Origin of the sequence: Kitasatospora sp. NPDC127111 (assembly GCF_042677465.1) — a bacterium.
In the GTDB taxonomy this organism is placed as follows: Bacteria; Actinomycetota; Actinomycetes; order Streptomycetales; family Streptomycetaceae; genus Kitasatospora.
In genome coordinates this window covers 1-48,204 of record NZ_JBHXTG010000071.1, presented here as the reverse complement: position 1 = coordinate 48,204, position 48,204 = coordinate 1, and the positions used below count along the sequence as shown (strand labels likewise).

The following is a 48,204-nucleotide window of genomic DNA, read 5'->3' as shown; positions in this document are numbered from 1 at the left end:
CCCGGGGAGAGGGCCCGGCCGCCGCCGTGCCGGTGGGAGCCCGCCGCTCAGCCGTTGCGCCGGCCGCCCGGCGGGACGACCTCGGCCCGCACCTTCAGCTCGGGGCTGTGACGGAAGCTGAGCGTGAACTCCACCCACTGCCCGGCCCGCAGCGGCGGCGGGTTGGTGATCATCAGATCGGCGTCCTCGGGTGACATCACCAGCTCGCCGCGTTCCGGCACCGGCAGCGCCGCGACCGGCTCCCAGCGGCCGGACGCGCCCTGGTGCTGGTGCCGCTTCAGCGTGATCCGTCCGCCGAACTCCCACTGCGCGCCCACGAGTTCGTCGGGGACGTCACCGGGGTTGCGGACCGTGAAGAAGGCCGCCGTGGCGGTCGAGCCGCCCGCCGTCGGCAGCAGCAGCCAACCCGGCCCGGCCTCGACCGGGCGCTGCCGGCCCGCCCCGCCGACCGCCGTCCAGCCGGAGAGCAGCGCCAGCGCGACCGCGGCCGCCGCCACCGGCGGCCCGACCGCGCGCACGCGCTCCGCGCTCCGGCGCGAGCCGGCCCGGCGGGCGTCGGCGCGGCGGGCGGCCTTCCCGCTGGTGCGCGGGCCGTCCGTGCCCGCCGCTTCCGCGGCTGCCGCTTCCGCGGCTGCCGCTTCCGTGCCTGCCGCTTCCGCGCCTGCCGGGGACATGGCCGTCCCCGCCGCGTCCCTGCCCGCCGCGTCCGTCCCCGCCGCGTCCCTGCCTGCCGCGTCCGTGCCCGTCCCGTCGGAGTCGTTGCCCCGGGAGCGCGCCGCCCTCACCGTCCCGCCCCCGCCGGCGACCGGCGCCGGCGCACCGGCGCACCGCTCCCGCCGTCGGCCGGACGGCCGGCGCCGCGGCCCGGCTGCCAGGTGCGCAGCCGCAGGCTGTTCGCCACCACCAGCAGCGAGCTGAGCGACATCGCCACCGCCGCCAGCATCGGGTTCAGCACCCCGACCGCCGCCAGCGGGATCAGCACCGCGTTGTACCCGAACGCCCAGAGCAGGTTGGTCCGGATCGTGGCGAGGGTCCGTCGGGCCAGCCGGACGGCGTCCACCACCGCCTCGATGTCGCCGCGCACCAGGGTCAGCCCGGCGGCGCCGATCGCGGCGTCACTGCCGGAGGCCAGCGCGACCCCGAGGTCCGCCGAGGCGAGCGCGACCGCGTCGTTGACGCCGTCGCCGACCACCGCCGTCGTCCGTCCGGCCGCCTTCAGCTCGGCGACGACCTCGGCCTTGCGCTCGGGCGACGCCGAGGCGTGCACCCGCTCGATCCCCAGTTCCGCCGCCACCGCCCGGGCCGCACCGGGGCCGTCCCCGGTGAGCAGGACGGTCTCCAGGCCCAGCCCGCGCAGCCGGTGCAGCGCCCGCCAGCTGCCGGAGCGCAGGGTGTCGCCGACCGCGAGGACCGCGGCCGGCCGCCCGTCCAGCTCCGCCACCACGGCCGTCCTTCCGGCGGCCGCGGCGCGCTCGAGCGCCTCGTTCAGACCGGCCGGCAGCGGGACCGTGGCGTCGTCGGGCCGGACCACCCGGACCTGCCGCCCCTCGACCGTGCCGGTGACCCCGACTCCGGCGGTGGCCGTGAAGTCGGCCACCGCCGGAAGGGGCTCGGAGCCGCACCGGGCCCGGGCCGCCCCCACAACGGCCCTCCCGATGGGGTGCTCCGAACGGTGCTCGACGGCTCCCACAAGCCGCAGCACCTGGTCCTCGGCCGCACCGGGCGCGGTGGTCAGCTCGGTGAGCTCCATCCGCCCGGTGGTCAGCGTGCCGGTCTTGTCCAGCACCACGGTGTCGATCCGGCGCAGGCTCTCCAGCACCTCCGGCCCGCGCACCAGCACGCCCAGCTCGGCGCCCCGCCCGGTCGCCGCCAGCAGGGCGGTCGGCGTGGCCAGGCCGAGCGCGCACGGGCAGGCCACCACCAGGACGGCGACCGCCGCGGTGACCGCCGCCTGCGGGTCGGCGCCCGCGCCGAGCCAGAAGCCCAGGACGCACACCGCCACCGCCAGCACGCAGGGCACGAACACCCCGGCCACCGCGTCCGCCAGCCGCTGCGCCCGGGCCTTGCCCGCCTGGGCGTCCGCCACCAGCGCGGTGATCCGCGCCAGCTGGGTGTCGGCACCGACCGCCGTCGCCCGGACGACGAGCGCGCCGCCGACGTTGACCGTCGCACCGGCCACCTGGTCCCCGGGGCCGACCTCCACCGGCACGCTCTCGCCGGTCAGCAGGCTCAGGTCGAGCGCCGACCCGCCGTCCACCACCACCCCGTCGGTGGCCACCCGCTCGCCCGGCCGGACCACGAACTCCTGCCCGGGCAGCAGCTGTTCGATCGGCAGCAGGCGCTCCGCCCCGGACTCCCGGTCCCGGACGCACACCTCCTTGGCGCCCAGCTCGGCCAGCGCCCGCAGCGCGGAGCCGCTGCGCCGCCGCACCCGGCCCTCCAGCAGCCGCCCGGCCAGCACGAACAGCGGCACCCCGACGGCCGCCTCCAGGTAGACGTGCGCGGCGCCGCCGCCGTCCGCGGTCAGCGAGAACGGCATCCGCATGCCGATCGCCCCGGCGCCGCCGAACAGCAGCGCGTACCCGGACCAGCCGAAGGACGCCACCACCCCGAGGCTCACCAGGGTGTCCATCGTCGCGGCCGCGTGCCGCAGCCCCTGCCAGGCCCGCCGGTGGAACCCGGCCGACCCCCACGTCACCACCGGCACCGCCAGCCCGAAGCAGACCCACTGCCAGGCCGGGAACTGCAGCGCCGGCACCATCGACAGCACCACCACCGGCACGGCCAGCAGCGCCGTGACCAGCAGCCGCCACCGCTCGCCGGGGCCCTCCCCCTGATCCGCCAGCGGCTGCCCTTCGGCCGCCAACTCGGCCGTGTACCCGGCCCGTTCGACCGCCGCGACCAGCTCCTCGACCGGCACCCCGGCCGGGTGCAGCACCCGCGCCCGCCCGGTGGCCAGGTTGACCCCGGCGGTGACCCCGTCGATCCGCGCCAGTCGCTTCTCCACCCGGCTCACGCAGGCCGCGCAGGTCATCCCGCCGACCGCCAGGTCCGTACTGACCAGCTCCCCGGCGTCCGCGCCCGCGACCGCGCTCACCGGCCCGCCCCCATGTCGTGCCCGCTCATCCCCGGGTTGCCCCCGCCGCCGCCCCCGGGCGTCAGCCCCGGCGACACCGGCCCCGCCCCGCGTCCCACCGCGTACGCCACCACGAACACCACCACCAGCAGCAGGGCGAACCCCGCCAGCACCCTCAACGGCCGGCCACCCGGCGACATCGCACTCACCCTCCACCAGTCGGCCCGCCGGGCCAGGTGGTTCCCGTACGGTCCGAATGGCGCCGATCACACCGGCGCCCGGAAGACGGCGGGGCCGGAGCCGCACCCGCGGTTCCGGCCCCGCCGACGACGCCCGCCCGCTACGCCCCGCCCGCTACGCGCGGCGCGCCGCCCGGTGGTCGAGGTGGGCGATCACGCTCGTGTGGAACCGCTCGACGGCGGCGTCCACGCTGCGGATGAAGCCGGACTCGGCGTTGCCGCGGGTGTTGCCCATCGTCTTCGAGAGCGACAGCCGGAATCCGGTGATCTTCGAGGAGTCCTTCGGCAGCAGGTCGCCGGGTTCGGGCCGCAGCTTCTCCAGCGTGCCCCGCGGGCCGGCGGTCGCGCCGTCGGTCAGGGTCTCGACGTGCAGGTCGGCCGGTGCCTCGGCGAGCTGGCGGACCAGCCGCTTGACCCAGCTGAGCGGGTACCCGGCCTCGGGGGCGGCGATCTCCATCGAGGTGCGGAGCTTGCCCAAGCGCAGGTCGGCGGTGATCCCGAGGTTGCCGGCGGTGTCGGCGATCCTGATCTCGGCGGTGAGCCGGCCGTCCGTGCAGAGCCGGTCGGCGAGCGCGGCGCGGCGGTCCGAGGCGTCCTGACCCCGGCGGTTCGGCTGGACGGGCAGCACCTTGACGCCGAGTTCGCCACCGAGCTGGAAGCAGACCTGACGGATGAGGCGCTCCCAGCTCTCGGCCACCTGGACGGCGCGTTCGTCGCCTTCGACGAGGGTCTCGTCGTCGATGCCGTTGCGGACCGGCACCCAGGCCGGCCCCATGTTCTGGAAGCCGTGGCAGCCGGAGTTCTCGTGCTGGAGGTAGTGCAGCAGTTCCTCCAGCAGCCAGGCGTGCGCCGGGTTGGCCACTCCCTCGTGCCGGATCAGCATCTTCGCGTGGAAGGTCACCTCGGCCCAGGACAGGTGGCAGAGCGCGACCTTGTGCTTGCGGCGTCCGTCGATCTTGACCGGGACGAGCGGGACACCCTCCAGCGCGACGTCGTTGGAGAGCGTGATGACCGCCTCGTAGCCGCGGCGGGCCGCGATGTCCATGTAGTCCTGGACCTGCTCCGCCTTCAGCGGGTTCCCGTTGGTCTTGCTCTCCACCAGGGCCGTCCAGCGCCGCCCCGCCCGCTCGACCCGGATGACACCGTCCGGTCGCTTGGGGGAGTCGCCGTGGGGGAGCGACACCTCGGTGAAGTTCTCCATCCGGCCGGCCGGGGCGCCGAACGCGGCGGTGAGCCGACGGCCGAACTCCGGGACCTGGGCCATCACCGACAGCAGCACCGAGGTGGCGCGCACCTCTCGCTCGCGGTCGCTCTTCAGGGTGGTGGCGGGGAAGAGCCGGGCCGACCGCCAGGAGTCGTTCTCGGCCAGTGACGGCTTCGGGCTCCTGGGACGGATCACCTTCTTCCTGGCGGTGCGCAGCCGCTTGGGCGTGGCGGGCGCCGCCGGCGTCCCCTCGGGCGCCGACGCCGTCTCGTCGGGTGCCGAGGGCTGCCGGGGCACGAGCGCCTTGACGGGCGGCGCCCCGGCCGGCTCGTCGGTGGCCGGCTCGGGGGTGTCGACCCGGGCGTCGGCCCCGGTGGGTCCGTCGGCCGCCCCCTCGGCGTCCTCCTGGCCCTCGTCGTCGTCGATCTCGATGCCGAAGTCCGTGGCCAGCCCGGCCAGACCGGTGTCGTAGCCCTGGCCCACGGCGCGGAACTTCCACTCCTGGTTGCGCCGGTAGATCTCGCCGAAGACGAACGCGCTCTCGGTCGTCGCGTCACCGATGGCGAAGCCGAGCAGTGGCTCGCCGGTGCTGTCGGCCAGGCCGAGCCGGAGACCGTCCAACTGGCCGAAGGCGGCACGCCGGTGACGGCTGGCCGCGATCACCAGCCGCTCGACGTCGGCGGGTACGGCGGTCAGGTCGAGCTGGATCCGGTCCTCCGTGCCGTCCTCGGTCGGCGTCTGCCCGAGCAGCTGGACGCTGCCGTCCTCGGCCGCCAGGTTGTTGTAGAAGAAGAAGTCGGCGTTGCTCCGGACCTTGCCCTCCGCGGTCAGGAGCAGCACGGACACGTCGGCGTCCGCGTCGCCGCCGGGGCTGCTCCAGCCCAGGCTCACGATCACGGAGTCGACGCTCTCGCTCAGCGTCGCCAGCCCGACGTTGGCGCCCTTGACCATTTCCACCACGACATGCCCCCAAGCCGATCCGGGGCTGCGCCACCCCGAACCGGCGCGCAGCACGATGTCGCTGCCACTGGCACGTGCCCGGGGCAGCAAGCAGGGAGCCTAGCGGCATTGACGGGCGGTCCGGCCTGGCTTTTCGCAGATTGTGTGCATGCAATCGGAATGTGATCTTCCGTGCGGGGCCGGGGGCGGTGCGCCCGGCCGCCCCACTCGAACGGGGGAGCACGGTTCGCGGGGAGGGGTGGTTGTTGCGAAGCATGGGGCGTGCGGGCCGTCGGGCCCGAGGTGGTGAGTCGGGAGAGGGATCCTCGGTGCGCGAAGTTCAGGGACTGCCGCGTCGGTGCGGCGTGGGGGTGCGAGTGGTGGCGTTCATGGCGGTGCTGGGCGGGCTGGGGGTGCTGGCGGCGTGCAGCAGCACGTCGACCAACCCGTCCATCGCCTCGCCGGGGTCGGCCTCGACGCTGACCACGACGCCCGAGCCGTCGCAGTTCTCGGGGGAGCCGCCGTCCGCGCTGGCCTCGGTGGCGGAGTCGGCGCTGGCGTCGGTCTCGGCCGCGGCCGCGTCCGCCTCGGCCGCCGCGGCGTCGTTCGAGGCGTCGGTGTCGGCGCAGGGCGCGGAGGCGCGGCAGAAGGCGGCGGACGTGCTGGGCACCCTGGAGAACGGGGGCAACGCGCTCGGGGACGTCACGCTCACCGGGGTGCCGCGGGCGCGGACCGGGGGGTTGCACGCGGTCGTGGTGACGATCGAGAACAGCGGCCTCGACACCGCTTCCTACGCGGTGCAGGTCGACTTCACCGACCCCAGCGGGAAGACGGTGGACAGCGCGGTGGTCGGTGCCCTGCGCCTGCCGGCCGGGGACAAGGCGCAGCCGGTCGCCTTCAGCAAGGCGCCGGCCGACCAGACGCTGCTGCCGGTGGTGGTGAAGGCGGTGCGGTACTGACCCCGGGCCGCCGGGGTCGGTACCGCACCGGACGGGGTGTCACGGCAGCGGGAGCCGGACGACCTGCGGGTCGTGGTCGCTGAGCTGGGTGGGGAACTCGCTGTTGAGGTGGACGATGTCGTAGCCGTAGGGCAGGGCGGCCAGCTGTCCGGAGATCAGGATGTGGTCCAGGACCTGGGAGTTGCCCTCGTAGACGTAGGTGTAGCGCTGGTCGAGGGGCAGGGTGCGGGGGAGGTCGACCAGGGAGCCGCCGGCGGTGAGCAGGTCGGCGGTCCGGGAGAACTCGAAGTCGTTGAGGTCGCCGAGCACGATGACCGAGGCGTTCGGGTCGACGGCGAGGATCTGGTCGGTGAAGGACTTCACCACGGCGGCCTGGGCGTGCCGCTGGCTCTCGGAGGGGTGGGCGGGCTGCTGGTAACGGCCGAACAGGGGCTGGTCGCCGCCCTTGGAGTTGAAGTGGTTGGCGATCACGAAGACCGGCTTGCCGTGCCAGCGGAACTCGCCGGCCAGTGGCTTGCGGCTGGCGTCGAAGGCGGAGTTGCCGGGGTCGATCCGGCCGGGGGAGTGGGCGAGCGCCGGGGTGCCTGCGTCGTCGACCACGGAGTCGGCGGTGGTGGAGCCGCCGCCGGGGCGGTCGGTGAAGGTCAGGCCGCGGTCGGTGCGGTAGAGCAGCACCTGGCGGATGTTGCCGCCGGGCTGGCCGCCGTCCTGGCCGTCGACCGGGTCGATCTGCCGGTAGGAGTAGGCCGGGCCGCCGGCCGCGGTGATGGCGGCGGTGAGCTCGGCGAGGGTCTGGCCGGCGGCGACGACGCCGTCGTCGGTGGCGCCGCTGTCGTCCTGGATCTCCTCCAGCGCGACCAGGTCGGGCGAGCGGAGGTTGGTGACGATGCCGGCGGCGAGGCCGTCGAACTTGCTCTGCGGGTCGCCCGGGGCGAGGTTCTCCACGTTGAAGGTGGCGGCGGTCAGTTCGCCGGTGGCGGGCACGGTGGTGGTCTCGGGCGCGAGGCCGCCGGGGGCGACCGCCGGGGTGGCGGTGACCAGCAGCTTGAAGTTGCCGAAGGAGTAGTCGAGCACGCCGACGGTGGCGCCGGTGAGGGTGTCGCCGACGGTGGCGGTCGGGGTGGGGGCGAGCACGTCGTCGAGGAGCACCCGCTCCGGGTTGGCGTCGGCCGGCTGGAGCAGGATGCCGCCCCGGGCGGTCCGGGTGGTGCTGCCCCGCGGGACGACCGGGATCTCGCCGAACTTGCTGGTCGGCCCGACGACCGCCGAGTCGTCCAGCTCGACCCGCATGCCCTCCAGCGACTCCCAGAAGTCGAGGCCGTCGGTGGCGGGCCGGAAGGACCCGGCGGTCTCGACGTCGCCGCTGGTGACGCCGGAGATCACGGCGGCGGGCGGCACCCGGCCGCCGGCGCCGACCAGGGTGGGCGCCGGCAGCGGCGCGTTGTGGGCGACGACGGTGACGCTCGGGCCGCTCAGCTCGGTGACGGTGAGGTTGGCGGTGCCGCCGGTGCCGCCCGGCCGGTACTCGCCGACCGTGCCGTTCACCCGCACCGAGTCGCCGACCGCGACGCCCGGGGCGGACGCGGTGTGGACGTAGACGGCCTCGCTGGTGGCCGGGTCGGCGTCCGGCGTCGGGTCCTGGTACCAGAAGCCGGCCGGGCCGACGGCGGTCACCACGCCGGGCACCGCGCTGACCGACCGGCCGGCCAGCGGGGAGGTGCGGGCGGCGCCCTGGACGTCGTGTATTCGGGTGCCTCCGCCGGAACCGCCGCCGGTGGAGGAGGAGTTGCGCGGGGTGGGCGCGGTGACGGCGAAGTCGGCCGCGTTGTCGTCGGTGTCGGTGGCGCCGCCGCCGGCCCGCAGCGCGGCGGTGGTGTTGGACAGGGTGCCGGTCGGCGACCCCTCCGAAGAGCTCGCGGAACTGCCGTAGCCGACCAGGTCCTTGACGCCCGGCTGGCCGGCGCAGCCCGAACCGCAGGTGAGCGCCGTGCCGCTGGTGACCAGGGCGACCTTGCCGGCGGTCGCGCTCATGGCGATCGTGCCGGTGGCGTCGGGGGCCGGCAGGGCGGAGCCGGCGCCGGCTCCGGCCGCCTCCTGGACGAGGTGGTACTTCCCGGGGGCGATGGTGCCCGACAGCGTGGTCCGGGACCAGGACGAGCCGCCGGCCGAGGCGTACTGCACCGTCCAGCCGGTGATCGTGACCGGGGTGGTGCCGCGGTTGTACAGCTCGATGAAGTCGTTGGTGTACGGGGCGCCGGAGTTGCCGCCGCCGCCGTACACCTGGCTGATCACGATGTCGGGCGAGACGGCCCGGGCGGTGGTGGCGGGCAGGGCGAGCAGGGCTCCCACCACGGCGGCCGCGGAGGCCACCGCCAGGGTACGGAGGCGGACTCGGTCGGTTCTCGGCATGGGCTCTCCTCCTGGTGGACGGACGGCCCGTCCGTCCGGCGGATCTGACGGCGGGGGGATTCCGGGCGCTGCGTGTCTAACAGCGCCACCGGACCCATACCGCGCGCTCCGGCCGACGGCCAGACGTACAGCGGAAGAACACTTCTCCTGGCATGTACGCACCCGGACGGTTCGTCCACGGCCGCACCCCGTGCGGCAGGGCGGGCCCCGGGTGTCCGGCGCAGCCCCCTTGCCCCGCGTGCTACCCGTCGGTAATCCTGTCGGTCACCCTTGCTGACGCCGCGTCCAACAGAGGAGCCGCATGTCCGCCGACGTCACCTTCCCGCTGCCCGCCCCGTACGGACCCGGGGCGGTGACCGTGCGCCACCGGCGGACCGGCACCGGCACCCCGCTCCTGCTGCTGCACGGCATCGGCCACCACTGGCAGGCCTGGGAGCCGGTGCTGCCCGCACTCGCCGAACGGCACGAGGTGATCGCCGTCGACCTCCCCGGGTTCGGCGCCTCGCCCGCCCTGCCGCCGGGCGTGCCGTACGGGCTGGACGCGGTGGTCCCGGTGCTCGGGCGGCTCTGCGCCGAGCTCGGGATCGAGCGGCCGCACGTCGCCGGGAACTCGCTCGGCGGCCTGCTGGCGCTCGGACTCGGCCGGGCCGGGCTCGCCCGCTCGGTGACGGCGCTGGCGCCGGCCGGATTCTGGACGGAGGCCGAACGCCGCTACGCCTACGCCGTCCTCGGCGGCATGCGGGTCGGCGCCCGGCTGCTGCCGCCACCGCTGGTCGGCCGGCTCGCCCGCAGCACGGCCGGCCGCGCGCTGCTGGTCTCCACCATCTACGCCCGCCCCGGCCGCCGGGACGCCGCCGCCGCGGTCGCCGAGACCGCGGCACTGCGCGGCGCGACCGGCTTCGAACCCACCCTGGCGGCCGGCCGCGGCCTGCGCTTCACCGGGGACCTCGCCGCCCTCCCGGTCACCGTCGCCTGGGGCACCCGCGACCGCATCCTGCTGCGCCGTCAGGGCCTGCGCGCCCTGCACGAACTGCCCGGCGCCCGGCTGGTCCGGCTGCCCGGCTGCGGACACGTGCCGATGAGCGACGACCCGGAGCTGGTGGCCCGGGTGATCCTGGACACCTGCGCCGCGGAGGACCGGGCGGCCGGCGGAGCCGGGACGGCGGGGGCGGCCGGAGCGGCCGGAGCGGCTGGGACAGCTGGGCCGGGGGGAGCGGCCGGCACCGGTGGCACGGCGGGGTCGGCCGGGGCGGTCAGCCGGCCAGTGTGATCCGGATGCCGACGGTGCCGCGCTCGCCGCGCCGCACCCGGCTGCCGAGCAGGGTGAGCACCCCGAGCAGGCCGTACTTCTGCCGCAGCAGCGTCCGGTAGCCGGCCGTCCGCTCGGGGCCGAGGATCTCGGCGGTGGCCGGGTACGACTCGCCGGTCGGCCGGCCCTTGACGTCGCAGGGGCCGACCAGGACGTCGGCGCGGTTGCGGATCCGCTTCACCTTCCAGGAGTCCGCGACGGTCCAGATGCCCAACGCGTCGCCGTCGCGGACCACCCAGACCGGAGTGGGCACGGCGGTGCCGTCCTTCTTGTAGGTGGTCACCAGCAGGTAGCTGCCGGAGGCGAGGCGGACCAGGCGCTCCAGCAGTTCCTGCTTCGCGGGGTCGGGGCCGTTCGCGGGGTCGGGAGTCGCGGCGTTCATGGCGGGAAGTTTAGGCCCTGTCCGCCGGACAGGCCCTCGGCCCTGCCCGGGACGGTCGCCGGGCCGCCGCCCGCCGCGGACTCCCGCGACCGCGCCGCGCCCGCCGGGCTCACCAGAACTTCGCCAGCGTGCTCTGCTTGAACGGCTGCGGGCTGACACACAGGTCGCCGGCGAACGGGCGGTCCAGCACCAGGACCAGGAGCAGACTGAACCCGATCAGCCCGGCCACCGACCCGACGAACAGCAGTCGCATCCGCCGGTCGCGGATGCCGTAGACGAAGGTGAGCGGCAGGATCACCAGCGCCCCGCCGATCACCAGCAGCCACAGCAGGGGCGGCAGCGACAGCCGGCTGTCCGCGATCCTCGCCCGGCGCTGGGCGACGGCGTCGTTCAGGCTGTCCACCGCCTTCTGGTAGAAGACCTGCTCGGTCTGGGTCTGCGGCTCGAACGCGCGCAGCGCCGCGTACACGTCCTCCATCCGCTCGGCGGTGCGGGCGAAGTCGCCCCGGCCCTCGCGCATCAGCGGCCACTGCTGCTCGACCACGGCGTGCACGTAGGTGCCGACCGCCGCGTCCACCGCCGCCTGGTGCTCGGGCGGGAACGCGCGGGCGTCGCGGACGATCTGGGAGATCGAGGTCGCCTCGGTGGCGACCACCGCCTCGGTGCCTTCCAGCTGGGTCCAGAGGTTGACGATGACGAAGGCCAGGATGATGCCGTAGATCGCGCTGAACATGCTGAGCACCACGCCCACCATCTCGTTGTGCTCACCCGCCGCGAGGGCCGGGTACCGGCGGTAGGAGAGCAGGCTGCCGGCGACGGCGAGCGCGACGAAGCCGCCGACCACCAGCACCGTCAGGAGCCCGGTCGGGAACCGGTTGAGCAGCCAGAGTTCCATGAGCCCTCCCTCGCCCCGGCCGGTCACCGGGGCCGTCGGGAGCGGGACCGGGTCGAGCGCACCAGCGCGCGGACGGTCCGGGCGGCGGACCGCCGCCGGCGGCGCCCGCCCACCGCCGTCGAGCCGCTCGGTGCCCTCGCGTCGCCCAGCGCCGTGGCGCCGGCCCGGGGGAGGGCGGCGGGCCCGGCACCGGCCGCCGGGGCCACCGGGTGGGGCCGGCGCCGGCCACGGAGGCGGCCCGCCGCCCAGAGCGCCAGCAGCCCGCCCAGCGCGACCGTCGCCCAGCCGGCCGGGCCGAGCGCGTCGTCGGCCCGGCGGATGGCGTGCGGCAGCCCGCCCGAGGCCGGCGCCGCGGTGGCCGGGGCGGAGGCGTCGGGCGTCTCCTCGACCAGCCGCCCGACCGGCGCGACCTTGCCCGCCGCGGCGAACCCCCAGTCCAGCAGGCTGGCCGCCTCGTCGTACACCTTCGACTGCTGCTCCGGGTGCATCACCGTCACCAGCAGCGTGCGACCGCCGCGTTCGGCGGCGCCGGTGAAGGTGGCCCCGGCACCCGTGGTGTAGCCGTTCTTCACCCCGATCAGCCCCGGGTACTTGCCGAGCAGCCGGTCGGTGTTGGCGATGTCGAAGGTGGTCCGCTGGCCGGTGGTCTTGTCGACGCCTCCGGGGAAGTGCGCGGTACGGGTGGAGCAGTAGGTGCGGAAGTCCGCGTTGCGCAGCCCGGCCCGGGCGAACAGGGTCAGGTCGTACGCCGAGGAGACCTGCCCCGGCATGTCGTAACCGTCGGGCGAGAGCACGCGGGTGTCCCGCGCCTGCAACGACAGCGCGCGGGCCTGCATCTGGGCCACGGTCTGGGCCAGCCCGCCGTTCATGTGCGCCAGGACGTGCACCGCGTCGTTGCCGGAGGCCAGGAACACGCCGCGCCAGAGGTCCTCCACCCGGTACGGCAGGTTCTCCTTGACGCCGACCAGGCTGCTGCCCGCGCCCAGGTCGGCCAGCTCGGCCGGCGTCACCCTGTGCTCCAGTGACCGGTCGAACTTGGGCAGCACGGTGTCCGCGAACAGCATCTTCAGCGTGCTCGCCGGGGGCAGCGGCAGGTGGGCGTTCTGCGCGGCCAGCACCTCACCGGTCACCGCGTCCGCGACCAGCCACGACCGCCCGGTCAGCCCGGCCGGCAGCGCGGGCGCCCCGGCCAGCGGCGCCACCTGCACGGCCGGCCGGCCCAGCCGCTCGCCGCCGACCACGGAGGCCGCGTCCTGCCCGCCGGCGGCCGGCGCTCCGGCCGCGGACGTGGACGACGCGGACGGCCGGGACGACGCGGACGGCGACGCCGAGACGGCCGGTGTGACGGCCGGTGTGACGGCCGGTGACACGACCGCCGTCGCCGCGGCGGTCGGTGCCAGGACGGCCGGTGCCACGCCCGCGGCCAGCAGTGCGGCGACGGCGCGGACGGCCGCCGGCCGGCTGACGGGGTGCGACCCGCGAGGCGCCCCGGGCGGGACCGGCGTCCGTCGCCGCGTCGATGTCTGCTGCACTGGCCTCTGCTGCACACCGCGAACGTACCCGCGCCACCGGCGGCCCGCCGTGCCCGCTGCTCCGTCCGGGCCCGGCCGGGGGCTATGCCCGGCGCGCCCCGCCGGTCCGGCGGCCTGCCGGGGTGCCGCCCGCGCTCCGCTCCGCGTCGGGAGGGGGCCGGCTGCCGAAACCACGGCTTCGGTGGGGGTACGCCCGCGCCGAAAGCCGGATCCGGGCGCGCGCCCGCCTCCCCCCGGGCCGAGTAGCCCGCGCGGGCCGGGGGCGGTGGGCGCGGCGGCTGGTGGCGCTCCGGGGCGGTCAGCGGCGGGAATCGCTCCGCGACGTCCGGGGCCGCCTCCGGCGGGCTGCGCGGCCGCCCGCGCCGGGACGATCGATGGGTTCCGGTGGCGCTGCGGTGGGCAGGGTGGGGGGTGGATAGCGAACGGTCGGACGGAAACCGGCCGGTGACGATCCACAGGCAGTCCATGACGACCGGAGGAGCAGGGGTGGGCGACGTGACCAGGCGAACCGACAGCGGGTACGGCGGGATCCGGCACCGCGACATCGAGGTGAACGGCGTCCGGCTGCACCTCGCCGAACAGGGCGAGGGCCCGCTGGTCCTGCTGCTGCACGGGTTCCCGGAGAGCTGGTACTCCTGGCGCCACCAGTTCGCCCCGCTCGTCGCGGCCGGATACCGGGTGGTCGCCCCCGACCAGCGCGGCTACGCCCGCAGCGAGCAGCCGGCGGCCGTCGACGCCTACACCCTGCTCCACCTCGTCGGCGACGTCACGGCGCTGATCGGCGCGCTCGGCGGGGAGCCGGCCGTGCTGGTCGGCCACGACTGGGGCGCACCGGTCGCCTGGAGCACGGCCGCGCTCCGCCCCGACCTGGTGCGCGGCGTGGCCGGGCTGAGCGTGCCGCCGCTGCCGGTCTCCGGGCTGCCGCCGCTGGCGCAGTCCCGGGAGCGGTTCGGCGACGGCTTCTACCAGAACTACTTCCAGCGGCCCGGCGTCGCCGACGCCGAGCTCGCCCTGGACCCGCGCTCCACGTTCCGGCGCGTCCTGTTCAGCGGTTCCGGCGACCGCCCCGGGTCCGACCGCCCGAGCGGGTGGGTCGTCCCCGAGGGGCTGACCCTGCTGGACACCGTCCCCGAGCCGGAGAAGCTGCCCGACTGGCTCACCGAGGACGACATCGAGGCCTTCGCCGCCGACTACGCCGAGCACGGCGACCGCGCCTTCACCGGACCGCTCAACTGGTACCGGAACATCGACCGCAACAACGAGCTGCTCACCGCCTTCCACGGGTGCCGGATCGAGGTGCCCGCGCTCTACGTGGTCGGGGACCGCGACATGGTGACGGCGCTGATCGGCCCGGACGCGCTCCGGTTCCTGCTGGAGAACCTGACGCCCAAGCTGCACCGGCACGTCGTGCTGCCCGGCGCCGGCCACTGGACGCAGCAGGAGCGGCCGGCCGAGGTCACCGCCGCGCTGCTGGACTTCCTCCGGCACCTGGACGGCTGAACGCCCCGCCGGCTGCCCCGGCCGACTGCCCCGCCGGCCGCTTCGGGCGGCCGCTTCGGCGGTCGCCCGAACGGGCCCGCCCGGCTCCTCCTACCGCCGTACCCCGGAGCGCGTGACCGTGCGTCAGACCGGAAGGAGCCGGGCGATCAGCTCGCCGAGCCGTCGGGCGTTGCGGCAGGGGTGCATCTCCACCGCCTCCGCGTAGGCGAGCGCGGCGGAGTCACCGGTGCCCCAGAGCGCGGACTGCTCCGGATTGAGCCAGTACACCCGGCGTGCCCGGGCGGCGATCAGCCGCAGCGCGGCCACGTTCGGGTCGCGGTGGTTGTTCCGGGCGTCGCCGAGCACCAGCACGCTGGTCCGCGGGCCGACCGCGTCCAGGTGGTGCTCGGCGAACTCGCCCAGCGCCGAGCCGTAGTCGCTGTTGCCGTGGTGGCCCATCACCTTGGCCTCGGTGAGGATCCGCCGGGCCAGCGCGGCCGGGTCGCCGCTGCCGCCACCGCCCGCGGTGAGCATCGCCGTCACCTCGGCGGTGCGGTTCACGAAGGCGAACACCCGGACCTTGCTGAACTGGTCGTTCATCGCCTGCACCAGCAGCATGGTGAAGTCCGCGAAGCCGGCCACCGAGCCGGAGATGTCGCAGAGCAGCACGATCTCCGGCCGGGCCGGCCGGCGCAGCCGGTACGCCGGGCGCAGCGGCACGCCCCCGGTGGAGAGCGAGCGGCGCAGGGTGCGGCGCAGGTCGATCCGGCCGCGTGCGGCCCGGCGCCGCCGCGCGGCCAGTCGAGTGGCCAGCTTGCGCGCCAACGGGTGCACGGTCCGCCGTAGTTCGGCGAGCTGGTCGCGGCCGGCCGCGAGGAAGTCGATCCGGTCGGCGGTGGGCGCGACGGCGCGCTCGGCGATCCGCTCGGTGCCGCGCAGCTCGGCGACCCGGCGGCGCGCCTCGGTGCCGACCATCGCGCGGAAGCCCTGGATGCGGCGGCGGATCTCGTCGGCGAGCAGCCGGTCGGAGACGTCGGCCGGGGTGTCGGGAGCCGGGCCGTCGCGCAGTGCCGCCAGTACGCGGGCCAGCAGGGTCTCGGGCGCGAGCCGGCCGAGCGTCTGGTGGGCGGACCAGCCGTCCGAGCCCGGGGTGGAGCCGACGCCGTACCGGCCGAACGCGGCCACCGCCTCGCCGGCCAGCCGGGCCTGTGCCGCCCGGTCGTCGGCGGCCAGTGCGGCGGCGAGGCGCTCGCGCAGGCTCTCGCGCAACGCCTCGGGATCCGCGGCGCCGGGGGCGCCGGGGCCGCCGGCGGCATCGGAGGCCTCGGCCCCGTCCGCCGCCGCGCCGGCCCGGGCCGCCTCGGGCGCGCCGACGCCGAGCGGGAAGTACAGGTCGAAGGCGGCGTCGTAGACGCCGCGCTGCGCCTCGGAGCGGAGCAGCGCGGCGGCCAGCCCGGCGCGCAGCTGCTCGCGGTCGGCGAGGCCGAGGACGTCCGTGACGGCGGCCGCGTCGACCGTCTCGGCCGGGCCGATCCGCAGGCCGTGGCCGCGCAGCGCCCGGACGAGTCCTGTGAGCCGGGCGGCGACGTCGGCCCGCTCCGGCTCGGGGGGAACGCTCATGCCGGGGTGAGCTTCTGGGCGGCCTTCTGGACGTCGTCCTGGTGCTTGAGGATGACCCCGAGGGTGTCGCGGACCACCGCCTCGTCCAGGGTGTCCGCCCCGAGCGCGAGCAGGGTGCGGGCCCAGTCGATGGTCTCGGCCACCGAGGGCGCCTTGCGCAGCTCCATCGCCCGGAGCGCCCCGACCACCCGCACCAGCGACTCGGCGAGGGCGGCGTCCAGGCCGGGGACCTTGAGCCGGACGATGCGGCGCTCCAGCTCGGCGTCGGGGTAGTCGAGGTGGAGGAAGAGGCAGCGGCGGCGCAGCGCCTCGGAGAGGTCCCGGGTGGCGTTGGAGGTGAGCAGGACGAAGGGCCGCCGGGTCGCGGTGATGGTGCCCAGCTCCGGGACGGTGACCTGGAAGTCGCTGAGCACCTCCAGGAGCAGCGCCTCCACCTCGACGTCGGCCTTGTCCATCTCGTCGATCAGCAGCACGGTCGGCTGGTCGCCCCGGATGGCGGTCAGCAGCGGCCGGGTGAGCAGGAACTCCTCGCCGAAGATGTCGGAGCGGGCCTGGTCCCAGCCCTCGTCGCGGCCGGCGGTGATCCGCAGCAGCTGCTTGGCGTGGTTCCACTCGTAGAGCGCGCGGGCCTCGTCGATGCCCTCGTAGCACTGCAGCCGGACGAGCCGGGCCCGCCCGATCTCGGCCACGGCCTTGGCCAGCTCGGTCTTGCCGACCCCGGCCGGGCCCTCGACGAGCAGCGGCTTGCCCAGCCGGTCGGCGAGGAAGACGGTGGTGGCCACCGCGGTGGAGGCCAGGTAGCCGGCCCCGGCCAGTTGGGCGGCGGCGTCCGCCGCCGACTCGAAGAACCCGGTGCCGTCGCCGCCCATGTGCTCCACTCCCCGTCCGCCCGGCCCGCCGTTGTGCCCTGCACCTTACCGGCCGGTCACTTCGCTGTCCCGGGTGTGGGGGGCCCGCACGGGGACGGCGGGCGGCGGACGGCCACCTGCGCCCGCCGCCCGCCGCCCGTAGTCCGTCGCGGTCTACCGCGCCGGGCCGGCGGTCAGTTCACGTAGACGTGCGGGCTGCCGGCCAGCGAGCTGTCGACCACCGGGCCGTACGTCGCCGAGAACCAGCCGGTCGCGAAGCAGGTGCTCGGGCCGGAGACCTTGCTGAACGGCTGGGCGGCGAAGCCGATCGTCTGCCCGGTGTTGTTGGTGGTGCCGGCGATGCTGCCGGGCGCGCGGTAGACGCAGGTCGTGGTGCCGAGGATGGTGTTCAGCACCACCGTGGTCTGCAGCGGGCCCGCGCCGCCCGGGCCGAGCGTGACGGGGTTGCCCGCGGCGTCGCTCACCGCGTTGGTGTACGGCAGGTTGTTGACCGTGATGCTCTGCACGGACACGACGCCGAGGACGTTGGCGGTGCAGGAGCCGAAGGTGTGGCTGTTGAGCTGCTCGGTGGCCACGCCCGGCGCGTCCGGGTTGGCGGTGACGGTCGCCGAGAAGGAGGAGACGGCACACTTGATGCCGCTCGTCCCGCTCGCGCTGGAGTAGAAGGTGGCGTAGCTGCCGGGGGCCAGGTTGGCGGTCAGCACGTCGCCGACGGCGACGGCGGTGCCGCCGGCGCCGCCGTGGGTCAGGACGGCGGGGCCGGCCGCCTGGGCGGGGGCGCCGGTGGCGGTGGCCAGGGCGACGGCGGCCAGGGCCGCGGCGCCGAGGATGCGGCGGATGCGCATGAGGGTGCCTCTCTCCGTGCGGAGTCGGGTGGGGGAGCCCGCGCGGTCACGCCGGGCTAGCGCGCGGCGGGACGGTGCCGGGGTGACGCGCCGTGGCGCGCGTCGGCGCGTCGGCGGTGCGGTGTGGGGGAGGGCGCGTCCGGTGGTGCGGCGGGCCCGGCGCCACGGGCCCGCCGTACGGCGAGGAGGTGCGGGGAGTGCGTGAGGTGCACGACGACGGCTGCCACCGCCGCATGCCTTCGCCATACTGAGCAGTCGGAACGCGTGAGGGTTTCCGGCGACTGAGCGCCGTCCGATTGGAAACCTGCGAGTGTTGTAAACCAGCCCTTGCGTCAATGTCAAGACACAGCACGGGAGTTGGCGATGAACCCGGATGCCCTCCACGGCGCCGAGGCGCTGCTGCTGCCGGGCGCGCGCACCGGCCGCGACCCGGCCCGCTCGATCAAGCGCGGCCCGAGCCGGCTGCCGCCCGGGGTGGTGGCCGCCACCCAGCGCGAACGGCTGCTCGACGGCCTGGTCCACACCGTGGCCCAACACGGCTACCAGCACGCCACGGTGAGCGACATCTGCCGCGCGGCGGGGGTGACCAGGCCGGTCTTCTACGAGCTGTTCAGCGGCAAGGAGGACGCCTTCCTGGCCGCCCACCGGTACGGCACCGGGGTGGTCATCCGGCGGATGGCGGCGGCCTTCGCGGCGGCACCCGACTGGTGCACCGGCATCCGCGAGGCGCTGCGCGCGCTGCTCAACCTGCTGGCCGGCGTCCCGGCGTTCGCCACCATGGCGGTCATCGAGATCGAGGCGGTCGGCCCGGCGGGACGGCGCGAGATCGCCCAACTCCTGGGCCGGTTCCGGGTGTTCTTCGCCGAGGTGCCCGAACCGCCGGGCGGTGTCGGGGCGGAGGCGCTGGTGGACGCGGTGGTCGGCGGCGTCTACCGCACCCTCCACCGGGCGGTGGACGCCGGCCGCACCGAGGAACTGCCCGAGCTGCTCCCGGCGTTGAGCCTGTTCTGCCTGGCGCCGTTCCTCGGTCCGGCCGAGGCGCAGCGTCGGCTCGCGGCCGGAACTGACTGATCATCACGTCCTTCGTCGTGCACGACCGGTGATCCTTCGTGCACCCGTATTGACCGACCCGATACCGGGCAGTAGCTTCCTGGTTACCGCCTGCGGTCGACCGGGCCGCCCCGCTGCCACGGGGCGGCCCGTCGGTCGGCCGCGGAACGCTGTCCGCGCCAGGGCAACGTGCCAGTGCCTGCACATCCCACCACCCGAGGGAGCACACATGGCCACGTCCGAGGACGCCGCCCCCACGCCCGGAACCACCGCCGCACCCGCCGGGGCGAGAAGAGGCCGGGTCCGGCTGCGGCGCACCGCGCTGATGGCCGTGCCCGCCGTCGCCGCCGGTGCCGTCCTGATGACGCTCACGGCGCAGGGCGTGCTCGCCGCCCAGTTCGCCATCTCCGGCATGCCGTTCACCGTCACCGCCGACAACCTGGACGGCGTCGGCTTCGAGCAGTTCGGCAGTCTGGACCACATGATCGAGGGCAGCCCGAACCAGGGCGACACCGGCGGACAGGTGCTGGTCGCCGTGTCGGCGATCAAGCAGGCCGAGCTGACCAAGCTCTGCCAGAGCGTCGACCTCGGCGGCATCAACCTGCTGATCAAGGCCGGCGATGCCGGCACCCCGGTCACCGCCACCGACCTGACCACCGACTCCGACCTGCTCTCCGGCGACGCGTCGTTCAAGAACATCGAGATCGGCGGCGACGCCAGCACGTTCACCAAGGCGGGCGTGAAGGGCCTGCCGGGCGTGTTCGGGCAACAGGCCGACACCGTCAACATCAAGAACCTGCGGCAGCACAACTACGCCACCACCGCGGGCGCCTTCAAACTGCCCAACCTGCGGCTGAGCTTCAGCTCGGAGGGCTGCTGACGGTGGCCGATCCCGTACCCGAAGCGACCGCCGGCACCGAGCCGTCCGGGGCGCCGGGCGCGTCCGGGGCGCCGGGCCCGTCAGCGGCGTCCCCGGCTCCACCCGAGACTGCCCGCTCGGCCCGGGGCTGGCGCGGCTGGCGCGGCCGGCGGCCGTTCTGGGGCGGCCTGCTGGTGCTGCTGGGCGGCGCCGAGATCCTCTTCACCCTGCGGGCCCCGCTGCCCGTCGTCCTGCACATCGGGATGCAGGGGCTGGCCGGCTACCTGGTACCGGTCGTGATGGTGATCTGCGGCGCCCTCATCCTGCTCAACCCCACCCAGCGGCTGTTCTACTCCGTCCTCGCCGTGCTGAGCTCGCTGGCCAGCTGGATCACCTCCAACCTGGGCGGCTTCCTGCTCGGCATGATCCTCGGCGTCCTCGGCGCCTGCCTCACCTTCGGCTGGCTGCCCGACCAACCCCCGCGCCGCCGTCGGCTCCGCCGCGCGGCCCGCACCGAGCCGGCCGGACCGGCCCAGACCGCCTGAGCCGACCCGGCCCCACCGCGGCGCCCCGCCTCCCGTGATGAGAGAGCACCGGAGGCGGGGCGTCGTGGCCATCGTGCCGGCCGGGCGTCGGGGTGGTGTGGTGCGGGGCGGGAAGTCGGGGGCGAGGGGGGTCAGATGGTGGAGGTGTCGATGACGAAGCGGTAACGGACGTCGCTGGCCAGGACGCGGGCGTAGGCCTCGTTGATCTGGTCGGCGCGGATCAGCTCGATCTCGGCGCCGATGCCGTGCTCGGCGCAGAAGTCCAGCATCTCCTGGGTCTCCGGGAGGCCGCCGATCATCGAGCCGGAGAGCGACTTGCGGCCCACGAGGAGGGCGTGGGCGTTGACCGTGACCGGCTTCTCGGGGGCGCCGACCTGGACGAGCGTCCCGTTCGTCTTCAGCAGGCCGAGGTAGGCGCTGAGGTCGAGGTCGGCGGAGACGGTGTTGACGATCAGGTCGAAGGTGCCGGCCAGGTCGGTGAAGGTGGCCGGGTCGGAGGTGGCGCGGTAGTCGTCGGCGCCGAGCTTGAGGCCGTCCTCGCGCTTGCGCAGCGACTGGCTGAGCACGGTGACCTCCGCGCCCATGGCGTGCGCGATCTTCACGCCCATGTGCCCGAGGCCGCCGAGGCCGACGATCGCGACCCTCTTGCCCGGCCCGGCGCCCCAGTGGTTGAGCGGCGAGTACAGGGTGATGCCGGCGCAGAGCAGCGGGGCGGCGACGTCCAGCGGCAGCGCGTCCGGGATGCGCAGCGCGTACCCCTCGTCCACCACCAGCTGGGTGGAGTAGCCGCCGTAGGTCGGCTCGCCGTCGCGGCCGACGCCGTTGTAGGTGAAGACCGCGCCCGAGGCGCCGGTGCAGAACTGCTGCAGCCCGGCCCGGCAGTTGTCGCACTCGCGGCAGGAGTCGACGAAGCAGCCGACCCCGACCCGGTCGCCGACCGCCCAGCGGGTCACGCCCGGGCCGACCTCGGCGACCACACCGGCGATCTCGTGGCCCGGCACCATCGGGAAGATGCCGTCGCCCCAGTCCTCGCCGACCTGGTGGATGTCGGAGTGGCAGATGCCCGCGAAGCGGACGTCGATCAGGATGTCGTGCGCGCCCAGCGCCCGGCGCTCGATGGTGGTCTTCGCGAGCGGTGCCTTCGGCGCGGGGGCGGCGTACGCGGCGACGGTCCGCGGCGTCTGGTTCGTCGCGCTCGTCCCGTTCATCGGGTTCGTGGCGTTCATCGTGTTCGTCGTGTTCGTCATGTGCTCCAGCCTGCGGCGGCTCGCCGCCGGTAACCAGATCAGCACTTGTCGTACGCACCCCGGTCGTACGCACGCCCAACGTACGACTGGCAGCCTCACCCTCATACTGGCCGCATGGACCAGCGCACCGAACTCAGCGAATTCCTCCGGTCGCGGCGGGCCCGGCTGCGGCCCGAGGACGTCGGCCTGCCCGACACCGGCGGGCGGCGGCGCGTCCCCGGGCTGCGCCGGGAGGAGCTGGCGCAGCTGGCGGGTGTGAGCACGGCCTACTACATCCGGCTGGAACAGGGCCACGGCGAGTCCGTCTCCGCCGCCGTGCTCGACTCGATCGCCCGCGCCCTGCGGCTCACCACCGCCGAGCGCGAACACCTCCAGCGGATCACCAAGCCGGTCCGCCGCCGGAGCGGGCGCGCCGCGGCCGCCCGTCCGCAGCAGGTCCGCCCGGCGCTGCGGCAGTTGCTCGACGCGATGGAGGGCGTGCCCGCGTACGTGCTCGGCCGGCGGCTGGACGTCGTGGGTTGGAACCGGCTCGGCAACGCGCTGCTCGGCGACTTCGCCGCGATGCCGCCCGAGCAGCGCAACATGGCCTGGCACGTCTTCCTCGACCCGGCCGCGCGCGAGTTGTACGACGACTGGGAGGGCAAGGCCACCGACGTGGTCGGCATCCTGCGGCTGGACGCCGGGCGCGACCCCGACGACCCCCGGCTCACCTCGCTGATCGGTGAACTCTCGCTCAAGAGCGCCGACTTCCGACGGCTCTGGGCCGCCCACGACATCCGCGACAAGGGTCACGGCACCAAGGAGCTGCACCACCCGGTGGTCGGCCGGCTGACCCTGCGGTACGAGACCCTGCGCCCGGCCGGCGACCCGGACCTGGTGCTGGTCACCTACCACGCCGACCCCGGCTCGACCTCAGCCGAGTCACTCCGGCTGCTGGCCAGTTGGGTCGCTACCGCCCCGGTGGCGGGATCGGGCGCCGGCCGCGGTCCCGGACCCGGCCGGGGCTCCGGTGGCGACTCCGGCGGCGTCGAGGGGCGGGCCGGCGGCGCCGGGACGGCGGGCCGGGAGTCCCCTTCGCAGGCGCCGCGTTAGTCCGGAGGTCCCGGTCCGGGCGGGACCGCCGGCCCTGTTCCCGGCCTGCCGGCCGGGCGTTCACTGGACCTGTCGCCGTCCGGGCCCCGCCCTGCCCGGAAACCGCTCGCCATGGTGAACCGTGGTCGTCCGTAAGGGAACTGACGGATGGTTAGGCTGCTGATCCATGGAGACCAGCAGCACCACCGAGTACGACCGGTTGATCGCGCGCCACCAGGCCATGCTCCTGCGCCGGCAGCTCCTCGCGCCGGCGCCGAGCCACCGGGACGCGGTGTCGCCGCCCGGCGGCGACGCCGGCCGCCGCGGCACCGGCCAGGCCGGAGCGGGCCACGACGGTCACGACGCCACCGGCTACGACGGTCACGACGGCGCGGGCTACGCGGGCTACGACGGCGCGGGCTACGACGGTGCCGGCGACCAGCGGCTGATCCTGCGCGCCCTCGGCCTGGTCACCCCGTTCGCCGACCTGATCGACCACCTGTACGCGTTCATGTTCGCCCGCCGCCCGTACCTGCGCGCGCTCTTCCCCGCCTCGATGGAGTTCCAACAGACCCACCTGGCACGGATGTTCACCTACCTGGTCGAGCACCTCGACCGGCCCGACGAGCTCGCCGACACGCTCGCCCGGCTCGGCCGGGACCACCGCAAACTCGGCGTCCGGCCGGTCCACTACGAGGCCTTCGAGGAGGCGTTGTGCGAGGCGCTCCGGCACCGGGCCGGCTCGGGGTGGACGGGCGAGCTGGAGGCGGCGTGGGTCCGGATGATCCGGTTCGGCGTCGCGGCCATGGTGGCCGGCGCCGAGTCCGCGCTCACCGAACCCCCGTACTGGCACGCCGTGGTGGTCGGCCACGAGCGCCGCCGCCCCGACCTCGCCGTGCTCCGGGTCCGCACCGGCGAGCCCTACCCGTACCGCGCCGGCCAGTACGGCACCGTCGAGCACCCGCTGCTGCCGCACACCTGGCGCCAGTACTCGATGGGCTGCGCGCCGCGCCCCGACAACGAGGTGGAGTTCCACGTCCGCCGCACCGGCCCGGGCGGCGTCAGCGCGGCCCTGGTCGAGCGGACCGCCGTCGGCGACCGGCTGCGGCTCGGCCCGCCGCGCGGCTCGCTGATGCCCGAGGACGACACCCGCGACCTGCTGCTGGTGGCCGGAGGCACCGGGCTGGCGCCGATGAAGGCGATCGTCGAGCAGCTGGCCGCGCACCGCCCGCGCGGCCGCAAGGTCCACCTGTTCGTCGGCGCCCGGGACCGCGCCGACCTCTACGACTGGCCCGCGCTCGCCGAACTCGGCGGCCGCAAGCCATGGTTGGAGCTGGTCCCGGTCGCCGACGACGGTCCGGCGGGCCGCCGCCGGCTCGCCGAGGCGGTCGGCCGCGGCGGCGACTGGAGCGACCACCTCGCCTGCGTCAGCGGGCCGGCCGGCCTGGTGGACGAGGTGCGCACTCGGCTGGTCGCCGCCGGCCTGCCGCCCGCCCGCGTCCACCACGACCCGGTGGCCCGGCGCTGAAGCCCCCGCTCACCGGGTACTCGTCGGCCCGCCGGGGCCCTGCTCGCCCGAGGCCCGCCGGCCCGCCGAGGGCCCCGGCCCGCCGAGGGCCCCGGATCGCCGGCCCGCCGAGGCCCCGGCCCGCCGGACCGCCCGCCTACCGGAAGCAGTACGAGTCCGAGGAGGCGTCCCCGCCCGCCAGGTGCGTCTGGTGCACCCGCAGCCCCCGGAACTCCGCCCCGTGCGGGTAGAACCGCTGGTCGACGGTCAGGCCGCCCGCCTCGGTGCCGGCGTCCAGCTTGACCAGCCACGGCTCGATGCCGTCCGGGTAGAACTGGTCGTCCCAGGCGCCGTACAGCGAGTTGGTGAGGTACAGCCGCCGCCCGTCCCGGCTGATCTCGACCATCTGCGGCGCGCCGCTCAGCGGCCGGTCCGGCTCGGCCGGGTGCGGCGTCCGCGCGGCCACCCCGCCCAGGCGCACCGAACCGGCGAGCCGCGGGCGGAACGGGTCGGAGACGTCGTACTGGAACAGCTCGCCGGTGCCCCAGGCGGAGACGTACAACCAGCGGTCGTCCACCGACAGGTTGATGTCCGTCACCAGCGGCGGCACCGCCCCGAACGGCTGCAGGGCCGGCGGCAGGTCCTCGGCCTTCGCCGGCTCGGCCGGTATCTCGATCACCTTGCGCGCGGTGAACGCCGCGCCGTCCCGGTACCAGAGCCAGACCGAGGCGGAGAGGTCCTCCACGTTGGCGACCACGCCCACGAACCCCCACTCGGCCTGCGGGTCGTGCGCCGGCCGCAGCTCCAGCACCATCTGGTACTGGTCGCCGAGGTCGACCCGCTGCAGGTGCCGACCCGAGTCCAGCTCCCAGAAGTGCAGCGCGTGCCCGTACGCGCGGCCCAGCAGCAGCTCCGGCACCACCCCGTCCTCGACCATCCGCGGCGTGCCCCACTCGCTGGTCACGCCCACGTTGGTCCCCAGGTGCCACCACACGTCGTAGGCGAGGTGCTGCGGCCCGCGTTCCGTCTCCCAGGCGCGCAGCACGTCGAAGGTGGTGTGGTCGAGCAGCGCCACCCCGCCCGGCCCGTCGGCGCCGTCCCCGCCGCCCAGGCAGGACAGGAAGACGCCGTCCGGCCCGCAGTGCAGCGTGTGCGGCCGCGAGTACCCCGCTCTGGCCGCCAGCTCCTCCGCCGGCACCGTCTTCACCAGCCGCGGCCGCACCGGATCCGGCCGGGTGTCCATCACGTGCAGCCGGGACGACCGCAGCCCGGGCAGCAGCAGGTACCGCCGCTCCGGGCTCTGGTGGCAGGCGTGCGCCAGCGCGCTGGAGCAGGCGTTCCAGCCGAAGTGGTGCAGCTCGTCGCCGAGCCCCGGCAGTTCGGCGAAGTTGAGCACTCGCCCGTACGTTGCGGAGGCCGGATCGGTGTCCACGGTGATCAGCGCGTCCGGCCGCCGCGCCGACCGGTCGAACCCGGCCACGTAGGCCAGCTTCTCCGGCGGTGCGGCGATCGCCTCGGCGGGCGTCCGGTAGAGGGACGGGTCGCCGTGACCGGCCTTCGGGTGGTGCCCGTGCGGCATGCTGACTCCTCAACTCGCTTCATCGACAAGGGGAGTGGCGGTGGCCCGGGTAGCGTTCCACAGGACCACGGGCGCACAGCAGGCGCACCGGGAGCGGGGGAGCACCCGCGGCGCGGTGACCGCGGTGCCGCGCGCCCGGCTACCGGCCGGTATCGTCGGTGCTCCCGACGCACCGGGCCGGTCACGACCGGCCGGCCGGACCGCGTCGAGCAGGTCACGTCGGAGCAGGTCACGGCACGTCGGAGCACGTCGGAGCAGGTCGGAGCAGAGGAATGGGAACGACGGGCATGGAATTCCGGGAAGACATTCTGGGCGCCCCCTACGAGTCGGTCGAGCTGCCGCTCACCCCCGACGAGGAGGGCGACGTCAGCGCCACCCTGGTCCGGCGGCTGGTCCCCGGCAGCGACCGCGCCGTGCTGTACGTCCACGGCTACGTCGACTACTTCTTCCAGACCCACCTGGCCGACCACTACGTGGAACGCGGCTACTCCTTCTACGCCCTCGACCTGCGCAAGTACGGCCGCTCGCTGCGCCCCCACCACTCGCCGAACTTCGTCCGCGACCTCGCCGCCTACGACGAGGAGCTGGACGCGGCCGTCCGGATCATCCGCGAGCAGGACGGCCACCGGCAGCTGCTGGTCAACGGCCACTCCACCGGCGGCCTGGTCACCGCGCTCTGGGCCGGCCGGCGGGCCGGGCGGGGAGTCGTCGACGGGCTCTTCCTCAACAGCCCGTTCCTCTCCATGCCCGCCGGCCCGGCCGTCCGGGCCATCGGCGCGCCCGCGGTCGACGCGCTCGGCCGCTTCGCCGGCACCCGCAAGCTCCCCTCGACGCTCAACCCGCACTACGTGCACAGCCTGCACCGCGCCCACCGCGGCGAATGGGAGTTCGACCTCCGGCTCAAGCCCGCCGAGGGCTTCCCGCTGTACGCCGGCTGGCTCGCCGCCATCCAGCGCGGCCAGCGGCAGGCCCGGCGCGGCCTCGGCATCGACGTCCCCGTGCTGCTGATGGCCTCCACCGCGTCGATCTCCACCACCAAGTGGCAGGCCGCCCTGCACCACGCCGACGCCGTGCTGCGCGCCGACGACATCGCCGCCGTCGGCCCGCGGCTCGGCCGGCACGTCACCATCGTCCGGATCAAGGGCGGCGTGCACGACCTCGTCCTCTCCGGGCCGGACGCCCGCGCCCAGTTCTTCACCGAGCTCGACCACTGGCTCGACGCCTACCTGCCAGCCCCGGAGCGCGCCGAGTGACCACCGAAGACCCCGTCCCGGTCGCGCGCAGGACCGACCTCGGGCTGGCCAAGCTGATGCCCGACATCGACCACGACGGCGGCTGGCTGCTCACCCTGGACGACACCCCGCAGTCCTACGTCGACCTGGGCGACCCCACCCACCTGGAGTTCGAGTACACCCGGCGGCTCGGCCACCTCGTCGACGCCGTCGCCCCCGCCGGGCAGCCGCTCGACGCGCTCCACCTCGGTGGCGGCGCCCTCACCGTCCCGCGCTACCTCGCCGCCACCCGCCCCGGCTCGCGCCAGCAGGTGGCCGAGGTCGACGGCCCGCTGCTCGCCCTGGTCGAGGAGCACCTGCCCTGGCGGGGGCCCGGCGTCGACATCACCGCCACCGTCGGTGACGCCCGGGCCGCGCTCGCGGCCGTCCCGGCCGGCTCGGTGGACCTCGTCGTCGCCGACGTCTTCCACGGCTCCCGCACCCCCGCGCACCTCACGTCGGTGGAGTTCCTGCGGCTGGCGGCCGCCGCCCTGCGCCCCGGCGGCTGCTACGCCGCCAACCTCGCGGACGGGCCGCCGCTCGCGTTCGCCCGCGCCCAGGCGGCGACCCTGCGCAGCGTCTTCCCGGAGACCTGCCTGATCGCCGAGGCGCCGGTGCTGCGCGGGCGCCGGTACGGCAACATCCTGCTGGTCGGCTCGACGGCCCCGCTCCCGGTGGCGGACCTGGCCCGCAGCCTGGCCGCCGACATCTTCCCGGCCCGCCTGACGGACGGCGCCGACCTCGCCGCGTTCTGCGGCCGCACCCCGGTGGTGACGGACGCCGACGCGACGGACAGCCCGCCACCCCCGGACGGCGCGTTCAGCGTCGGGTGACCGCGAGCCGCCGGGTCGGGGACGGGCCGCCGGGTCGGGAGGCTCGCCGGTAGGGGGCCGGGCCGCCGGAGCAGGAAGCTCGCCGGTCGGGGACGGGCCGCCGGGTCGGGAAGCGCCACCCCGGCGTGCAGGGGCGCCCTCCCCGGCGCGCCGTGACGCCGTGCGCCCGGTTCGTGCGCCCGTGGGTGTCAGAATCGGCGGGTCCATGCCGGGAGCGCAGGCCGGGAGAGCAGGCGCGGGCCAGAGGGAGCGCGGGATGAGCAGCGGGGAGCGGCCGGAGCTGGGCGCGGTGCCGGAGACGGCGCTGTGGACGCTGTGGCACCGGGCGGTGGAGGCGCGCCGGCCGGACACCGTGCTCCACGACCCGAAGGCCGTCGAACTGGTGGAGCGGATCGACTACCCGTTCGCCGAGCGGTTCGGCCGGGGAGCGGCCGTCGCCCAGATCCAGGCCCTGCGCGCCGCCTGCTTCGACCGCGAGGTCGAGGACTTCCTCGCCCGCCACCCGCGCGGCACGGTGGTCTGCCTCGGCGAGGGCCTGGAGACCCAGGCCTGGCGGGTGGACAACGGTCGCGCCCACTGGCTCTCCGTCGACCTGCCGGAGACCGCCGCCCTGCGCGAGCGCCTGCTGCCACCGGACGAGCGCCACCGGATCCTCGCCTGCTCGGCCACCGACCCGCGCTGGATGGACGAGGTCGAGACCCCCCACGGGGTGCTGGTCAGCGCCCAGGGCCTGCTGATGTACCTCCGGCCGCCGCAGGTGCGCGCCCTGATCGCGGGCTGCGCCGAACGCCTTCCGGGGGCGACGTTCCTGCTGGACACCGTGCCGCGCTGGTTCGGCCGGCTCACCGTGAGCGGCCGGGTGCGCAGCCACGGGTACCAGGCGCCGCCGATGCCGTGGGCGATGGACGCGGACGAGCGGGGCAAGCTCCGCACCGCCAGCCCGGCGGTGGCCGCGGTCCGGGACGTGCGGCCGACCGGCGGGCGCGGCCTGGTCGGCGCCCTGCTGCCGCTCGCGCTGAGCGTCCCCCCGCTGGCCACCCGCCGCCCCGCGGTCACCGCCCTGGACTTCGCGGGCCGGCCCTGAGCCGCACTCCGGGCGGTCGCGGGGCGCCGCGCACTCGGCGGAAAAGATCATCACCGGTGGCCGGGCCGGAACCACGGCGGCGCGTCGGACGTCCTAGTCGGGGGTGATCGGCCAGGGGGACGGGCCGCCTCGGCACGTTAGGCTGAACTTTCGGGGTGCGGCCTGGGTGCCGTCATCGATCGACGCCGAGACCGCCGGCCAGGCACCACCGGGTGCCGCCACCGCGGCTCGTCCTGCCACGGAGGTAACCGGCCTTGCACATCGACGCCTGGATCGAGAGCGTCCCCTCGACGGCGGTGTACGCGCTCGTCGGCCTGATCATCGGGCTGGAGTCGCTGGGCATCCCGCTGCCCGGTGAGATCGCGCTGGTCACGGCCTCGCTGATGGCGGTCAAGGGCAACGTGAGCCCCGTCGGGGTGGCGGTGGTCGCGATCCTCGGCGCGATCATCGGCGACTCGATCGGGTACTCGATCGGGCGCAAGGGCGGCAAGCCGCTGTTCGAGAAGCTCGGGCGGAAGTTCCCCAAGCACTTCGGGCCGTCCCACCTGGCCACCGCGGAGCGCTCGTTCCAGAAGTGGGGGATGTGGGCGGTCTTCTTCGGCCGGTTCATCGCTCTGCTGCGCATCTTCGCCGGGCCGCTCGCCGGCGCGCTGAAGATGCCGTACTGGAAGTTCCTGATCGCCAACGTGCTGGGCGGCGTGGTCTGGGCCGGCGGCACGACGCTGCTGGTCTACAAGGTGGGCAAGAGCATCGAGCCGTGGCTGTCCCGGTTCTCGTGGGCGGGTCTGGCCGCGGCGGTGCTGGTCGGCGCCGGCTCGGCCTGGATCATGAAGCGTCGGGCCGCCAAGGCGCACGCCGCGATCGAGGCCGAGGAGGCGGCGGTCGCGGCCGCGAAGGCGCCCGTCGCGGACTGACGGCCCGCGGGCGCCGACCCGGGCGTCGTCGGGCCCCCGGAGTAGCATCGGCGGGAACGTGCCGATCACGCACCGTACTGGAGGGTCCGATGACGCAGCAGGCGCAGCCGACGTGGGACGCCGTGGACGCGTACTTCTCCGAGCAGCTGATCGGGCACGACCCGGTGCTGGAGGCCGCGGTGGCCGCGGCCGACGCGGCGGGGCTGCCGCACATCGCGGTGGCGCCCAACCAGGGCAAGCTGCTGCACCTGCTGGCCCTCACCGCGGGTGCGCGCCGCATCCTGGAGGTCGGCACGCTCGGCGGCTACAGCGCGATCTGGCTGGGCCGGGCGCTGCCCGCCGACGGCACGCTGATCACGCTGGAGCTGGACCCGGTGCACGCCGAGGTGGCGCGCGGCAACCTCGCCCGGGCCGGGCTGCAGCAGGTGGCCGAGGTCCGGGTCGGCCGCGCCGCCGACTCGCTGGCCGCCCTGGTGGCGGACGGCGTCGAGCCCTTCGACCTGGTCTTCATCGACGCGGACAAGCCGGGCAACCCCGAGTACTTCGCCCGCGCGCTGGAGCTGACCCGGCCCGGCTCGCTGATCGTGGTCGACAACGTGGTGCGCGGCGGGGCGGTCGCCGACGCGGCGAGCACCGATCCGGCGATCACCGCCACCCGCCGGCTGCACGAGCTGATCGCCGACGAGCCGCGGGTGACGGCGACGTCCGTGCAGACCGTCGGCAGCAAGGGCTACGACGGCTTCACGCTGGCCCGCGTCCAGAGCTGACCGTCCGGAGCTGACCGTCCGGAGCCGACCGTCCGGAGCTGACCGTGGCGTACGCAGGAGCCTGACCGCGGCGTGCGCACGTGCGAGCAAGTGCAAGCAAGAGAAGAGAGACACCATGCGGATCGGACTGCTGGGTACCGGCCCCTGGGCCGAGCGGGTGCACGCGCCCGTCCTCGCCGAGCACCCCTCCTTCGAGTTCGCGGGCGTCTGGGGCCGCCGGCCCGAGGCGGCCGAGGCACTGGGCGCGGCGCACGGCGTGCCCGGGTACGCGGACCTCGACCGGCTGCTCGCCGAGGTGGACGCCGTCTCGATCGCCCTGCCGCCGGCCGTCCAGGCCGACCTGGCGGTGCGGGCCGCCGGGGCCGGCTGCCACCTGCTGCTCGACAAGCCGGTCGCGCTGACCGTCCCGGACGCGCGGCGGGTGCTGGAGGCGAGCCTCGCCCACCGCGTCGCCTCGGTGGTGTTCTTCACCGTCCGCTTCGGCGGCGAGCAGCTGCCGTGGATCGAGAAGCAGGCCGCGACCGGGGGCTGGTTCACCGGCCGCTCGGACTGGCTCGGCTCGGTGTTCGCCCCCGACAGCACCAGCCCGTACGCGGCCTCGCCGTGGCGGCGGGAGAAGGGCGCGCTCTGGGACGTCGGCCCGCACGCGCTCTCCGTCCTGCTGCCCGTCCTCGGGGACGCCACCCTGGTCACCGCCGTGGCCGGTCCGCTGGACACCGTCCACCTGGTGCTGCGGCACGCCGGCGGCGCGTCCAGCACCCTCGCGCTCAGCCTGACCGCGCCGGTCGCCGCCGGCGGCACCGGCATGGAGCTGCGCGGCGAGTCCGGGGTCGTCCACCTCCCCGAACGCGGCGAGGGCCCGATCGCCGCCCTCCACCGGGCCCTGGACGCCCTGCACGACTCCGCCCGCTCCGGCACCCCGCACCCGTGCGACGCCGCCTTCGGCCTCCGCGTGGTCGAGATCCTGGCCGCCGCCGAACGCTCCCTCGCCACCGGCACCCCGACCGAGGTCTGACGCCCACCCGGCCGCCGGCCCACGCCGCCGGCGGCCAGGAAGCCGGGGGCCGCGCCGAGCACGGCCCGGATGCCGGCCAGCGGCAGCCCGACCCGGCCCCGAGGGAGGGAGCCTCAGGAGCCCGGGGGTCAGCCCTTCGGGGGCGACCCGGGGCGGCGGTCGGCGGGGCGGGCCGGGGGGATGGGCGGAGCCGGGAAGTCGCGGGGGCCGGTCCACAGGGAGGGGACGGCGTCGCTGCGGCGGGCGAGTTCGTAGGCGAGGGCCTCGTAGTTGACGCGCCAGCCGTGGAAGTGCGGCCAGGCGTCGGGGGTGGGGCGTTCCCGGGGGAAGCCGGCGGCGTTGATCATCGCCACCGCCGCGTCGAACTCGGTGTAGCTGAGCCGGATCGGGGTCTCGGGGGACGGGTCCGGGTCGAAGTCGATGCGCAGCGAGCGGGCGATGTCGCGCAGGGCGGTGAACCCGGCCCGGAGGACGAGCCGGGCCTCGGGCGGGGCGGAACGCGGGTTGACGGCGAGGTGGATCGCGGCCGCGTCCATCACGGCGGTGAGGCCGACCACCCAGCTGCGGTTCGGCTGCGGGGAGCGGAAGGACAGCAGCACGGGGTAGTTGGAGTGGCTCTCGCCGATGTCGGCGGCGAGCCGCTCCCAGTCGCGGTAGAGCTGGGGGAGGGCGGTCTCGGTGTCCACGAGGGACTGGCGGGCGAGCAGTTCGGGCCCCCAGGCGGGTTCGCCGGCCCGGGACTGCAGGAGGGTCACCTCGAGTTCGCGGCGGTTGTAGGCGCCGTACAGGGTGGGCAGGTAGGCGATCTGCAGGGCGATCACCAGCGGTCCGCTGGCGGCGGCCATGAAGTCGATGGCGGAGAGGTGCAGCCGCTCGCCGCTGGCGAAGCCGAGGGTGAAGAGGCTGGAGCCGGCCTCCCGGAAGGACACCGCCCAGTCCAGCTGCGAGGTGCCGTGCAGCAGCAGCGTGTACGCGATCAGCATGGCGCCGAGCCACACCCCGAGCATGCCGAGCAGGATCAGCGGAGCGAGCCAGGTCTGCGCCCGGTCGTGCGCGCGGTAGCCGCCGAACGGTGTCGCGGACCACCGCAGCAGGGTGCGCAGGCTCCGCCAGAGCCGGTGCACCAGGGCGGAGTAGAGGCCGCGCGGGACGACCAGGGTGCGCAGGATGCTGCCGACGGTGAGCAGCAGGAGCAGCACGCCGACCAGGGTGTGGATCAACCTCATGGGGGACATTCTGGCGGTCCGGTCCGGCGCCATTGACACGGCACACCCCCGGGCTGAATGCTAAGCAAGCGCTTAGTCAGTCGGAGTGAGGAGATCGAGCCCGTGCCAGAGAACCCGACCGAGACCCCCGACCCGCCCGGCCTGGATCTCGCCCGGCTCCGCGGCCACCTCGACCGCGAGCTGCCCGGCACGGTGACCGGCCCGCTGCGGGCCCGGCTGATCGAGGGCGGCCGCTCCAACCTCACCTACGTGCTCACCGACGGCACCACCCGGTGGGTGCTGCGCCGGCCGCCGCTCGGGCACGTGCTGGCCACCGCGCACGACATGGGACGCGAACACCGGGTGATGACCGCCCTGCGCGGCACCGGCGTGCCCATCCCCGGCACCCTCCACCTGGACACCGGGACGGAGGTGCTCGGCGCGCCCTGGTACCTGATGGAGTTCGTGCCCGGCACCGCCCACCGGGACGCCGCCCCGCTGGCCGCGCTCGGCCCGGACCGCGTCCACGCCCTCGGCGAGCGGCTGGTCGACACCCTCGCCACCCTGCACCGGATCGACCCGGCCGCCGTCGGGCTGGCCGACTTCGGCCGCCCGGAGGGCTACCTGGAGCGCCAGCTGCGCCGCTGGTCCACCCAGCTGGCCGCCTCCCGCAGCCGCGAACTGCCCGGCGTGGACCGGCTGCACGACCTGCTCGCCACCCGGCTGCCCGCCTCGCCGGCGCCCGCGCTGGTGCACGGCGACTACCGGCTGGACAACGTGCTGATCGACGCCGAGGACACCATCACCGCCGTGCTGGACTGGGAGATGTCCACCCTCGGCGACCCGCTCACCGACGTCGGCCTGCTGGTGATGTACACCGAACTGGCCGGGGTCGGCGGCGGCATCATCCCCTCCGCGGCGACCGCCCCCGGCTTCCCCCCGGCGGGCGAACTCGTCGCCCGCTACGCCGGACTCACCGGCCGCGACGCCGCCGAGCTCGACTGGTACGTCGCCTTCGCCTCCTTCAAGCTCGCCGTCGTCGCCGAGGGCATCCACTACCGCTTCCAGCAGGGTCGCACGCTCGGCGCCGGCTTCGAGCGGGCGGGCGAGATGGCACCCGTCCTGGCCGAGCACGGCCTCACCACCCTCAAGGACCGCTGATGGACTTCGCGTACGACGCCCGCACGCTGGAACTGCGCGAGCGGCTGCTCGCCTTCATGGACCAGCACGTCCACCCCGCCGAGCCGGTGCTGGAGGCCCAGCTCGCCGACCCGGCCCGCCCGCACTGGGACGTCCCGCCGGTCGTCGCCGAACTGCAGGCCGAGGCTCGCAAGCAGGGGCTGTGGAACCTCTTCCTGACGAACCGGCACAGCCTCCCCGGGGAGGAGGGCGCCGGTCTCACCAACCTCCAGTACGCCCCGCTCGCCGAGATCACCGGACGCAGCCCGCAGCTCGCGCCCGTCGCGCTCAACTGCGCCGCCCCCGACACCGGGAACATGGAACTGCTCGCCCAGTTCGGCTCCGCCGAGCAGCGCGAGCGGTGGTTGCGGCCCCTGCTCGACGCGGAGATCCGGTCCGCCTTCGCGATGACCGAGCCCGACGTGGCCTCCTCCGACGCCACCAACGTCGAGACCCGGATCGAGCGCGACGGAGACGCGTACGTGGTCACCGGCCGCAAGTGGTACATCACCGGGGCGATGAACCCGCGGTGCCGGATCCTCATCGTGATGGGCAAGACCGACCCGGACGCCGAGCCGCACCGGCAGCAGAGCATGATCCTCGTCCCGCGCGACACCCCCGGGGTCACCGTCCGGCGCGGCATGAAGGCCTTCGGCTACGACGACGCCGACCACGGCGGCCACGCCGAGGTCCACTTCGACGGCGTCCGCGTCCCCGCTGAGAACCTGATCGGTGAGGAGGGCGCCGGCTTCGCCATCGCGCAGGCCCGGCTCGGGCCCGGCCGGATCCACCACTGCATGCGGGCGATCGGCATGGCCGAACGCGCCGTCGAGCTGATGTGCCGGCGGACGCTGGACCGGGTCGCCTTCGGCCGGCCGCTCGCCGAGCAGGGCGTGGTGCAGGACTGGATCGCCGAATCCCGGGTCCGCATCGAGCAGTTGCGGCTGCTGGTGCTGAAGACCGCCTGGCTGATGGACACCGTCGGCAACCGCGGCGCGCACACCGAGATCCAGGCCATCAAGATCGCCACCCCGCGCACGGTCGAGTGGATCCTCGACAAGGCCGTCCAGGCCCACGGCGCGGCCGGCGTCAGCCAGGACACCCCGCTCGCCCAGCTCTGGGCCGGCAACCGCACCCTCCGGCTCGCCGACGGCCCGGACGAGGTGCACAAGCGCTCGCTGGCCCGGCGCGAGCTGAAGAGGTACCGCTGACCGCGCTGACCCACCGGTGTCATACCCGGGTAGCACCCGGCGGGTTGGCACCGCGGTATGACGTCCCCGCACCACCCCGGCCCGTACTGTCCAGGTACGGGCCGGCCGGACGGCGGCGGGCGATCAGCACGGGGAGCGGGGAACATGCGCGAGCGGGGACAGGGACGGGCGGTACGGACGGGCGCCGCCGCGGTACTGGCGACGACGGCCCTGCTGGGGGTCGCGGCCGCACCGGCGGCGGCGTCCGCACCCGCCGCCGCACCGCGGCAGGCGCAAGCCGCGCTGCCGCAGCCCACCGGACCGTACGCCGTCGGCACCACCGCGCTGCGGCTCACCGACCCCGGCCGACCGGACCCCTGGAAGCCCGGGCGGGTCCGCGAGCTGATGGTCAGCTTCTGGTACCCGGCCACCCGCCCCGCGCACGGCGGCGAACGGGCCCGCTACATGGAGCCCCGCGCGGGCGAGCACTTCGGTGGCCCGGACGGCGCCGGCGTCTTCAACTACCGCACGGAGCCCGGCCGGACGGACTGGTCCGGGGTCCGCACGCACGCCCGCCGCGACGCGCCCGCGCTGCCCGGCGCCGGCCCGCGCCCGGTGGTGCTCTACTCGGCCGGGCTCGGCGACCCGCGCACCTGGGGCACCGGCCTGGCCGAGGACCTCGCCTCCCGCGGCTACGTGGTGGTCACCGTCGACCACCCGTACGACGCCTCCGAGGTGGTGTTCCCGGACGGCACCCGGGCCGACTCCGTCCTGCCCGGCATGGCCGGCCCCGGCCTCGACGTCGGCGCCCTGCTGCGCAAGGTGATGCGGACCCGGGTCGACGACACCCGCCTCGTGCTGGACGAACTCGCCGCGCTGCGCACCGACGGCCGGCTGCCGGCCGCCCTCGCCGCCTCGCTCGACCTCGACCGGATCGGCATGGCCGGCCACTCGGCCGGCGGCTTCACCGCCGCCCAGACCATGCACGACGACCCCCGGATCAAGGCCGGCGTCAACCTGGACGGCCAGCTGCACTTCCCCGGACCGAACGGCCGGGACGGCGTCTTCCTGAGCAGCGTCGCCCAGGACGGCCTGGACCGCCCCTTCCTGCTGATGGGCACCGGCAGCGAGGACTCCGGCGACTACCACCACCAGCCCGGCTGGGACGCCTTCTGGCAGCACACCCGGGGCTGGAAGGCCGACCTCACCCTGACCGGCTCCCGGCACGCCTCGTACACCGACGCGGAGGCCCTGCTGCCCCAACTCGCCCGCCAGGGCGCGATCTCCCCGGAGGCGGTGCGCGACGAGCTGGGCGAGATCGGCCCCGACCGCGCGGTGCTCGCCACCCGCGCGTACGTCGCGTCGTTCTTCGACCGCTGGCTGCGCGGGCACGACGACCACCTGCTCGACGGGCCCTCGCCGCGCTTCCCGGAGATGCGCTTCGAACAGTGACGTCCGAGCTGGTCGGCGCGGAGGCGGTCGGCGGCGCGGACGTCGCCGCGGCGCTCACCCGGACCACCGGCCGGCCGGTGGCGTACCGGCCCGTCCCGCTGGCCGAGGCCCGGGAGACGGTGGCGGCCACCGGAGCGGTGCCGTTCCAGGTGCCGATGCTGCTGAGCACCTACTCGGCGATCGCGCACGGCTTCCTGGACGGGCGGCAGGTCGAGAACGACCTGCCCGCCCTGCTCGGCCGTGCGCCGCGCCCGGCCCTCGACGTCATCGCCGGGGGCACGGACGCGGCCTGGTGACGCCCCCTCCGGTGGCGCGGCGTCACGCGTGGCGTACGTGCGGCGTCACGCGCGGCGTCATGCACAGCGTCACGCGCGGCGTCATGCACGGCGTCACGCTTGACGTCACGCGCCCAGCACCACCACCCGGCCGGTGCTGCGCCCGTCCGCGACCCGCTGGACGGCCTCGGCCGCCCCGGTGAGCGGCAGGCGGTCGCTCACCAGCGGGCGGACCACGCCCGCCTCGGCCAGCTTGGTGAGCTCCTCGTGGGCCGCCCGGACGGCCCGCGGGTCCCGGGTGTTGTAGAGGCCCCAGTGCAGGCCGAGGATGCTGTAGTTCTTCACCAGCGCGTGGCCCAGCGCGGGGGCCGGGATCTCGCCGCTCGCGAAGCCGATCACGACGATCCGGCCCTCGAAGGCGACGCACTTGGCGGAGCCGGCGTAGGCCGCGCCGCCGACCGGGTCGAAGACGACGTCCGCGCCCCGCCCGCCGGTGGCCTCCCGGACGGCGGCGGGGAAGTCCTCCGCGGTCCGGTCCACCACCAGGTCGGCGCCCAACTCCCGGGCGACGGAAGCCTTCTCGGGCCCGCCGACGACGGCGATCACCCGCGCCCCGGCGGCCCGGCCGAGCTGCACCGCCGCGCTGCCGACCCCGCCCGCCGCCGCGTGCACCAGCAGCGTCTCGCCCGGCCGCAGCCCGGCCCGCCGGTGCAGGGCGAACCACGCGGTCTGGTAGCCGATGTGCAGGGCGGCGGCCTCGGCGTCGTCCAGCGCCCCGGGCGCCGGGAACGCGGCCGCGGCCTCCAGCAGCGCGTACTCGGCGAAGGCGCCGCCGGGCAGCACCGGATTGCCGATCACCCGCTCGCCGGCCCGCGGACCGTCCGCCACCTCGCCGCACAGCTCCACGCCGGGGGTGAACGGCAGCGGCGGACGCACCTGGTACTGCCCGCGCACCATCAGCGCGTCCGGGAAGTTGACGGCGGCGGCCCGCACCCGCACCAGCAGCTGCCCGGGCCCGGCGGCCGGCCGCGGCACGTCCGGCACCAGCCGCATCACCTCGCGCGGCTCGCCCGACTCGGTGACCTGCCAGGCCCTCACAGCACCTCACTCCTCTCGAGTCCCTGCTGGAGCCGGTTGATGCCGGCCAGCCACCGGTCCGGTTCGGTGGCCCGGACGGCGTAGTACTCGGCGACCTCGGGGTGCGGCAGGACGAGGAAGCGGTCCTCGCGCAGCGCGTCCAGGGTCGCCTCGGCGACGTCCTCGGCGTCCAGCGCGGTCGGGGCGAGCAGTGCCTCGCCCACCGCGCCGGTCGAGGTGAGCATGTCGGTGCGCACGCCCTGCGGGCAGAGCGCGTGGACGTGCAGGCCGCGGTGGCGGTAGGTGGCGGCGAGCCACTCCGCGAAGGCCAGCGCGCCGTGCTTGGAGACCGCGTACGGGGCCGAGCCGAGCATGGTGAGCAGCCCGGCGGCCGAGACGGTGGCCACGAACCGGCCGGAGCCGCGCTCCAGCCAGCGGGGGAGCAGCAGGTCGGCGGCCCGGACGTGGGCGAGCACGTTGACCTCCCAGGCGCTCGCCCAGGCGGCGGCCGGGGCGCCGGCGCCGCCGACGGGGGCGACGCCCGCGTTGGCGCACCAGACGTCGATCTCGCCGAGCGCGGCCCGGGCCCGGTCGACCAGCACGGCCAGGCCCTCGGCCGAGGCGGCGTCCCCGGGGGCGGCGGTGCCGCCGACCTCGGCGGCCACCGTCTGCGCGGCGGCGGCGTCGAGGTCGTTGACCACCACCCGGGCCCCGGCCGCGGCGAAGGCGCGGGCCAGCGCGGCGCCGATGCCCCGGCCGGCGCCGGTGACCACCACGCCCTGCCCGGCGAAGTCCCCGGCCGGCTCCACGCCGCTCACAGCCCGCCGCCCAGGGTCACGCCGCCGTCCACCACCAGGGTCTGGCCGGTGATCCAGGCGGCGTCCGAGGAGAGCAGGAAGGCGACCGCGCCCGCGATGTCCTCCGGCACGCCGAGCCGGCCCAGCGGGTACGCGGCGGCGACCTTCTCCTCGCGGCCCTCGTAGAGCGCCTCGGCGAACTTCGTCTTCACCACGGCGGGCGCGACGGCGTTGACCCGGATGCCCTGGCCGCCGAGCTCGGCGGCCAGCTCGGTGGTGAGCCGGATCAGCGCGGCCTTGGACACCCCGTACATGCCGATCCCGAGCGAGGCGCGGATGCCCGCGACGGAGGACACGTTGACCACCGAGCCGCCGTGCTCGCCCATCCAGGCGGCGTGCGCGCGGCGGGTCCAGGCCAGCGGGGCGAGCACGTTGACGGCGAGGATCTTGGCGGCGGCGGCCTCGTCGGTGTCCAGCACCGGGCCGTAGATCGGGTTGACCCCGGTGTTGTTGACCAGGTGGTCGAGCCGGCCGAAGGCCTCCAGGGTGCGGGCGACGGCCTCGTCCTGGTGCGCCGGGTCGTCGGCCTTGCCCGCGACGCCGATGGCGACCTCGGGGCCGCCCAGGTCACGGACGGCCTCGGCGAGCGGCTCGGCGTTGCGGGCGGTCAGGCAGACCCGGGCGCCGCGGGCGACCAGCTCGCGCGCGATGCCGAGGCCGATGCCCCGGCTGGATCCGGTGACGACGGCCACCTGGCCCTTGAAGGAGTGCACCACGGAGGGTCCTTTCGCGCGGTTCGGGGGTTCTTCGCCTCGCGGGTTCCCGCTGCGTGCGGCAGGCCGCGTGCGTCGGGCCGCGTGCGTTTGGGGCAGTGACTAAGCGCTTGCTTAGCATGGTGTCGGTGAGGGAGGCTGTCAACCGTCCGCCCCGACCGCCTGCCGGACGTTCCCCACGACCCTTCTGGGAGGATGGCGCCATGACCAGCAAGCCCATCGCCGACCTCTGGCCCACCCTGCCCGGCGGCGCCGACGCCCGCCCCGAGGCGGCGCACCGGCTGCTCCAGGCCGCCGTCGAGTCCTTCGCCGAGCGCGGCTTCCACGCCACCACCACCCGCGACATCGCCACCGGCGCCGGCATGAGCCCGGCCGCGCTGTACATCCACTACCCGTCCAAGGCCGCCCTGCTGGCCGAGATCAGCCGGGCCGGGCACGCCGCCACGCTCGAACTGGTCCGCGCGGCGGTGGCCGGCGAGGACGGGCCGGTGGCGCGGATGCGGCGCCTGGTCGAGGAGTTCACCGCCTGGCACGCCCGGGCCCGCACGGTCGGCCGGGTGGTCAACTACGAACTGCACGCCCTGCCCGAGGACGCCTACGCGGTGGTGGCCGCGCTGCGGCTGGACATCGAGCGCGAGGTGACCGACCTGATCGAGGCGGGCGTCGCGGCCGGCGTCTTCGAGGTCGCCGAGGTGCGGACCGCCGCCCGCGCCGTCACCTCGCTCGGCATCGACGTCTCCCGCTGGTACACCGACCGCAGCAGCGAGACACCGGAGGAGCTGGGCCGGCGCTACGGCGACCTGGTCCTGCGGATGCTGGGCGCCCGGCTCTGAGCCGGGCCCCGGCTACGGCTTGACCGCGGTGTGCACGTACCAGGACACGTAGTCCCGGACTTGGTACATCTCCACCACCGAGCGCAGGTTGAGCCACCGCTCGGCCGGCCCGAACAGCCGCAGCAGCGCGTACGGCACCCGGAAGTACGCGTAGAGCGCGTCCGCGGTGGGCCGGTAGCGGGCGGTGGCGTCCAGCGCCTCCTCGATCCGGAACCCCGCCGCGACGAGCAGCTCGTTCAGGCTCCGGGTGTCGTAGCGCTTCGCCCCGGGGAACACCATCGCGTCCAGGTACGGCTCCAGCACCGCGCGGCCCTCGGCGCTCATCTCCTCCGGCGGCGCCCCGATCGGGCCGAGGAGCACCAGCCGGCCGCCCGGCCGCAGCACGCGGTGGAACTCGGCCAGCGCCCGCGCCGGGTCGTAGGCGTGCACCAGCGTCTCCATCGAGTACGCGCCGTCGAAGGACCCGTCGGCGAACTCCAGGTCGTGGTAGTCGCCCCAGGAGAACGTGGTCCGGTCCTCCAGCGCGGCCCGGACGCTCAGTCGGCGGGCCTCCCGGACGTGGAAGTCCAGCACGTCCACCCCGGTGATCCGCAGGCCGAACCGCTTCGCCATCTCGCGTGCCACCACGCCCGCCCCGCACCCGGCGTCCAGCACCCGCGAGCCGGCCGGCAGCGCGAGCTTGCGGCCGAGCACGCCCTCCAGCTGACGCTGCGCCCGCCAGCACCGCCACTTGGACTGGCCGGGCTCCGTCCAGCCCCAGTGCCGGGCGTTGCGGCAGACCGCCGTGTAGAACAGCCGGCTGCCGGGCCGTCCGTAGACGCGCCGCAGCCCGGTGAGATCGAGCTCGCCACTGACCATCTGCACCCGCCCGGCCTTCCGCGGCTCCGCGCCGCCGTCCGTGCCGCGCCCGCGGTCCACTGCCGCGGCGCCGTCCCGCCCAAGCTACCGACGGGCCCCGGGTCGTGCCGACCGGATGCGTCCGCCCGGGTGTCCCACCCCCCGTCACCGCCGTCGTGGCCCGCGGTGGCCCCGCCCGTTCGGTGGGCCCTTGACCGGCCCGGAAGGGGCGCGGAGACTCGTGGACGACGTACGTGTGTTGCGTAGGTGCGCATCGCCGACTCCCGGCCGCCATGGCAGCCCCCGCCCCGGGCGCCGAGGCCGCGCGGCCGCCGGCCGGAGACCCGCCCGCGTACCCGGACCACGTACCGGGGCCGCCGCCGGACCGCGGGAGACGTGCCTCAAGAAGTGGGGCCGCCCCGCCCCGGGGTGCCGGGGCGGGGCGGGAGAGGGACGTGGGGGCGGGGTGGCTCAGCAGCTCCAGTCGACCTTGTAGAAGCTCGCGTAGTGGTTCGAGGTGTAGTAGTCCTCGTGGTAGACCCGGCCGGTGACGATCCGCCGGGCGCCGCGGGTCGGGCTGCCCGGGGTGATGACGGTGTACTCGTGGTAGTAGCCGTAGGACTTGGCGGGCAGCACGCCCTCCCGGTTCTGGAAGACCACGCCGTCCTGCGAGTACGGGAACGGGCCGCCCTCGTCGATCAGGTCCAGGGTGTCCGAGGCCTCGCCCGGCAGGTCGGTCAGGCACACGCTGCCGCTGACGGTGGCGTGGGCCTCGGTGGCGAACACGGCGGTGGGGGCGAGGGCCAGCAGGCCGACGGCGATGACGGAGGCGGCACGGGTCTTCAACGCGCGTAGAGCAATTCGCATGGCAGCAGTCTGAAGCGTTGTCAGGTGCGCGCGGAACCCTTGCCGGGAGCTTGATCGAACACTTCATTTCCGCGTAACTGCGGCAGCACCCGGGCGACTTGCGTCGTACCACCGCCACCCGGTTCCTTCACCCGGAGCTGCCGTCCAGCCGTCCGGCCGCCGTCAGGGCTTGCGGCCGACGCCCGCGTACATCCAGCGGGTGGTGTTCTCGGTCGGGCCGTCCGGCCGCCAGAGCGGCACGAAGTCCACGCCCGGCTCCAGCAGCTCCCAGCCCGCGAAGAACCGCTCGACCTCGGCGCGGCCGCGGTCGGTGATCCCCGACTCGGTTCTGTTCCAGGTCTTCGCCACCTCGGCGGCCCGCTGCGGGTTGCCCTCGGAGGTGCTGTGCGAGAGCAGGAGGTGGCTGCCCGGGGCGAGCCGGCGGTGGATCGCCCGGAGCGCGCCGTCCGCGTGGTCGTCGTCCACGAAGTGGAGGACGGCGAGGAGCAGCACGGCGACCGGCTGGGAGAAGTCGATCAGCTCGCGGAGCTGCGGGCGGTCCAGCAGTTCGTCCAGGTCGCGGAGGTCGCCGGTCAGGACGGTGGTGGTGCGGTTGTCCGCGAGGAGGGCCCGCCCGTGCGCGAGGACGATCGGGTCGTTGTCGACGTAGACCACCCGGGCGTCCGGGGCCACGGCGTGCGCGACCTCGTGCACGTTGCCCCGCGCGGGCAGGCCCGAGCCGATGTCGATGAACTGGCGGACCCCCGCCTCCACGCAGAGCCGCACGGCGCGGCGCAGGAAGGCGCGGTTCTCGCGGGCCGCCTCCGGGACGTCGGGCGCGACGGCGACGGCGTGCTCGGCGGCGGCCCGGTCGGGCGGGAAGTTGTCCTTCCCGCCGAGCCAGTAGTCGTAGATGCGGGCCGGATGCGGCCGGTCGGTCTGCAGGTCCGTCGTGTCGCTGCTGCCCGTGGTGTCGAACATCCGGTCCCCTCCGGTGAACTGAACGGCGGTCACTCGCCAACGGCGCGGTGACGGCCCGTCGAACGTCCACGCATGATAGCGGGCCGTCCGACGGCGGCCGGGCGGGGCGCGGGGTCGCCGGGCCCGGCCGCCGTCGGCTCAGAGCGGCCCGTGCTCCCGCAGCACCCGCCGGGCCTGGGCGAACAGCATGCCGACGTTCACGGACTTGCGGCACACGACGACGGCGACGACCTCGTCCGCGCTGTCCATGCGCAGGAAGAGGTGGGTCAGGTTGTCGCTGTTGACGAGGATCTCCTGGAAGTAGTGGCGGTCGGTCACCACGCCGCGCCGCTCCTTGAAGATGCCCTCGATCATCACCACGTTGCGGCCCTGGAACAGGTCGAGGGTGGCCGCCGCCAGCATGTCGAGGACCTCCGGCGGGTGGGTGTCGACGGTCTCCACCGAGAGCAGCATGCCGGTGGACATGTCGATGATTCCGGCGGCCACGCACTCGGGTGCCTCCGCGCGGAGGCTCTTCACGACGCGCGCCACCCGTTCGGACATGCTGTGGTTGGGGTGGGCTTCCGGCAGGTTCACAGTGTTCCTCCTGGTGTCTTCATCAGCTCGACGGTGTTCGGGACCGGCGGTTCAGCCGGTCGTCCCGGCCGGCTCGGCCGGGACGGGAGTGGCGAGGACGGAGCCGATGCGCTCCGCCGCGCCCTGGGTCTCCAGGTGCAGCCGCTTCACGTCCATGCCCGCGTCGCCGAGCACGGCGATCAGCCCCAGCTCGCCGATGGCCTGGGCGAAGAGGTAGCCGTCGCTGAACCGGGCCAGCGTGTGGCGCAGCGGTCCCTTCCCGGTGGCGCTCCCGGACCGGCGGGCGATGCCGACCGCCGCGGCGGTGAGCGCGGCGAGCACCTCCGGGTCGGCCGCCTCGTCGGTCTCGGCCGTGATCAGCAGCCCGTCGGCGGACGCCACGACCACGTCGGTGACCCCGACCACCCGGTCCCGGAGAAGCCGCATTTCGGCGGCCAGGTCGTCACCCTTGATCGGCATGGTGCTCCTGTCTCTTCGTTTCGCTTCGTTCGTTCGGTGCGCTTGTCGGGGCTCGTGCGTCGTGCGCGATCAGTCCGCGGACGCGCTCCAGGGGCGGCCGGCCAGCGGCCGCAGCGGGAGGAGGTCGTTGATCCGGCTGGCGCCGCGCTGTCGCACCGGGAGCGCCGTCCGGCCGGTGCGGTCGCCGGCCGGGAGGGGCGCCGGGCCGGGCCCGGTGGCGGTCGCGGGGCGGACCTCGGGGGCCGTTTCGATCAGGCCCTCGCCCTGCATCCGCGCCATCTCCACGGTCACGGCGTACAGGCTGCGCCCGAGGAGGAACGCGATGTCGCGGGCGCTGCGGCGGCCGTTGACGCGCTTGAGGATCTCGCGGCGGTCGCCGTCCACGGGGCCCTCCAGCAGCCTGGCACCCGCCGCCGTGGGCTGCGGCCGGCTGCTGAACGGCGGGTGCGGTGCGGCGAGGGCGGCGATCACCCCGATCCGCCGGGCGGCCTCCTGCAGGAGCCAGTCGGACTCGATGCCCTGCGGGGCCGCGAGGTGCTGGAAGGGGGCGCCCGGGTCGAAGGAGAAGCCGTCGATCCGGCCCATGCCGATCGCCAGCGCTCCGTCCAACGCCGCCATCAGGCAGACCAGTTGCAGCTCCGCCCGGCCGACCAGTCCGCGCGCGACCAGTTCGGCGCCGGCCCGGTCGCCGGCCGCCCCGGCCCGGAGGGCGGCCGTCCAGTCGGACTCGCTGACCCGTCCGGAGTGCAGCAGCAGGGTCTCGACGTCCGGGGCGCCCGGCGAGGACACCTCGACCACGGCGCCCGTCCGGAAGTGGAACTGCCCGCCGGGATCGCCCGCGACCCGCAGGGCCCCGGAGAACCGCCCGGTCCGGGCCCTCCGCTCCACCTCGGAGGTGACGGACACCAGGGAGTCGCCGGGTGTCGGTGTCGCCGGCATCTCGACTTCTGGCATGTTCCCCGCAATCGCCCGGATTTGAGTGGCTTTCGACTTCGGTTCGGACCTTAGCCGGGGGGTCGAATCCGCGATCGAGAAGATCGCTATTGATCGGGCGTTCGGCTCATATGCCCGTATGACCATCCAACGAGGTCGGGCGGTGGCGGAATCCGCTGCCGAATGTCCGGTTCGCGAACGGGTGCCGGAGTCGGTGCCGCGCCGGGTGTCGGGGTGCGGGACGCGTCGGGCGTGCCGGGTGTCGGGTCGGTGTCGCGGCCGGGTGTCGGGGTGCCGGGGGGCGGGGTGGGCCGGGTGTCGCCGGACGTGCGCCGGCCCGGGCGGAGGAATCGTTTCTCCTCGGCCCGGGCCGGCCGGAACGTGCGGGGATCAGCCGTTGGCGAGCGCCTGGAGACGGTCGTAGGCGCCGTTGAAGAGGTCCTGGTCACCGGGGAAGGTGCCGGAGTCGGCGTACTGCCAGAAGGTCTGGTAGCCCCAGCCGTTGGGGAGGGTGCCGACGGAGGAGGCGTAGCGGGCGATCCAGAGCGGGTTGGTGGCGCCGAAGCCGCCGTAGTTGCCGGTGCAGGTGGCCCACCAGTTGGTCGTGGTGTAGATGGTGGGGTAGCGGCCGGTGCGGGAGCGGACGGTGTCGCTGAAGGAGCGGATCCAGCTGACCATGGCGCTCTGGCCGAGGCCGTAGCAGGTGGCGCCGTAGGGGTTGTACTCGATGTCGAGGGCGGGCGGGAGGGTCTTGCCGTCGCGGGACCAGCCGCCGCCGTGGTTGACGAACCAGGTGGCCTGGGCGGAGCCGGAGGAGCGGTCCGGGAGGGCGAAGTGGTACGCGCCGCGGATCAGGCCCGCGTTGTAGCTGCCGTTGTACTGCTGCGCGAAGTACGGGTTGGTGTAGGTGGTGCCCTCGGTGGCCTTGACGTAGGCGAAGCGGGCGCCGTTGGCGGCGGCCGAGGACCAGTTGACGTTGCCCTGGTAGCTGGCGACGTCCAGGCCCCGGGTCTGGGTGACGGCGAGCGCGGCGACGCCCGCCGTGCTCGCTCTGCCCTCGTGCGCGGCGACGGTGGAGCCGGCGAAGTCGCGGTCGGGGTGGATGGGCGGCAGGTGCCGTCCGCCCTGTTCGACGGCGTCGGTGGCCTCGGTGGCCTCGGTGACGTCGGTGGCCTCGGTGGTCACGGTGGTTCCGGCGGGGGCGGGTTCGGCGGCGTACGCCGGGGTGGTGGCGCCGGCCACCAGGGCGACCGCCGCGGCCAGCGCGGCGAGGGCGGGGAGCCTGCGGGCTCCCGGGGTTTCGGTGGTACCGGTGGGGCGGGCGGAGCGGGAAGTGCTGGACATGAACACTCCTCTGGTCCGGTTCTGATGACCCGTGGACTGCGGTACAGCCGGTACGCCGGTGAGGGGACCGGCCGGGAGCAGAGTAGCCATGTACCCGCCAGCATGACCAGGTATCTGCGGCCACACACTGATCCGCCGTCACATGGGTGCGGGTGCCACGACCCCGGGGTCGCTCGGCCGATCCCCGGGGTCGCTCGGCCGATCCCCGGGGCGTGGCACCTGGTCCGCCGGCCGGTTCAGGACCGGGGCTGGTTGATGTTGAGCAGCCAGGTGACGCCGAAGCGGTCGGTGCACATGCCGAAGACGTCGCCCCACATCTGCTTCTCGAGCGGGACCAGGACGGTGCCGCCGCTCGACAGCTTCTCCCAGTAGCGGCGCAGCTCGCCCTCGTCCTCGCCGCTCACGCTGACCGAGATGTTGCTCCCCGTCGTCTGCTCGGTCCCCGCCGGGTTGTCGGCCGCCATGAGGGTGAAGCCGGCGGTCGTGGAGAGCATGCTGTGCATGATCTTGTCGGCGCCACCCCCGGCCTCCTGCTGGCCGAACTCGCCGTAGGTGTTGACGGTCAGCTCGCCGCCGAAGACCTCCTGGTAGAACTCCATGGCCTGGCGGGCGTTCCCGGGGAAGCTGATGTACGGGTTGAGGATGGACCCCATGACATCTCCGTTTCGTGACGTTATGTCCGTTCCGGCAGACTAGGTGATGTCGTGGCGGCGTCCGGGGCGACGCCCCGGTGCCGGTCCGTCCTTCCGTGATCGGCCGAGCCGCGGCCGCCTCCAACGCCTTTATCGCGCGGCCTCCAGCGCAGTCCCGGCGCGGTCTCCGCGCGGCCTCCTCGCCGGCTCGGGCCAGCCAGGACGCCGACTGCCTCGGCGGCACGGACTCGGCGCAGGGGATGATCCTCCGGATGATGGCCCTCGTCCGGTCGGTGACGTCAGCGCGGTCGTTGAGCACCCAGGACATGTGCTGCGCGCCGAAGAAGGCGGAGACCAGCACCTGGGCGAGGACCTCCGGCGAGGACTCCGGGGTCAGCTCGCCCTGCCGGGCGGCCTCGGTCAGCCAGTCGGAGATGAGCTCGGTGTAACTCTGGTACGGCAGTGGCAGTTCGGCGTCGATCACGGCCCGCTCGATCTGTGGCCGGGCGCCGGCCCGCATCACCACGTCGTCCCGCAGTGCCACCGCCGTGTGCGGCAGCAGTTCGGCCACCGAGGGGAGCGGCGGTACGCACAGCCGGGCCACGGCCTCCGCGATCACGGCGATCCGGCGGTAGAACTCGTCCGCCACGCTGAGGGTGAGGGCCTCCTTGTTGGCGTAGTGGAAGTACACCGCGCCCTTGGTCATGCCGGACAGCTCGGCCACGTCGAGGATCGTGACCGCGGGGAAGCCCCTTGCCGGCGAAGGCCTCGGCGGCGGCCCGCAGGATCCGCTCCTGGGTGCGGACGGCCCGTTCCTGCTCGACGTCCTTGCCGCGCGGCGAGGGCACCGGAACTCCGGCGGGAGCGGTCAGCGGGTGGCGCTGAAGGGGTTTCACGATCGATGTCTCCTGTGCGTTGCGGAGATGCGGGGCGGACGGGCGGGGCCGACGTGAACTGGCCCACGGGGCACGGTGGAACACGGCGTTACGGAGCCCCGGGTGGAGGCGGCCGGCCTGGTGGACCGGATCGACCTCGCCACCGGGGACTTCTTCGAGGTGGGTGGCATCCCGTCCGGCTACGACGCGATCCTGCCCCGCAAGCCCTGATCGACCGTCGCCGCCAGCGCGGTGACGGTGCGTCGGAACCGAGGAGCGCCCGCCCGGTCCTCCCCGGGCGGGCGCTGCCTCGTGCGGCGGCCGGTGTCAGCGGGCGGCGGCCGCGCCGACGGCGCTCGCGGCGCCCGGACCGGCGCCCGGACCGCCGCCGGCGCCGCGGGCCGCCCGGACGGCCGGGTGCAGCGGCGCCGGCGTGACGTC

Annotated in this window: 45 protein-coding genes and 1 pseudogene; 20 read left to right on the top strand and 26 right to left on the bottom strand. The window is 75.1% G+C overall.

Annotated features, from left to right (window positions below):
• Positions 1 to 47: 47 nt before the first annotated feature.
• The 5 genes from ACFVHB_RS32065 to ACFVHB_RS32045 all read right to left on the bottom strand — a co-directional run bounded on the left by ACFVHB_RS32065 (position 48) and on the right by ACFVHB_RS32045 (position 6,128).
• A complete protein-coding gene (locus tag ACFVHB_RS32065) occupies positions 48 to 518 on the bottom strand; it encodes a copper chaperone PCu(A)C (protein ID WP_380329208.1) in 471 nt (156 codons plus the stop codon).
• 263 nt (positions 519 to 781) lie between these two features.
• Positions 782 to 3,034, bottom strand: a complete 2,253-nt coding sequence (locus tag ACFVHB_RS32060) for a heavy metal translocating P-type ATPase (RefSeq protein WP_380329220.1) — start codon at positions 3,032 to 3,034, stop codon at positions 782 to 784.
• A 59-nt stretch (positions 3,035 to 3,093) separates the two neighbouring features.
• Positions 3,094 to 3,276, bottom strand: a complete 183-nt coding sequence (locus ACFVHB_RS32055) for a hypothetical protein (protein WP_380329206.1) — start codon at positions 3,274 to 3,276, stop codon at positions 3,094 to 3,096.
• A 154-nt stretch (positions 3,277 to 3,430) separates the two neighbouring features.
• Entirely contained in the window at positions 3,431 to 5,470 is a 2,040-nt protein-coding gene (locus tag ACFVHB_RS32050) for a TerD family protein (RefSeq protein ID WP_380329218.1), read from the bottom strand.
• Between the two features lie 328 nt (positions 5,471 to 5,798).
• Complete coding sequence (locus tag ACFVHB_RS32045) at positions 5,799 to 6,128, bottom strand: hypothetical protein (protein ID WP_380329204.1); 330 nt, start codon at positions 6,126 to 6,128, stop codon at positions 5,799 to 5,801.
• Between ACFVHB_RS32045 and ACFVHB_RS32040 the strand changes: the two genes are divergently transcribed.
• Complete coding sequence (locus ACFVHB_RS32040; protein WP_380329202.1) at positions 6,118 to 6,417, top strand: hypothetical protein; 300 nt, start codon at positions 6,118 to 6,120, stop codon at positions 6,415 to 6,417. The genes ACFVHB_RS32045 and ACFVHB_RS32040 overlap by 11 nt on opposite strands.
• A gap of 39 nt (positions 6,418 to 6,456) precedes the next feature.
• On the opposite strand, the gene ACFVHB_RS32035 is transcribed toward ACFVHB_RS32040, so the two are convergent.
• Positions 6,457 to 8,826, bottom strand: coding sequence for a lamin tail domain-containing protein (locus ACFVHB_RS32035; RefSeq protein ID WP_380329200.1), 2,370 nt, complete (start codon positions 8,824 to 8,826; stop codon positions 6,457 to 6,459).
• 301 nt (positions 8,827 to 9,127) lie between these two features.
• Between ACFVHB_RS32035 and ACFVHB_RS32030 the strand changes: the two are divergent.
• Positions 9,128 to 9,949 (top strand): annotated as a pseudogene (locus ACFVHB_RS32030) (alpha/beta fold hydrolase); the annotation flags it as partial.
• 130 nt (positions 9,950 to 10,079) lie between these two features.
• On the opposite strand, the gene ACFVHB_RS32025 reads toward ACFVHB_RS32030, so the two are convergent.
• From ACFVHB_RS32025 to ACFVHB_RS32015, 3 genes are all read right to left on the bottom strand, one after another.
• Positions 10,080 to 10,517 carry a PPOX class F420-dependent oxidoreductase gene (locus ACFVHB_RS32025; RefSeq protein ID WP_380329198.1) on the bottom strand — a complete coding sequence of 146 codons (438 nt, stop codon included), beginning with the start codon at positions 10,515 to 10,517 and terminating at the stop codon, positions 10,080 to 10,082.
• Between the two features lie 109 nt (positions 10,518 to 10,626).
• Positions 10,627 to 11,412, bottom strand: a complete 786-nt coding sequence (locus tag ACFVHB_RS32020) for a DUF4239 domain-containing protein (RefSeq protein ID WP_380329196.1) — start codon at positions 11,410 to 11,412, stop codon at positions 10,627 to 10,629.
• A gap of 23 nt (positions 11,413 to 11,435) precedes the next feature.
• Complete coding sequence (locus tag ACFVHB_RS32015; protein ID WP_380329194.1) at positions 11,436 to 12,653, bottom strand: D-alanyl-D-alanine carboxypeptidase family protein; 1,218 nt, start codon at positions 12,651 to 12,653, stop codon at positions 11,436 to 11,438.
• 786 nt (positions 12,654 to 13,439) lie between these two features.
• Between ACFVHB_RS32015 and ACFVHB_RS32010 the strand changes: the two genes are divergently transcribed.
• Positions 13,440 to 14,444, top strand: coding sequence for an alpha/beta fold hydrolase (locus ACFVHB_RS32010; protein ID WP_380329192.1), 1,005 nt, complete (start codon positions 13,440 to 13,442; stop codon positions 14,442 to 14,444).
• Between the two features lie 123 nt (positions 14,445 to 14,567).
• On the opposite strand, the gene ACFVHB_RS32005 is transcribed toward ACFVHB_RS32010, so the two are convergent.
• The 3 genes from ACFVHB_RS32005 to ACFVHB_RS31995 all read right to left on the bottom strand — a co-directional run bounded on the left by ACFVHB_RS32005 (position 14,568) and on the right by ACFVHB_RS31995 (position 17,757).
• Positions 14,568 to 16,043 carry a VWA domain-containing protein gene (locus ACFVHB_RS32005; protein ID WP_380329190.1) on the bottom strand — a complete coding sequence of 492 codons (1,476 nt, stop codon included), beginning with the start codon at positions 16,041 to 16,043 and terminating at the stop codon, positions 14,568 to 14,570.
• Positions 16,040 to 16,912, bottom strand: coding sequence for an AAA family ATPase (locus ACFVHB_RS32000; RefSeq protein ID WP_380329188.1), 873 nt, complete (start codon positions 16,910 to 16,912; stop codon positions 16,040 to 16,042). The genes ACFVHB_RS32005 and ACFVHB_RS32000 overlap by 4 nt, the downstream gene beginning before the upstream one ends.
• Positions 16,913 to 17,085: 173 nt before the next feature.
• Positions 17,086 to 17,757: a Tat pathway signal sequence domain protein gene (locus ACFVHB_RS31995; RefSeq protein ID WP_380329186.1), complete on the bottom strand. Its 672-nt coding sequence runs from the start codon at positions 17,755 to 17,757 to the stop codon at positions 17,086 to 17,088.
• A 363-nt stretch (positions 17,758 to 18,120) separates the two neighbouring features.
• Between ACFVHB_RS31995 and ACFVHB_RS31990 the strand changes: the two genes are divergently transcribed.
• From ACFVHB_RS31990 to ACFVHB_RS31980, 3 genes are all read left to right on the top strand, one after another.
• Entirely contained in the window at positions 18,121 to 18,828 is a 708-nt protein-coding gene (locus ACFVHB_RS31990) for a TetR/AcrR family transcriptional regulator (protein WP_380329184.1), read from the top strand.
• A gap of 208 nt (positions 18,829 to 19,036) precedes the next feature.
• Positions 19,037 to 19,687, top strand: a complete 651-nt coding sequence (locus tag ACFVHB_RS31985; protein WP_380329182.1) for a DUF6230 family protein — start codon at positions 19,037 to 19,039, stop codon at positions 19,685 to 19,687.
• 2 nt (positions 19,688 to 19,689) lie between these two features.
• Complete coding sequence (locus ACFVHB_RS31980; RefSeq protein WP_380329180.1) at positions 19,690 to 20,211, top strand: DUF6114 domain-containing protein; 522 nt, start codon at positions 19,690 to 19,692, stop codon at positions 20,209 to 20,211.
• A gap of 131 nt (positions 20,212 to 20,342) precedes the next feature.
• Here ACFVHB_RS31980 and ACFVHB_RS31975 read toward each other — a convergent pair whose 3' ends face one another.
• Entirely contained in the window at positions 20,343 to 21,419 is a 1,077-nt protein-coding gene (locus ACFVHB_RS31975; protein WP_380329216.1) for an NAD(P)-dependent alcohol dehydrogenase, read from the bottom strand.
• Positions 21,420 to 21,572: 153 nt separating this feature from the next.
• Between ACFVHB_RS31975 and ACFVHB_RS31970 the strand changes: the two genes are divergently transcribed.
• A complete protein-coding gene (locus ACFVHB_RS31970) occupies positions 21,573 to 22,550 on the top strand; it encodes a helix-turn-helix domain-containing protein (protein WP_380329178.1) in 978 nt (325 codons plus the stop codon).
• 166 nt (positions 22,551 to 22,716) lie between these two features.
• Complete coding sequence (locus ACFVHB_RS31965; RefSeq protein ID WP_380329176.1) at positions 22,717 to 24,057, top strand: globin domain-containing protein; 1,341 nt, start codon at positions 22,717 to 22,719, stop codon at positions 24,055 to 24,057.
• Between the two features lie 136 nt (positions 24,058 to 24,193).
• Here ACFVHB_RS31965 and ACFVHB_RS31960 read toward each other — a convergent pair whose 3' ends face one another.
• Positions 24,194 to 25,615, bottom strand: a complete 1,422-nt coding sequence (locus tag ACFVHB_RS31960) for a selenium-binding protein SBP56-related protein (RefSeq protein WP_380329174.1) — start codon at positions 25,613 to 25,615, stop codon at positions 24,194 to 24,196.
• 287 nt (positions 25,616 to 25,902) lie between these two features.
• Between ACFVHB_RS31960 and ACFVHB_RS31955 the strand changes: the two genes are divergently transcribed.
• From ACFVHB_RS31955 to ACFVHB_RS31930, 6 genes are all read left to right on the top strand, one after another.
• Positions 25,903 to 26,868 (top strand): alpha/beta hydrolase, encoded by a 966-nt coding sequence (locus ACFVHB_RS31955; protein ID WP_380329172.1) that lies wholly within the window; start codon positions 25,903 to 25,905, stop codon positions 26,866 to 26,868.
• 56 nt (positions 26,869 to 26,924) lie between these two features.
• Complete coding sequence (locus ACFVHB_RS31950) at positions 26,925 to 27,719, top strand: spermidine synthase (protein ID WP_380329214.1); 795 nt, start codon at positions 26,925 to 26,927, stop codon at positions 27,717 to 27,719.
• Positions 27,720 to 27,975: 256 nt separating this feature from the next.
• On the top strand, positions 27,976 to 28,803 hold the full coding sequence (locus ACFVHB_RS31945; protein WP_380329170.1) for a class I SAM-dependent methyltransferase: 828 nt from the start codon (positions 27,976 to 27,978) through the stop codon (positions 28,801 to 28,803).
• Positions 28,804 to 29,057: 254 nt separating this feature from the next.
• The gene (locus tag ACFVHB_RS31940) at positions 29,058 to 29,717 is read left to right on the top strand and encodes a DedA family protein (protein WP_380329168.1); all 660 of its coding nucleotides are present in this window, start codon (positions 29,058 to 29,060) and stop codon (positions 29,715 to 29,717) included.
• 89 nt (positions 29,718 to 29,806) lie between these two features.
• The gene (locus ACFVHB_RS31935; protein WP_380329166.1) at positions 29,807 to 30,484 is read left to right on the top strand and encodes an O-methyltransferase; all 678 of its coding nucleotides are present in this window, start codon (positions 29,807 to 29,809) and stop codon (positions 30,482 to 30,484) included.
• Between the two features lie 115 nt (positions 30,485 to 30,599).
• Positions 30,600 to 31,499, top strand: coding sequence for a Gfo/Idh/MocA family protein (locus ACFVHB_RS31930; protein ID WP_380329164.1), 900 nt, complete (start codon positions 30,600 to 30,602; stop codon positions 31,497 to 31,499).
• Positions 31,500 to 31,627: 128 nt separating this feature from the next.
• Here ACFVHB_RS31930 and ACFVHB_RS31925 read toward each other — a convergent pair whose 3' ends face one another.
• Positions 31,628 to 32,725, bottom strand: coding sequence for a hypothetical protein (locus ACFVHB_RS31925; protein ID WP_380329162.1), 1,098 nt, complete (start codon positions 32,723 to 32,725; stop codon positions 31,628 to 31,630).
• A 57-nt stretch (positions 32,726 to 32,782) separates the two neighbouring features.
• Here ACFVHB_RS31925 and ACFVHB_RS31920 point away from each other — a divergent pair, with 57 nt between their 5' ends.
• The 4 genes from ACFVHB_RS31920 to ACFVHB_RS31905 all read left to right on the top strand — a co-directional run bounded on the left by ACFVHB_RS31920 (position 32,783) and on the right by ACFVHB_RS31905 (position 36,821).
• Positions 32,783 to 33,865 (top strand): phosphotransferase family protein, encoded by a 1,083-nt coding sequence (locus ACFVHB_RS31920; RefSeq protein WP_380329160.1) that lies wholly within the window; start codon positions 32,783 to 32,785, stop codon positions 33,863 to 33,865.
• Positions 33,865 to 35,094, top strand: coding sequence for an acyl-CoA dehydrogenase family protein (locus ACFVHB_RS31915; RefSeq protein WP_380329158.1), 1,230 nt, complete (start codon positions 33,865 to 33,867; stop codon positions 35,092 to 35,094). The genes ACFVHB_RS31920 and ACFVHB_RS31915 overlap by 1 nt, the downstream gene beginning before the upstream one ends.
• A gap of 144 nt (positions 35,095 to 35,238) precedes the next feature.
• Entirely contained in the window at positions 35,239 to 36,525 is a 1,287-nt protein-coding gene (locus tag ACFVHB_RS31910) for an alpha/beta hydrolase family protein (protein WP_380329156.1), read from the top strand.
• Positions 36,522 to 36,821 (top strand): hypothetical protein, encoded by a 300-nt coding sequence (locus ACFVHB_RS31905; RefSeq protein ID WP_380329154.1) that lies wholly within the window; start codon positions 36,522 to 36,524, stop codon positions 36,819 to 36,821. The genes ACFVHB_RS31910 and ACFVHB_RS31905 overlap by 4 nt, the downstream gene beginning before the upstream one ends.
• 105 nt (positions 36,822 to 36,926) lie before the next feature.
• Here the strand turns inward: ACFVHB_RS31905 and ACFVHB_RS31900 are convergent, their stop codons facing one another.
• Genes ACFVHB_RS31900 through ACFVHB_RS31890 form a run of 3 tightly spaced genes read right to left on the bottom strand, consistent with a single transcriptional unit; the run spans position 36,927 to position 39,450 of the window.
• Positions 36,927 to 37,898 carry an NADPH:quinone oxidoreductase family protein gene (locus ACFVHB_RS31900; protein ID WP_380329152.1) on the bottom strand — a complete coding sequence of 324 codons (972 nt, stop codon included), beginning with the start codon at positions 37,896 to 37,898 and terminating at the stop codon, positions 36,927 to 36,929.
• A complete protein-coding gene (locus ACFVHB_RS31895; RefSeq protein WP_380329150.1) occupies positions 37,895 to 38,695 on the bottom strand; it encodes an SDR family NAD(P)-dependent oxidoreductase in 801 nt (266 codons plus the stop codon). Before ACFVHB_RS31895 ends, ACFVHB_RS31900 begins: the two co-directional genes overlap by 4 nt.
• Positions 38,692 to 39,450 (bottom strand): SDR family oxidoreductase, encoded by a 759-nt coding sequence (locus ACFVHB_RS31890; protein ID WP_380329148.1) that lies wholly within the window; start codon positions 39,448 to 39,450, stop codon positions 38,692 to 38,694. The genes ACFVHB_RS31895 and ACFVHB_RS31890 overlap by 4 nt, the downstream gene beginning before the upstream one ends.
• Before the next feature lie 200 nt (positions 39,451 to 39,650).
• On the opposite strand from ACFVHB_RS31890, the gene ACFVHB_RS31885 reads away from it, so the two are divergent.
• The gene (locus ACFVHB_RS31885; protein ID WP_380329146.1) at positions 39,651 to 40,280 is read left to right on the top strand and encodes a TetR/AcrR family transcriptional regulator; all 630 of its coding nucleotides are present in this window, start codon (positions 39,651 to 39,653) and stop codon (positions 40,278 to 40,280) included.
• Positions 40,281 to 40,292: 12 nt separating this feature from the next.
• Here the strand turns inward: ACFVHB_RS31885 and ACFVHB_RS31880 are convergent, their stop codons facing one another.
• The 8 genes from ACFVHB_RS31880 to ACFVHB_RS31845 all read right to left on the bottom strand — a co-directional run bounded on the left by ACFVHB_RS31880 (position 40,293) and on the right by ACFVHB_RS31845 (position 46,909).
• Positions 40,293 to 41,138, bottom strand: a complete 846-nt coding sequence (locus ACFVHB_RS31880) for a class I SAM-dependent methyltransferase (RefSeq protein WP_380329212.1) — start codon at positions 41,136 to 41,138, stop codon at positions 40,293 to 40,295.
• A gap of 450 nt (positions 41,139 to 41,588) precedes the next feature.
• Complete coding sequence (locus ACFVHB_RS31875) at positions 41,589 to 41,984, bottom strand: ribonuclease domain-containing protein (protein ID WP_380329144.1); 396 nt, start codon at positions 41,982 to 41,984, stop codon at positions 41,589 to 41,591.
• A 162-nt stretch (positions 41,985 to 42,146) separates the two neighbouring features.
• Positions 42,147 to 42,944 (bottom strand): SAM-dependent methyltransferase, encoded by a 798-nt coding sequence (locus ACFVHB_RS31870; protein ID WP_380329142.1) that lies wholly within the window; start codon positions 42,942 to 42,944, stop codon positions 42,147 to 42,149.
• Between the two features lie 138 nt (positions 42,945 to 43,082).
• Positions 43,083 to 43,487 carry a hypothetical protein gene (locus ACFVHB_RS31865; RefSeq protein ID WP_380329210.1) on the bottom strand — a complete coding sequence of 135 codons (405 nt, stop codon included), beginning with the start codon at positions 43,485 to 43,487 and terminating at the stop codon, positions 43,083 to 43,085.
• 84 nt (positions 43,488 to 43,571) lie between these two features.
• On the bottom strand, positions 43,572 to 43,979 hold the full coding sequence (locus ACFVHB_RS31860; protein WP_380329141.1) for a roadblock/LC7 domain-containing protein: 408 nt from the start codon (positions 43,977 to 43,979) through the stop codon (positions 43,572 to 43,574).
• A gap of 69 nt (positions 43,980 to 44,048) precedes the next feature.
• Entirely contained in the window at positions 44,049 to 44,918 is an 870-nt protein-coding gene (locus ACFVHB_RS31855; RefSeq protein ID WP_380329140.1) for a MarR family transcriptional regulator, read from the bottom strand.
• 384 nt (positions 44,919 to 45,302) lie between these two features.
• Positions 45,303 to 46,256, bottom strand: coding sequence for a lysozyme (locus ACFVHB_RS31850; protein ID WP_380329138.1), 954 nt, complete (start codon positions 46,254 to 46,256; stop codon positions 45,303 to 45,305).
• Positions 46,257 to 46,492: 236 nt separating this feature from the next.
• Positions 46,493 to 46,909, bottom strand: a complete 417-nt coding sequence (locus ACFVHB_RS31845) for a VOC family protein (protein WP_380329136.1) — start codon at positions 46,907 to 46,909, stop codon at positions 46,493 to 46,495.
• 251 nt (positions 46,910 to 47,160) lie between these two features.
• Here ACFVHB_RS31845 and ACFVHB_RS31840 point away from each other — a divergent pair, with 251 nt between their 5' ends.
• On the top strand, positions 47,161 to 47,337 hold the full coding sequence (locus ACFVHB_RS31840; RefSeq protein ID WP_380329134.1) for a hypothetical protein: 177 nt from the start codon (positions 47,161 to 47,163) through the stop codon (positions 47,335 to 47,337).
• The last annotated feature ends 867 nt before the right edge of the window (positions 47,338 to 48,204 follow it).

Coding starts and splice junctions, on each gene's coding strand:
- ACFVHB_RS32060 (WP_380329220.1), bottom strand. CDS start 3,034: ATGACCTGCGCGGCCTGCGTGAGCCGGGTGGAGAAGCGACTGGCGCGG.
- ACFVHB_RS32055 (WP_380329206.1), bottom strand. CDS start 3,276: ATGTCGCCGGGTGGCCGGCCGTTGAGGGTGCTGGCGGGGTTCGCCCTG.
- ACFVHB_RS32050 (WP_380329218.1), bottom strand. CDS start 5,470: ATGGTCAAGGGCGCCAACGTCGGGCTGGCGACGCTGAGCGAGAGCGTC.
- ACFVHB_RS32035 (WP_380329200.1), bottom strand. CDS start 8,826: ATGCCGAGAACCGACCGAGTCCGCCTCCGTACCCTGGCGGTGGCCTCC.
- ACFVHB_RS32025 (WP_380329198.1), bottom strand. CDS start 10,517: ATGAACGCCGCGACTCCCGACCCCGCGAACGGCCCCGACCCCGCGAAG.
- ACFVHB_RS32020 (WP_380329196.1), bottom strand. CDS start 11,412: ATGGAACTCTGGCTGCTCAACCGGTTCCCGACCGGGCTCCTGACGGTG.
- ACFVHB_RS32005 (WP_380329190.1), bottom strand. CDS start 16,043: ATGAGCGTTCCCCCCGAGCCGGAGCGGGCCGACGTCGCCGCCCGGCTC.
- ACFVHB_RS32000 (WP_380329188.1), bottom strand. CDS start 16,912: ATGGGCGGCGACGGCACCGGGTTCTTCGAGTCGGCGGCGGACGCCGCC.
- ACFVHB_RS31995 (WP_380329186.1), bottom strand. CDS start 17,757: ATGCGCATCCGCCGCATCCTCGGCGCCGCGGCCCTGGCCGCCGTCGCC.
- ACFVHB_RS31990 (WP_380329184.1), top strand. CDS start 18,121: ATGAACCCGGATGCCCTCCACGGCGCCGAGGCGCTGCTGCTGCCGGGC.
- ACFVHB_RS31985 (WP_380329182.1), top strand. CDS start 19,037: ATGGCCACGTCCGAGGACGCCGCCCCCACGCCCGGAACCACCGCCGCA.
- ACFVHB_RS31975 (WP_380329216.1), bottom strand. CDS start 21,419: ATGAACGGGACGAGCGCGACGAACCAGACGCCGCGGACCGTCGCCGCG.
- ACFVHB_RS31970 (WP_380329178.1), top strand. CDS start 21,573: ATGGACCAGCGCACCGAACTCAGCGAATTCCTCCGGTCGCGGCGGGCC.
- ACFVHB_RS31965 (WP_380329176.1), top strand. CDS start 22,717: ATGGAGACCAGCAGCACCACCGAGTACGACCGGTTGATCGCGCGCCAC.
- ACFVHB_RS31960 (WP_380329174.1), bottom strand. CDS start 25,615: ATGCCGCACGGGCACCACCCGAAGGCCGGTCACGGCGACCCGTCCCTC.
- ACFVHB_RS31955 (WP_380329172.1), top strand. CDS start 25,903: ATGGAATTCCGGGAAGACATTCTGGGCGCCCCCTACGAGTCGGTCGAG.
- ACFVHB_RS31950 (WP_380329214.1), top strand. CDS start 26,925: ATGCCCGACATCGACCACGACGGCGGCTGGCTGCTCACCCTGGACGAC.
- ACFVHB_RS31945 (WP_380329170.1), top strand. CDS start 27,976: ATGAGCAGCGGGGAGCGGCCGGAGCTGGGCGCGGTGCCGGAGACGGCG.
- ACFVHB_RS31935 (WP_380329166.1), top strand. CDS start 29,807: ATGACGCAGCAGGCGCAGCCGACGTGGGACGCCGTGGACGCGTACTTC.
- ACFVHB_RS31930 (WP_380329164.1), top strand. CDS start 30,600: ATGCGGATCGGACTGCTGGGTACCGGCCCCTGGGCCGAGCGGGTGCAC.
- ACFVHB_RS31925 (WP_380329162.1), bottom strand. CDS start 32,725: ATGAGGTTGATCCACACCCTGGTCGGCGTGCTGCTCCTGCTGCTCACC.
- ACFVHB_RS31920 (WP_380329160.1), top strand. CDS start 32,783: ATGCTAAGCAAGCGCTTAGTCAGTCGGAGTGAGGAGATCGAGCCCGTG.
- ACFVHB_RS31915 (WP_380329158.1), top strand. CDS start 33,865: ATGGACTTCGCGTACGACGCCCGCACGCTGGAACTGCGCGAGCGGCTG.
- ACFVHB_RS31910 (WP_380329156.1), top strand. CDS start 35,239: ATGCGCGAGCGGGGACAGGGACGGGCGGTACGGACGGGCGCCGCCGCG.
- ACFVHB_RS31885 (WP_380329146.1), top strand. CDS start 39,651: ATGACCAGCAAGCCCATCGCCGACCTCTGGCCCACCCTGCCCGGCGGC.
- ACFVHB_RS31880 (WP_380329212.1), bottom strand. CDS start 41,138: ATGGTCAGTGGCGAGCTCGATCTCACCGGGCTGCGGCGCGTCTACGGA.
- ACFVHB_RS31875 (WP_380329144.1), bottom strand. CDS start 41,984: ATGCGAATTGCTCTACGCGCGTTGAAGACCCGTGCCGCCTCCGTCATC.
- ACFVHB_RS31870 (WP_380329142.1), bottom strand. CDS start 42,944: ATGTTCGACACCACGGGCAGCAGCGACACGACGGACCTGCAGACCGAC.
- ACFVHB_RS31865 (WP_380329210.1), bottom strand. CDS start 43,487: ATGTCCGAACGGGTGGCGCGCGTCGTGAAGAGCCTCCGCGCGGAGGCA.
- ACFVHB_RS31860 (WP_380329141.1), bottom strand. CDS start 43,979: ATGCCGATCAAGGGTGACGACCTGGCCGCCGAAATGCGGCTTCTCCGG.
- ACFVHB_RS31855 (WP_380329140.1), bottom strand. CDS start 44,918: ATGCCGGCGACACCGACACCCGGCGACTCCCTGGTGTCCGTCACCTCC.
- ACFVHB_RS31850 (WP_380329138.1), bottom strand. CDS start 46,256: ATGTCCAGCACTTCCCGCTCCGCCCGCCCCACCGGTACCACCGAAACC.
- ACFVHB_RS31845 (WP_380329136.1), bottom strand. CDS start 46,909: ATGGGGTCCATCCTCAACCCGTACATCAGCTTCCCCGGGAACGCCCGC.
- ACFVHB_RS31840 (WP_380329134.1), top strand. CDS start 47,161: ATGATGGCCCTCGTCCGGTCGGTGACGTCAGCGCGGTCGTTGAGCACC.